We start from the raw sequence: 54,889 nt of genomic DNA, 5'->3' as shown, positions 1-54,889 counted from the left end.
GGTCACGTAGTCGTAGACGACTTCGATGAGGGCTTGGATAAAGCGTTCCTGCCTGATCCGCTCCAACGGACAGAATGCCCAGCAGCATGCGTGACACACCGCCTATGTGGCGAGATCCCGCACTGGGAGCTGCCAGAATCGTCCCACTCCCGTGGTTTGCACGGGAGTGTTTCACTCATTTATCAGCGCACCTTGAAACGGCTCATCAACGTAATCACCCGGCCATTGGCATCCAGCAGGCTTTGCGTATTGGTTTCAGTGGCATGGCCACTTTCCACCAGCTCTTCGACCATATGTCGGATCTGCACCATGCTGCGGTTTATCTCTTCGGTCACCGCACTTTGCTACTCGGCGGCGGTGGCGATCTGGGTGCTGAGGTTGTTGATATGGCTGACCGAACCGGCCATTTCGTCCAGCCCAGTGTTGACGCGTGCCGTGGCATCCGCCGCTGACTGGCAGCTGGCCTGGGTGTTTTCCATTGCCGTCACCGACGAACTCACGCCAGTGGTCAGGCGCGCCAACATCTCGTTGATCTGCGAGGTGCTGGCCTGGGTGCGTGCGGCCAACGCCCGGACTTCGTCGGCGACCACCGCAAACCCACGGCCTTGCTCGCCAGCGCGCGCCGCTTCAATGGCCGCGTTGAGTGCCAACAGGTTGGTCTGGCCGGCAATCGCGCCGATCACGCCGAGGGTTTCGGTGATACGTGCGGCGTCCTGGCGCATGTTTTCCACGGTGTGGGTGGCGCTGGCCACTTCGCCGATCAGCGCGCTGACGCTGGTCGAGGCTTCGCCCACCACCACGCGGGAGCGGTCGGCGTGTTCGTTGGCGCGCTGGGTGAACGAGGCGGTTTCAGCGGCGTTTTGCGCGACGGTGTCGGCGGTGGAGCTCATTTCGGTGATGGCCGTGACCGTCTGATCGGTTTCCGAGGCGTGCCGCACCAGAATCCGGTTGGTCTGCGCCGAGGTCTGCTGCAATTGCTCAAGCCCCGAGGCCATGGCGCCCGTGGCCTGGGTCACTTCGCCGATCATGTTCTGCAGGTAGATGATAAAGCGGTTTACCGAGTGGCCGATGGCGCCCATTTCATCCTCAGCACGGATGGTGATGCGCTTGGTCAGGTCGGCATCTCCGGCAGACAGCGAGTCGATATTGGTGCGCAGCGACTTCATGCGTTGCACCAGATTGCGAATCGCATAGAACGCCAGCAGCACCAGCAGCAGTACCATCGGGATTTGCAGCAGCGCCAGGCTGCCGAGCACATCGTCACGCTGGGCGGTGATCAGCGAGGTGGGCAGGGCAGTGGCGAGGAACCACGGGGTGCCCTCGATTGGGCGCATGTAAAAGGTGCTGGCCACCCCCTGGTTGTCGAATTCACCGCGCTGCAGGGCCTGGTCGCGATGGGCAAGGGCCTTGCTGACCTGGGCGGCAAACGCCGAGGTGCCGTTCAGTTCGCTGATGTTCTTGAGCACCACCGGGCTGCTGATGCGCGTGCTGTTGCTGATGATCTTGCCGTCGCCTTCGACGATCAGCATCTGGCCGCCGATGTCTTTTTCCTTGCTGGCCACCAGCTCATTGAAAAAACCCAGGGTCACGTCGATGGTGGCGACGCCGTAGGCCGCACCGTCCCGCTGGATGGCCATGGCGCAGTTGGTGCGCGGCTCCTGGCTGGCGTCGTCCTTGTAGGCGGCGGCCCAGGCGCATTGGCCACGGGGCGAGGCGAGGCCGCCTTTGTACCAGCTCTGGTCGTAATAATTGGGTGCGGCGTCGCTGTTCCAGAACGTATTCACCGCCAGCTTGCCCGAGGCATCGCGGTGCCAGAACGTGCTGTGCTTGTTGCGCCCCGGCGTGCGCTGGTTGGGCAGCGGCCAGATACCGCCGCCGAAGACTTTCAGCTCGCCATACTGATCCACCAGGCCGGGCAGCACCTTGTCGATGGCGTCACTGTCGAGCAGCGGGATGGTTTGGGTGATGCTGCGTTGCTGGGCTTGAACCTTGTTGAGTTCGCCCTGGATCTGCACAGCTACCTCGGCGATGCGGTTGAGCACCACCTGTTCTTCAGTGTGTTTTAACGTGGGGGCGACCAATTGGCCGATGCCGACGACGGTTAGTACCGATAACACCAGGACGAACAGCACCAGGAACAGGGTGTAGCGGGTCTGGATGGAGCGCAGTGTGGGCATGGAGGTCGTCCTTACGAAGCGTTTATTATCGACGCGGCTTTATTAGAGCTTCGTCGGGCTATCGGCTTGGCAAGGAAGAGCTTTAGGTACGACGGTGCTGAGTTAATCGGCTTGACCGTGACCTTGCGCGCATCAGCTGCGAGGTTACCCATTGGAGGGTGGCTTAATCGCCGGTTTTACCTCCGTGAAGGCCGAGCCTTGGGTGCGGTCGAAATGATCATTGGCACCTGTAAAAATGCAGTCCGTGGTCTTGTTTTTCCTGAGGGTGTCGTTAGCGTCGCTGGTACTGCGGAAGGCATGCTGTACCGCACGCGTACCCATGTGAAACGGCCAACTTATCCAAGATGCTTGTGTGGGTACATGCACGATACTTAATAACGTTGAGCATCATAAAGGGACGGTCGATATGAAGGGAAGTTTTACGTCAGGTCTATGGGTGGCATGTTTCGTGAGCAGTGTTACGGCGCAGGCAGATGAACTACCGCGTAGCGAGCAGATAAAAGCATTCCACGCTGCTGGATTTAACCAAGAGACGTCGGAGTGTGAAATTCAGGAAACTGGTAGCTACAGGCTGGTAACCATGGAATTGGTTGAGGACCTGAACGGTGACGGCCGACCGGATGCGTTGATTACCGAAGGCAGCACTTACTGTTATGGGCAAGCAGGTACTGGATTTTATCTGGTAAGTCAGCAGCCTGACGGCCACTGGAAACTCATGCTCAAAGAAAGCGGTGTCGCTGAGTTTCTCGCTAGCAAAGGCAGTAATGGTTGGCCTGATGTTGAGGTCGGTGGCCCGGGCCTGTGTTTTCCAGTGCTGCGTTACGACGGGCAAAGTTATCGAGTTCACCATAGTGTTGGTGAACGGTGTGCTGACTAGCTGTAAAAGTCCGATGGCCCAAAGGCCAAACGAAGGCCGGTCAGCCGAGGACTACGGTGGCTGCTTTTGAGTCTGGCGCGCGGTGTTCCAGGTCGCTATCGGTGTTAAGCATAATGTCTGAGACGTTATGGTCGCTATGCCGTCGGAATCGAGGCATTTAGCGCTGGGATAATAGCGAAGTCTCGGCGCTGAATTTAGCCATAACGTCCATTATGCGAGGCGCTCTTGCACCGAGAAACAGATGCCTTTCGCCGATGCCGAGTACGCCGGCAAACGTATGTGTGCGGCGATGCGGGTTGTACCGGTGAGGAGAAGCGTGCCGAGCATCAGAACCGCGCGATGATGTGGGCGATCGCCGCGCGTCCTAGCAGCTATAGAAGGCGCGGAAAAAAGAGCTTGATCGGGCTGTATGCGACGCAAGATTGAATACGGCAAAGCGCTGGCATGACCGGAAAAGGATAGTTGTTTAGGGGAGCTTATCTTTTAGAGTACTTCCACTAACTCAAATTCTTCCGCAACAAGCTCCATAGCCTCGTCGAACGAACCCTCTCTTTGAAAAAAATCTTTATGACCTTGCATCCAGTACCTTAGGCTGAGATCCCCTTCACCTTCCTTCCTCGCAAAATCTTGATCTACGTCGCAGTAACGAATTATACGCATCGAAATAACCCTGATCACACATACAGGGCCGCCCTTGCTGTTAAGAATGATGCTGTAGCCGCCAATAGCGGGTGCTGCATCTTCATGTTTGAACGATGAGAGCGAGCTACAACTGGCTGTTTTTATTCCTTTAGCGACAAGTTCAGCCAGTTCATCTGCCATTTCTGGCGTGTCTCCAAATGACCATGCGATGGCTCCCGGGTACCTGATCTTTAAATCATCAATTCTGCTCATAATTCAATCCACTTAAATCCTGTTGTTGGCTATAGCGCTAGCACCCATTAGATCGTCACGGTCGAGGCCTATGCATAAAGCCGGGCTCACATGCTTGTTTGTGCCAGGCTACGTCAATAATGAATCGCGGCATTGTAGTGTTTAAGGGGGCGACGTCAGCGCTTGGCCGGTTGCCGCCTGTCCTGAGGGCCGCAATCGGCCAAACGCTTACGCTCGCGAACGTTTACAACCATAGGGGTCATGCAGCAACGTAGACAAGAACCGGCTGGAGGCAAGTGAGTGGCGGTGCCGAATCGAGCATGTCGGCAGGTTCACACCATGGATAGCTGCGACCTTGAAGCCAATCCATTATTTTCCGCATATGCTGGGAAGGGCACTCCAACATGTGTTCGATAGTAATGGACAGTTGCATGGCCAGGCCGCTTTGCGGTGAAAAGACCCAATGATATTCCCCACAGCCTACACGTAACTCTCCAGTTGTTTTTGTTGACATGCCAACCAGCCATTTGCACCTATGAGCATGTGCTTCGGGCTTTGGAGGGGCACCGAAGCAGAATGTATAAACGTTCTCATATTGCAGGCTAAAGCTGCGTACCAGTACTTCAGCAATATCTTCGCGCCCCTGGACGTTGGGGGGAAATTGGATGGTGCTTGTCTGCACCAGCATGGTAAGAGTTGCGTCTGGACTGAAAGCATGCCGCAACAAGTCAGGCCGATTTCCGTCCTTGCCGAAGATGTAGTTCTCAATCGCTTTGGTGGCGTTTTTCATGCACAAATCCTAGTGCTGCTACAGGTGGGCCAATCGGGATTCCGGGCGGATTACGGGTTAACCGAAACCTGCTCCTTCGCGGACTCTGGTACATCAAACACCCTATCAAAGACCCACTGAAACGCCAGCGCGTAAAAGAAGAAGAAAACGAACAGCCCCAGATCGGTGACCAGTGCAGCCCACCAGGAAATTTCCAGCCACCATGCCACCAGAGGCACCAACAGTAGAACTAGCCCACCCTCAAAACCCAGTGAGTGGAGCAAACGTCTGCCCAACGTGCGAGCGCGCTGTGGCTGACGCGCTTCCCAGCATTCGAAAACGTAGTTGAACAGCACGTTCCAAAGCAGCGCGCACACCGACAACATCAACGACAGCGCACCCGCATGGGCCAGGCCTTCGTCGTATATCAACGAGATGCTGGGCGACAGCACCGCAACAGCGATTGATTCATAGAGGATGGCTTGCAGAATTTTTCGCGAAGGTCCTTGCATGGTGTTTTCCGAAGGGTGGGTAGATCGAATACCCGCGACGGTATCGCTCCGTACACACCAAGAAAAATGAGATAAATTGCAGGCACATCAATTCAATTCATCTAGGGAACGATGCGTGTTTTCGACTCTTGCGCTCAACGCGCTGCGGACCTTCGAGTCGGCTGCGCGACTGGGTAGCTTTAAAGCGGCAGCTGAGGAGCTCTCAGTCACCCCCACGGCCATTTCCCACCAGGTCAGGACGTTGGAAGCTCGTCTCGGAGCGATGCTGTTCAAGCGATCTGGACAAGGTGTGGTGTTGACCGAAGAAGGCGAGTTGCTGTATCGCCGTACTCATCGCGCATTGTTAGACATTCGCCGCAGCCTGGAGGCTTTTTATCCGGACACGGTTCCCCAAACCCTGACCATTTCCACTACGCCGGGCTTGGCGGCAGCCTGGTTGATTCCACGGCTGGGTGGTTTCTATCGGAGCTTTCCGCAATTCAATGTGCGGGTCGATACACGTAACGAACTAGTCGATCTGCTGCGTGATTCCAGTGTCGATCTTGCTATTCGCTCGGTCAGCCGCGATGACCCGAAGTTGTTCTGTCAGGAGCTAATGAACGAGCAGTTCTCGGTTTACGGCGCCCCAGGTCTGGTGGCCTCGCTGAACGTAAATCAGGTCGAACTGATCAACCTGCACTGGAAAATTCCGGGACCCTTTTCAATCAATTGGGAAAGCTGGTGCGCGGCCGCAGGATGCCAGGCCTGGCTTGAAACGGCGCAGATGCGTGAGTTCGACGACGAGCATTTTGCTTTGAGCGCTGCGATCGCGGGTCATGGGCTGGTGCTGGCAAGCAATGTACTGGTAGCCGACAGCCTCAGGCATGGAGAGTTAGTGGCCTATAGACCAGAAGTAAGCCTGCCTGGTCCGCGTTACGTTGCGGTGTGCGTGCCAGGGTGGGAGCGGCAGGTGCATGTGAGCGCGTTCCTGATGTGGCTGGCAGGTGCCGCTCGACAGGATGGATGACGACATTCGTTTGCTGCCCCTTGCCACAGGCAGCAATCGACCCAAAGCAGGGATTGGATAGAAATCGCGCAATGACGCGCTTTTTACTGTCGCTCCAACGCCGACCATAAACCACTGTGTCCGATGCCGGCGATCAACGTTCCATAGGGCCATGGTTCAGGGTGTCAACCAGCACGGACTAAGGTTGAATGAACCTGTCGGGGCGGCAAGGGCCGAGGGCAGGGGCCACGGTGGCGTCCATTATCTCTTCGCTGGCCAGACGGCCTATTATTGGGGCAAGGATAACGCCAGGGTGCATTGTGCAAACATATACACCGCTGACTGTGGGCAAGTAACCGACAATGGGAATGCCATCAGCGGGAAATGGTCTTAGCCCGACACATGCCAATTCCGGCTCAATGGAATCAGCCCCATGAAGTTCGTCCCGGATGGCCTGGGCTGTTCGTAGCGCAATCGCTTCTGCCTGGTTGTCCAGGGCATCACCCAGATAATCCTCTGCGGCTAGCAACGTCCCATCCTCTTCTTGTCTGACTTCCATTGCGGGGCTGGAAATTATGGTCTGCACCAGGTTGGCGGGTGCCTTGTAACGAATAAAAATGGCTGGAGATTCTTCTATAGGAAGAGAAACGTTAAGCATGTCGGTGAGTTTCTTGGTACCAATCCCCGCTGCGATTACAACGATATCGGCGTCAATTATTCCCGCTGTGGTTTCGAGTCCTGTAACTCGAGTATTCAGCATTCTAAATCCGAGAACCCGTGTATGGGTTAATACATTGGCCCCATGCGCTTTGGCGCCTGCAATCAAGGCGTGCGTTGCTCGTACCGCATCCAAGGCACCTGCTTGGGTTTCGTATAAGGCCTGTTCAGGGGGATGCTTGAGATTGGGTTCAATATCGACAATCTGGGGGCGGGACACTAAATGTTCTGCAGTTGTATTGCCTGCCCTTTGCAGCGTTTCATCCAGGTTCGTGCCGTAAGTTAGGGCACCTGTCCATCGAACGTTCAGGTCGGGTAATTCCATGTCGAGTCGACGGAACTCATTGATGACCAAGCTGCGCAATTGCGCAATAGGGTCGAACCCGCTGTGAGAAACGTTGATCCATGCAAATGAGATCCCCGTCACGCCGCACGCAATATCTCCGGCGTCTACCAACGTAACATCTGCACCTTTGCCTGCCAGGTGATAAGCCAGGGACGCGCCCACTATGCCCGCACCTATGACGACGACTCGGCTTTGCTTGCGATCCTCCACATCAACCTCCATTTTGTCGATCTGATTGCGAGAGCGTTGGGGGATATGTGAGTGAAAAGGGGCAGATTTACCTCTAAAAATACATCTGCCCCGATTTACGCTCGCTACCGCCAACTCAAGGTCGAAGGCAGCTTGTTCCCCTACTGCAGTGGAACATAAATATCTGTTTGCCATTGATCCAGCGGTGTCTGGGGGTAGGCGCTCAGGTAATTGAAGAACAGCGGCTGGTCACGAAGTTCCTCTCCACTGGTGGGAAGCCAGTCGCGGTAAATCGGATAGATCGTTTCGCCAATATGATCCGGTGAACCCGTATGGCGCACCACGACGCAGCGGCCGCCAGGAATGACGAGGGCGTGCACGCCAAACTCATTTGGCGCCACAGCCTCATGAATCTCGCCGCAGATCGCAAAGCGGAACGCTTGTGGAGGTGTCGTATCGGGGTTGTTATAGGGGATGCCAAAGGTGCGACTCGATGCCTGCGGCGACTGTCCGCTGTGCATACGCCACTCGATGAACTTGCGCACGCTCTCGCTGACGAGCCCTGCTGGCCCGCGGTGCTCAAGCGCTGCTACCTTGACCTCAGGGAAATCTACGATCCTTACTTGCATGATGATAGTCCTGGAAAAGTGAGGGATTGCGAACACCGTATTCCAGACTTGCCAGTTCGGTTCCTTGCTGAACGCACTCGGCGTCATACCGATCGCCCGCTTGAACGCCCTGCAGAATGCCTCGGGACTTTCAAAGCCGGCGTCGAGTGCGGCGTCCAGTACCGAATGATCAGCGACGGCCGCCAGGCGATGTGCCGCACGGCGTAGGCGCATCAGTTGCACATATCGTGAGACCGGCACGCCAACGAACGCGGTGAATTGTCGGTGGAAGTGAAATGCCGAAAAGTTTGCCACACCGCTTAACGTCTTCACCGACAGGTCGCCTTCGAGATTGGCATCAATGTAGGCGAGCACGGCGTTGAAGCGTTGTGTGTAAGCAAAATGGGTCGGCATGTCAGACACTGGAAAAGCTCCTGGAAGTACGGTCGCCCGTAGAGTCCGCTATACCGGAGTGAACGCGCCTAGCCGAGTTTGCTCAAGGCATGAGGCTTCTAGGTCGGTTGGCGATTGGCTCGAGGGCGACGCCTTCAATCGCCTCAACCACGGTGCTTAGTTGCTGGCAGGCCTGTTCATCAGGGCCTAGCCGTTGGTGACTGGGGCTTTTGCATGAGACACTAACCATTGACGTTGCACCATTTAAGATCCTGCAGGTGTTGTCCAATAGCTAGAAGCACTCGGACGTGCATTCTTTACCCGATGGCTGAGACTTCAGCAAATTAGACCTGCATATCCTTGGAACACCGAATGCCTTCTCAGCCGAAACCCAGACTGAACCTACGCATCGTACTGCTCACCTTTGCGCTGTTCAGTGCCGCAGTCACTCTTGCCAATACATTCTGGGTAATGTTCAAGATCCAAAAGCGAGAGCTCATTGAAAACGCGCTGGAAGGCAACCGAGCTTACGCTGCTCGTATCGCAGCAGCGGTAGAAGGGGTGTTGAGTTCTGATCTAGACCGCCTTGAATATGGCTCGGCCATCGTTTCAAAGAACTTCTCTGATCGCCAACTGTTGGCTGTCGAGGCTCGACGGCTGCTTGAGCAAGACAACAGCTTCAACTCAGTACTGATTACCAACGCCGACGGCACTATCGTCGCATCTGCGCCAGAGCGGTTGCAGCTAAACGGCCAATCTCTTCAAAGCCGCGAACCGCTCGAGCGGCGTAAGCCACTGGTCAGTAATGCATTTCACTCTATCACTGGCAATCTGGTGGTTTTCGTATCCCAGCCGGTCTTCGATGCAAATGGGCAGTACCTCGGGTTGGTGGGCGGGGCTCTCAGGTTGGAGCAGCAGAATACGCTTCAAGCGCTGATGGATTTGAACCGTCGACAAAATGGAGCATATGTCTATCTCGTAGACAGTCAGCGGCGTGTGCTCTACCACCCTGACCCTCAACAAATCGGCAGGCTCATTGACCATGATCGGATTGTTGATGCTGCACTCAGTCAGGCTAATGGCTCACTCCAGGCGGTCGACCGGGATGGGAATGAAATGCTTGCGGGTTACGCGGGCATACCCAGCAGCCGTTGGGGCATTGTCTCGCAGCAGCCAATGGCCGTTGTTCAGGAAACTTTGAGCGTTACCGCGCTGAAGGTGGCTAAAGGGATCGTGCCACTGGGCCTGCTGGGTTTGCTACTAATATGGTGGTCGGGGTCGAGAATCTCCAACCCGTTGTCCCGCTTGGCGGACAGCGCCGGACGCCTGGACGTGCCGGAAAGCTATGAGCGCATCAGCGCCATTCCTGTGGACTACCTGGAAAGCTGGCAGTTACGTCGGGCACTTTTGCTTAGCGTGAGCCTACTGCAGGAAAAAATCGGCAGACTCAACCTCCAGGCTCAAAGTGATCCACTCACCGGGCTGGCAAACCGTCGTGCAATGCAAGACGCGCTCACGGTGTGGTTGGAGTCGAAGAAGACGATTGCTGTGATTTCTGTGGACATTGATCATTTCAAACGAGTGAACGATACCTTTGGCCACGACGTAGGTGACGAGACGCTCAGATCGGTAGCAGGACTGATGAAACAGAACTCTCGGCCGAGCGATCTGCTTTGCCGTGTAGGGGGGGAGGAGTTCGTTTTGCTGCTTCCCGATAGCTCAATCGCTGCCGCTGTAGACATCGCAGAGCGTTTGCGACTCTCGATCGCATCCACCGCCTTGGAGGCTGTTGGTCACATTACTGTCTCGCTGGGGGTCGCGCTCTGGCGAGCCGGCGACTCGATGGATGATGTGTTCCAGAAGGCAGATCAATTGCTGTACCGCGCCAAGCAACAGGGGCGTAACCAGGTCGTGGCAGAGCAAGAATCCAGTGCCACCGGGCCAGCGTCCTGACACAGGCCTCGCCCGAGTGTGCGACACACAATGCGTCCGGGGCACTGGTGCAGCTGCTTCGAAAATAAAACGCTCCTGTTTTTAGGATCAGGTACGCCGCGCCATCAATAGAGCCGAGGCAGCCGCAGACAACAAACCGGCACAGCAACGATTAAAAATCTTCTTGCCGCGAGGCTGCGTAAACCAGCGGCGCATATGCAGCCCGATATAGGCATAGGCGCCAATGGCGATCCACTCCAGCACCAGAAACAGCAACCCGAGCAATAGGAACTGAGAGCCAACGTCTGCCGTGGGGTCAACGAATTGAGGTAGGAACGCGGTAAAGATCAGGATGGCTTTGGGGTTGCCGGCAGCGACGAGGAACTCCTGCCTGGCCAGCCCCCACAACCCCGCCCCAAAGTTTTCTGATTCAGCTGCTGCTTGCGGTGCGGCGTTCCACAGCTGATACGCCAGGTAGAAAAGGTACGCCGCGCCGACTATTTTGATCCCGTAGAAGATCAGTTCTGACGTTTGCAACACCACCGCCAGGCCCGCCGAAGCAAGTGCGATCATGATGGCGAATGCCAGCAAGCGCCCCACGCCTGCGATGCAGGCTGTGCGATATCCGTAGCGCGTTGCATTGCTGATGGACAGCAGGTTGTTGGGCCCTGGCGCCATATTCAGTGCAAAGCAGGCGGGCAGGAATAATGCGAGTGTTGCAACGTCCATATGCCTCTCCAGACCATTTTGCATAGATCCTACATTTGCAGCCCTGTCGATGTCATTGCTCGCTAATCACACCTTCTCCCCTGGGCAGGAATTGGTTCGTGATCATCGACACCGCTTGCGCCGGCGAAGCCAGGGCAGTGTCTATGCAAAACGGGGCGGGGGCCCACGCTTCATATTCATGATTGAGCACCGACTGCCAGGTGGGTGGCGTCAGCCCCGGAATATCCACCCTCCGTGTTTCTACCCGTCGCTGATGTTCATTTTTATCAGAGCAAATCACTTGGATATTGACTAGCCGAACACCGGCCTTTGAGGCGGTTTCGCTCCAGGCTACTCGACTTTCGCTTACCGGGTTTACACAGTCGGCGATGACGGTGCGGCCTAGCAGGAGATTGCTCAGTGCAAGCTCATTAGCGACCACGTAACCACTGCGTCCCACGTCTTGGGCAAGCGCTCCGGAGTTTCGGATTGCTTGCTCAATGGTATCGATGCGCAGGTAGACGGCGCCTGTCGTCGCGGCGAGGTCCTTGGCGAGAGTGGTTTTTCCGGTGCCGGGAAGGCCGCTGAATACTATAAGCACTGTCTGTCCTTCGCTGGGTGAATGTTGCCTGGCATTTAGGATCGCTCCTGCAACCAGTTAAGTAACGCCATTTCCATGCTGCCTGGCTTGGGGGCTGCCGGCGATAGCAGGCAGTACCGCGAGCCATCTTCAACAAACCCCAATGGCGCGGCTAATACACCGCTTTCGATATCGTCGCGCACCAGGTGCCACGGACCAATGGCTACTCCAAGGCCTGCAACCGCTGCCTGGATGCTGAAGTAAAAGTGCTCAAAGGATTGCATTTCCATGGTCGGAGTGGGCAGGCCTTTTGCGTTGGCCCACTCTTGCCAAGCCGTAGGCCGGCTAGTCGTCTGTAGGCGCGGGGCCGAGGCGAGCAGGGATTTGCCGTTTTTACCAAACCACTCAGCTACTTTGTCCGGCCGGCATACAGGGCCGACCCTCTCTGGGAATAGTGTCTCGGCATGGTAGCCGGGAGGCCGTGGGAAATCGTCCCGCCGTATGGCCAGGTCGATGCCCTGGTTGAATGAGAAGGGGCCACCGCCGGCAACCAGGTGAATGTCCAGCCCTTGATGATGTGTTTGGAAGTCGCTCCAGCGAGGGATCAACCAACGCATCAGCAGCGTTGGCTCGCAGGATAAGACAAGCCGGCGCGCTCGACGGGCGTCGCTGCGTATCCCGCGCACGGCCTGGTTCATCAACCCGAGCCCTTCACTGACGGCTTTTGCCAGGCGTCTTCCGGGCTCTGTTAAAAACACCCTTCGGCTGCGTCGCTCGAACAGGTCAACGCCCAAATCCTCTTCCAGCAGGCGCACTGCGCGGCTAATGGCGCCGGGTGTCAGGTGCAGTTCGTCAGCCGCACGGGCGAAGTTTTCCAGGCGTGCGGCGGATTCGAAGCAGCGCAATGCAAGCAGGGAGGGCATGCGCGTCTCAGAAATCAGTGAGTTGTAGTCACTATTTTCTTCAAAAATCATCGTTATTACCCAAGCAGAGGATCTGCAAATATTGCCTTACACAACCAATAATTCAAAGGCTACAACATGGGCGAATGGATAGCAGTAATCACCATCACACTCCTTGCATGCATCAGTCCAGGGCCGGACTTCGCCATGGTGTCTCGTAACGGCTTGCTCCTGTCCCGGCGGGCAGGTGTGCTCACCGCTGTGGGAATCGGCCTGGGGGTGCTGGTTCATGTGGGCTACACGCTGCTCGGATTAGGGTTGGTGCTGCAACAGACTCCTTGGTTGTTCAATGCGTTGAAGCTGGCTGGAGCGGCATATCTGGTCTACTTGGGGATCAAGATGCTGCGTTCCCGGCCTGCGACTGAACAGCTGGACGCGCCACCTGCCGCGATGTCTGACCTGGAAGCGTTGCGTACCGGGTTTCTCACGAATGCGTTGAACCCCAAGACATCGATTTTTATCGTCAGTCTGTTTATGGGGGTAGTACGACCGGACACCGCGTTGACCGTGCAAATGGCCTATGGGCTATTTATCGCGGGGGCGCATGTGCTGTGGTTCAGCCTTATTGCGCTGTGCTTTTCCGCTGGGAGGGTGCGCGAAAAACTGATGGCTGCACGACAATGGATTGACCGGGCTTTTGGCGCCTTGCTGGTGAGCTTCGGGATACTGCTGGTAATCACTCAGTATTCAGCTTGAGTGTGTCGGTGGGGGTTTATATGGACTGAGGTTGAATTCGACTTTTCGGCAACTTGATAGGGTGTGGTTAACTAATGTCCAGTAAATTTTAACAAAGGTTTACAGCTGTTATTTAGTGGGTCGGGTAAAGTTTTTTGCAACTAGCGCAACTTGGTCAGCATCGTAATGCACTCCAGTAATAACCCGCTAAACCCTGAACTGATAAACATCAGACGGCTGTTTGCAACTCCCCTGGCCAGTCTCCAGTACCCCGATGCAGAAAAACTCAACGCAGAGCTGAAAACCCTGATCACTTGTCGCATGGCGGACGATCTGGGCGGCGCGCAGCGTAGTAATGACGGCGGCTGGCAGTCGGCGAGCGACTTCCCGGAATGGGGCGGGCAGGCCTGCGATGCGTTGGTCGGCTTTGCCACCGAGTTCGCCACTCAACTGACGGCGGTGCATAGCGAGCAGTACGGCTTAACTGAGCCGAGTTTTGCATGGAAACTCAATGCCTGGGCAAACGTTAACCAGGCAGGGCACAGCAATGCGTTGCATGGCCACCCGGGGGCATTCTGGTCGGGGGTTTATTGGGTGGATGCCGGCGGGCGAGAGGAAGATCCGGCTGTTGGCGGTGACCTTGAGTTTATCGACCCCCGCGGGATGGTTGCATCGACCTACAATCCTGCGCTGCGCATGAGGGTGGAAGATTGTGTTACTGCTGGCTTTAGTACGACTTATGCCGCTACCAGTGGAACATTCATTATGTTTCCGTCGTGGCTGATGCATTCCGTAAGACGTTTTGAAGGGGCGCGTCCGCGCATTTCTATTGCCTTTAATTTTGGCGCTTGAGTTGCCGACCGTCTTTTGATCATGCGGGCTTTGCGTCTGCCTACCATCGCATTATCCGGATTAGCCGGAATATGTTTCCCGAACTGAGTCGATTATCAAGAAATCCCCTCGCAGATACGCTGTGGTCATTGGCACCACCGACTATCTACGAGGAGACACCGATGTCCACACTCTTTACCCCAGGCGTTGTTGGTCAACTGAGCACGCCCAACCGTGTCGTCATGGCGCCCATGACTCGCTCGCGCAGCACCCAGCCTGGCGATGTGCCGAACGCTATGAACGCGGTGTACTACGCGCAGCGGGCGTCGGCTGCGTTCATTGTGACTGAAGCCACGCAGATCTCGCCCCAGGGCAAGGGTTATTCATTCACCCCAGGGATTTACAGTGACGAACAGGTCGCCGGCTGGCGCCTGGTGACCGATGCGGTGCATGCCGCTGGCGGACGAATTTTCCTGCAGTTGTGGCATGTAGGGCGCATGTCGCACCCCGACTTCCACAATGGCGAATTACCGGTCGCGCCGTCTGCAATTGCGTTTGATGGCAGCATCTGGAAAGTAGATGCCGCGTCGGGTGTCGGCAGTATGGCCCCGTGCCCGACACCACGGGCACTGGAGCGCGCCGAAATCCACGCCATCGTCGACGATTATCGTAAGGCTGCGCGTAATGCCATGACGGCAGGTTTCGACGGTGTCGAAGTGCATGGGGCCAACGGCTACCTGATCGACCAGTTCCTGCGCACCACGTCGAACACGCGTACGGATGAGTACGGCGGATCGCGCGAGAACCGTCTGCGCTTTCTCAGGGAAGTCATGGATGCGGTAATTGATGAAGTGGGGGCCGATCGCACAGCGATCCGGGTTGCGCCGTTTCTTACGGCGCGTGGCATGGCTTGCCCGGACATTCTGCCGACGTTGCTGGAAGCGACCCGCTATTTGCAGGGCAAGAATATTGCCTATCTGCACCTGGTCGAAGCGGACTGGGATGATGCCCCCAAGTTTCCCGAAGACTTCCGCCAAGCCGTGCGCGAGCGCTTTCGTAATGCGATTGTGGTGGCCGGTAAGTACGACCTGGAACTTGCTGAGTGGGTCCTGGAAAAAGGCTACGCAGACTTTATCGCCTTTGGACGCAAGTTTGTGGCCAACCCGGATCTGCCACTGCGGCTGGAGAAGGGTTACCCTTTAGCCGGTCTGGAAGGCGCTGAGTTGTTTGGCGGTACCGAACGTGGTTACTCGGACTTTGCCGCCTGGGCTCAGCAGGGCTGAAAGCGGTAGGTCTCCAAAAAAATCTCCTTGGGGCGCGCTCAGGTCGCCAGCTTCAAGGAGATTTCGTCCATCAGCAGTTTGACCCGGCGCGGCATCGCGTGGCCGGAAGGGTAGACAATCTGCAAGTCCACGCCCGGCAGGGAGTAGGTCTCCAGCACCTCGACCAGTCGGCCGGCGTCCAAGTCATCACGCACATCGATGTAGGACTTGATACAGATGCCGTGGCCGGCCAGGCACCACTGGCGCACCTGATCGCCATCATTGGCAATACGCCTGCCCGACACCAGCACCTTGAACGTACGGCCAGCGGCGCGGAACTGCCATTCACGGTGGATGCTGCTGCCAAAGCGCATCAGGATGCACTGTTGCTGCGCCAGGTCCGATGGGTGTTGGGGCGTGCCGTGGGCCATGAGGTAGGCGGGGGATGCACACACGACCCTACGGCCCTCGCTGAGTTTTCTGACGCGCAGGGTGCTGTCGGACAGGGCGCCATATCGAATGGCCAAATCAATCCCTTGCCCCGCGAGATCCAGGTAGCCATCGGTCAGGTTCAGGTCGAGGCTGACGTTGGGATGCTCCTGCAGAAAATCATCGAGGATGGGCACGATGTGGTTGCGGCCCAGGTCGACGGGGGCGCTCAGGCGTATCAGCCCCGAGATTCGTTCGGTGCCCAGTTTGATCGTGCTCTCGATGTCTTCAGCTTCTGCGAGCAGGCGCCGGGCGCCCTCCATCAGCGTCCGCCCTTCGTCCGTCAGGCTGATTGAGCGGGTCGTACGGGTCAGTAGGGTCGCGCCGTAGTGCCTTTCCAAGGCCCCGAGCCGTTCCGACACAGACGTGGGCGAAAGCCCGACCTCGCGGCCTGCCGCCGACAATCCGCCTTTCTCGACAATCAACAAAAACAGCGCGAGGTTCTCGAAGAGCATTATCCGGATTTCCCTGAATATGATTGTGCTTTGGGCTGGATTCTACGCCAGCACTCAACAGTGCTCATGTCATTTGTTGGGGGGCAAAACCTCCTTCAGTTCAGAAGTCCATGCCCGACGAATCGCGCAGTTTTCTCCAGCGTTAATGCCAAATCAGCATGCTTGAGCTGATATCGGCTTTCCAGCTTGCGGCTATGAGTCATGTCGAATCGCTCGGTGCGGATGAAGTTCAGGGATTCCGGGCTAGTGCCAAAGTGCGTAGCCACGCCCGGTATTTTCAGCAGCCATCTGAGTGGGCCCAGTGGTAGGTGGCGGCGGGGAGTCTGCACTTCCAGGGTGTGGGCGATGTGTGTGACCAGTCCTTGTAGATTGGGGCTGAGCTCGTCCAGTGCCAGGGCCTGCTGATTTGCCATTGCCGGGTCGAGTGCCGCCGCGACCATCAACGCCACCAGGTAATCGACACTGACCAATGGCAGCCAGTGGCGGGTTGATCCAGGAATCGCCGTCAACTTGCCCGTCGCCAGGTTGCGAATCAGCTCTGCTACCGGCTGACCAGCCAGGATATGCCCGCTCTCGCTATGCCCGCAGACCGTTGCCGGGTGCACGATGGTGTAGTCGGCCCGTTGCGCCTGCATGTAGCGAATGACCGCAAAATGCGCCTCCAGCTTACTTGCCTCGTACCCACCCACACGCCTGTACACGGCGGGCCAATCGCTGTGTTCGGGGCATTGCTGATCAATGCCAATGCTGGTCAAGTGCGCGCTGTTTTGCAGCATGTAGCCACCCACCATCAGCAGCCGACTGTGCTGGCTTGCCGATAACCGGGCAACCTCCAGAGCACCTTTGACGTTGACCGCACGGGCTTGCTCCATAGACAGGCCCCAGGCGAACTGGGCGGCGACGTGGAATACCACGCGGGCTGAGGCAATACGCTGGCGGTCAGTCGCGCTCAGCCCCAGGTTCGGGTGATTGAGGTCGCCTTGAACGGCCTGAATGCGCGAGGGTTCTCCCCCCAGTTGGCGCACCTGCTCCCTGAGCGTTTCAAGGTTTGCGGCGTGGCGCATCAGCACCCAGGCCTCGTGCCCTGTAGCGCTCAGGTGGGCCAGCAAATGCTGCCCGATAAATCCGCTGCCGCCGGTGACAAAACATTGAGTACTCATGGCGCATTCCTTGGTTGGATAAGGTGCGCAGGCTAAACTGTGGAGCTATCTCTACAGTCAAGGAAAATTTACCGTGAAAGTCGCAGAGCTTGAGCGTAGGAGCGGCCTTGGGCGCCATACCTTGCGGTATTACGAGGCGCTGGGGCTGATCACCGTGCAGCGGGGAGCCAATAACTACCGCGTTTACAGTGAGCAGACGGCACTGGACCTGGCGTTTATTCAGATGGCGCAGAAGATGGGGTTTTCCCTGGCTGAGGTCGGCGAAATCCTCGAAGCCAAGCGGCAAAGTACGATTGACTGTGCCCAGGGCGCTGCGTTGGTGGCCGACAAAATGGCTGAGATTCAACTCAAGATCGGTCATCTCAAAACGTTGCATGGCTTTCTTGACGCCGAGCGTCTGCGGCTTGAGGCCAGTGCCATCGCGCTGGGGCAGACCGTTACCTATCGTCAGGTGCCAATGCCGGTTTAAGCGTCAGTCCTTTCGCATCTGCGGTCGAGCTTCGGCGAAGCTGCAGTTGTGCGGGTGTGCAGCCGCCATCGCAGCCTCGCCGGGCCCGACAGCTCCCACCCTTGATGAATTGTATCTCTCGATCTGCCCCTAGCTGTACGGGGCGAGGCACGGCAGAACCCTCTACTGTCAGGGCGACAATAATTCGCCGGATGACGCACCATGTTCATGTCCACCAGCTTGCTATCGGCCTTCGCGCTGTTTGCCTTCGTGTCTTCGATCACCCCTGGCCCCAATAACACCATGCTGTTGGCGTCGGGGGTGAACTTCGGTTTTCGCCGCTCGATTCCCCATGCCCTGGGGATCAGCGTGGGCTTTATGTTGTTGGTGATTTCGGTCGGCCTGGGCCTGGGGGAGGTGTTCAGGGCTTTGCCATGGGCGTACACCGCGTTGCGCTATATCGGGGCGGCGTATTTGTTGTACCTGGCGTGGAAGATAGCGACCTCCAGCGCAATGTCGGACGACATCGACGGCAAGCGCAAACCCATGACCTTTCTCGCCGCTGCGGTGTTCCAGTGGGTCAACCCCAAGGCCTGGGTCATGGCATTGGGCGCGATCACCACCTATACGCCGGCTGAGGGCTACTTCACTAACGTGCTGGTCATCGCCGTGGTGTTTGCCGCGGTCAACCTGCCGAGTGTGTGCGTGTGGGCGGGGTGTGGCACCGGCTTGCGCAATGTCCTGCGTGAGCCCCGCTGGTTGAAGCTGTTCAACGGGTCGATGGCGGGGCTGTTGGTGCTGTCGTTGTACCCGATGTTTTTTGCCGGCTAAAGAGTCCAGGCCTTTACGGGCCGGGGCTCAGACCGGTGAGATCGTGGCCAGCAGGCCAATGCCAACGGTCAGTGCCAGAAACCCTAAAAGAAAAAATGCCATCTTAGCCATGGGGCCTCCAAAAGGAAGAAGGGCGGCCGGGGAGTTCCTGCCGATGAGCCATTGTCCGGGTTGTGCACTGTTCGGTACAGATGCAGGTGTTAAAGAAAAAAGCATATCAGATGTGCCTGGCAGGCTGGCGTGCCGGGGTTTCGGCTGGGGCCTGGAGGTGCTGATCAGAGTGTTGGAGGTTATTCTGCGCAGGCTTTCAACGGCAGGCAGGATGTATTTGAGCCATTGCTCGCGGGGTGTGCCTGGTACGTCCTGCGGTTGATCAGTGCTCGTCGATTCAAGGTCATCGGCGGGGTAGCAGTCATCACTGCTGCGCCTGCCGTCGGGGTACACAATAAACCCCCCGCGCCCGTTGCCACATTGGTGCAGATACACCGGCGACAGTTCTCGCTGCTTATCAATGCGCGCATTCAAATGAACGATGTAGCTACCCATCGCAATCGACACACCCACAATCAGCCCCAGGCATATCAGCACCTGCCAGCTGTAACTGGCGCCTGCGTTATCGGAACGCACTGGCGACACAGCACGCAGCTGCCTGCTCGAGATGCTCGCCCACCAGAAACCGGCTGCCGCCTCCCAGGTTGACCAATTGCCCGCGAGACGGCAGGACGCTGGCCATCAGGCCGAATAGAATCAAAGCCAACAGGACTCTTTTAACCATCGAGTAAAGGTTCATGACGGTGATGAGCTCAGGATAGGAAGAGCCCCAGCTTAGAGAGTGCCGGGTTAACGCGAGGTAAACATCCACGGGAAATCGCCCGACTTCCGTTATCCTTCAACCCTCTGCGCAACACCTGTCCGAGGGGACTTTTCCGTGCATATTCACCTGCTGCTGGTCGAGGACAACCTTGACCTGGCCACGACCATCATCGAGTACCTGGAAATCAGCGGCATGGTCTGCGACCACGTCACTAACGGCCAGGCCGGCCTTAACCTGGCACTCGACCAGCATTACGACGTGATTCTCCTGGACATCATGTTGCCGCGCCTGGACGGCCAGCAAGTGTGCGAACGGCTACGCCAGCAAGGCAGCCAGACGCCGATCCTGATGCTCACTTCACTGGACGCGCTCCCTGACAAACTCGCCAGCTTTGCGGCGGGGGCCGACGACTATCTGGTCAAACCCTTCGAGCTGGCCGAACTGGTCGCCAGGATTCGCGCCCTGAGCGTGCGCCGCAGTGGCCAGACCAGCCGCCTGCAGGTGGACGACCTGGTCATGGAGCTGACCACCCGCAAAGTCAGCCGCGCCGGGCAGGAGCTGCATTTGTCACCCATTTGCTGGACCCTGCTGGAGTACCTGATGCGCGCCAGCCCTGAACTCGTGCCCCGGGAGCGCCTGGAAACCACGATCTGGGGCGATGAACCACCGGACAGCAACACGCTTAAAGTCCACATGCACCGGCTGCGCAAGGCGGTAGACAAACCCTTTGACCGGCCGCTGATCCACACCCTGCCTGGGGTCGGTGTTCAGGTGAAGCCCCATGCGTAACCGCCTGAGTCTGAAGTGGGTGATCAGTGGCAGCTTTCTGTTCCTGATTGCTGTGGTGTTACTGATCTACAGCCAACTGCTGCCGGTATACACCGTGCGTGGCCTGCTCTACACCGCCAGCGCGATGATGGAAGAAGAGGCTCAGTATTTCGTCAGGCATTACAAGAAGGATCCGACCACGCCACCGCCGCGCAACTACTTCTTCGAGGCCGTCATCGGCAAGGAAGCCTTGCCGGCGAGCGTACGCCAGTTGCTCGAGGCCCCGCCGAGCATGTCCTTCGGTGCCGTTCAGGTCTTCGGTGATACAGACTCCGATGATGACGATGCTGAGATCCGGGCAGTCCTCACCCAGCCCCTGGGTGACGGCAAGACCCTTTATATGTATGACATTGACCATGATCACGAAGAGGGCGGTGAGGTCGAGACGCCGTTGTCCGATGCCTACTTTGATCAGGTACTGCAGGGCGTCGTGTTCGTCAGCCTGGCGGTGTTCGTGCCGGCGCTGATCATCATCGCCCTGTTGGTCTGGTGGCTGGTGCGGCCGCTCGGACGCCTGGCCCAATGGTCCAGTACCCTGAACAACCCGGATGCCCGGGCCGGCGAGCGCCCGGATTTCAGCTTCAAGGAGTTCAATACCCTGGCCGATGCGCTGGCCCAGAGTGTTGAGCAAGTACAAGCCGCCAGCCAGCGTGAAGGCCGCCTGTTGCGCTACACCAGCCATGAACTGCGAACCCCATTGGCGGTGCTCAAGGCCAATATAGAACTGTTGACCCTGCAGGCCGGCGGTGTCTTGCCATCTTCCCTGCAGCGCATTGAGCGCTCGGTGTTGAACATGCAACTTATCGCCGAGACCTTGCTGTGGATGAGCCGCGAACGCCCCGAACCATTGCCTGAGGAAGATATAGACCTGAGCGCGTTGGTCGGCGAGCTGATTGACAAACATCGCTACCTGATCGGCAATCGGGATATCGAGCTGCTTGTCGACATCCACAGCGAACCCTGCCGACTCCCCCCCACCGCGTGCCGCATCGTGATCGGTAACTTCCTGCGCAACGCCCTGCAGTACGCGGAAGAGGGTCAGGTAGAAATCAGCTTCAACTACCCGCGCCTGGTAATTGCCAACCACATCAGGGAGGCCAAGCCGAGGGAGGAATCCAGCGATTATGGCTACGGCCTGGGGCTGCAGTTGATGCGTCAGTTATGTGCAAAATTGGGCTGGCAGATTGATGTAATTCTGGAGCAGCAGCGTTTTACCGTCGCTCTGGAGTTCACCAGCTTGCAGGGTGTTGGGGCTCCGGGAGGAGGAGGGTGAACAGTACTGGGTCGACAGGTGGCGTTTTGCGCAAACTGATTGTTGTACCCATGCTCGGTTTTTCGTGCAGTTTTCCTGTCATTGCGGGTGATGGCAGGCCGGTCAAAGTCTCGGCCTTTGGAGCTGCGTTTCATCTGCAACCTGAACCTGCAGAGCAAGGCTGATGCCTGGTCGCTGCTGCGTGACATCTCGGCGATCTACCGGGGCATGACTGACTGGGCCCAGGGTCAGGTGTTCACCCTGTCGGATAGGGGAGGGGATAGTTTACAGCTCCCTAAAATATGAACCCTCTGCCTAAGAACGCCATTAAATTTTTGTGCCTATTATGACTATGCCGTTATGAGTACTGGTTTTGTAAACGCTTACCTGTCCAGTATTGTCGATAACGTTTGATCGGCATATTTTGATTTCCTTATTTAGTTCTGGCTCGAAGAATTCAATCCCACTACAGCTTCTTCTGCCGCCTGAGGTTTTTTTATAGGCAGTCGTGTAGCTGCTTTGAGTCCCAGTGGAAAGGTAGATTGAAAGTGAAAATGGAATGACTAATATAAGCATGCATACTATAAGTGCGGCTATTGGAGTGCAGATAATGATTTTTATATTTTTGAGAGTGTTGCCTGGTGTGATGTTTGCTTTAAAGAATAACATGCCCAGCGAAGTTATGATTGCAAGTACTGATGAGGCGATAAGGTAGCTTTGTTGTAGATCTGGCTTGAAGAAGGTTCTGGAGTAAATATGGCTATGCCATGTAACAAGCAAGGAGGCAGAGAGCAGCGTTCCAAAAATCAAAGGCACCAAATAACGATACGAGTTCTTGTTCAAATTTGCTCCTTTGTCTTTATCTTGAGGTCGCCGATTATAGGCGATATCAACGCCTACGACCAAGGATTTATCGCGCTGCGGGCGTGCCCGGCGTATGTCAGGGCTTCAGAGCCGGCCCTTTGTTCGGTGCCGGCGAATCCTGACGGAGCGATGCGGCGGGAGCTTATGAGTCAGAGCTATACGACAAGACTTGATCAGCTTTGGTCGGTGTCTTGTAGGTAGTTGAAGGTACCCGACGATCAGTAATTGCCTGCCAGTCAGTAACTGTTACCTATGTGCGTGAACTGATTTGTAACCCATGTGGGTGAGTCATACCGACTGGGAGCCTTTTGTGCAGCTCTGCTTCGATGCCTGCTATGACATTGACGCCAAGGCATTAAGCCCAATTGGTGGGATAACTTACAAGATGAATGAGGCCGCTTGAATTCCCGCACGGCTGAGAACATTATTTCCCCATAGTTAATATTTTGCCTACGGCGAGTTTGATAGAGGCCCGACCACATAGTCGGGTTTTTTATTTGCGAAATTATTTTGCGAAGCAAATTAATCAGGGATGACTATTTTTGCATTGATCCGAAGCCATGATTTTTTTTGCTCGATCAATCTGAGCAGGCATTGGGAACTCCGGATTTCCTGTTATTTCTATTCGTGCTTTTTCTGCGAGATCTTTAATTTCTTCGTAGTTCATATCTAGGCCATGGTCCTTCTGATATTGAGCAACCGCCTGCCCGGTTTTGATCCCCACTTCACCAGGGGCGCCGCCGGCCACAGTCTCTGTTGCCATAACGCAACGGACGACCTGATAAATCTGATCTTTCTTCGTGTCACACGCTGTTAAGAGAAGACAGCTCATAGCGATCAGTATTGGGTAGTGTTTTCTAAATTGCATATTTCGCCTCTCGTTTTGCAGCTCATTAGATCGTGTACCAGGTTCTCCTGGGGGACATATCCGTTTAACGCAGCCGATCGTAACACGTGGCCATATGCTCTTCTCCGAGCCTGAACTTTATCAGCGACTTACCTTTAATCAGCGCAGCTACGACGCCCAACATGCCAGACAAACCAGACACCTGGCTCATCGTGCTTGCATGGCTGAGTCAGCATTCGCCAACGCTTTATGCTGCCGGGCTATCTGCCTTGATGGCTGGTATCAGGATCATCTATGGCGGCGGTAATCGAGGCCGCCGCTCTTTGGAAGGGCATTCTGCACCATGGTGACTAGGAGTTATGTTGAGTGTTCGCTTCTGGCCGGTTCCGGTCTTTCGCGACCGGCTACAATCGACCCTTTTCGGACGTCCGGTGCAACGTCGGATAGATTCGTGTTTGGCCCTCCGATTCACTAAACGATCAGCTCACCGCTCTCGTCGACACTTTACGTGCCACCGCGCGCGCTTCTGTCGACCATTGCGATGATCGTTTCGAAGAGTTCGTCCTGCGCCTGCTCGGGTGTGATTTCTCCGGTTGCGGCGGCGTGGGATAGGGCCTCGGCCGCACCGAGCATCGCCCGAAGACTCGCGGGCGCGATAGAACCCTCTCTGGTAAATGGGGAGAGGGCCAACCGGCATTTGTTCATGAAGATAGCTTCGTATTCGCGCTTGATCTTTTCGAGCTCTGGTGAGCTGGCCAACGCCGCGATCACGCCGGGTATCTCGTTGCCCTGGAGAAGCACACAGTCGACGTAAGACGATGCGATGACCGTCGCAGTTTCCAGCAAGGTGGGTTTGCTCGTCTGAAGCGCGGCGTCCATGAGTGCGGTCTGGCGAGCATCGAACTCCTGATAGAGCGCCGCCAGCAACCCGGGCCGCGTGCTGAAATGATCGTAAACCACGGGTTTTGTCACGCCAGCTTGTTCGGCGAGCCGTCCAAGCGTCAAAGCTTCCGTGCCTTCCTCCCGGACTAGCCGCCAGGCGACGTCCAGCAACTGTCGTTGCCTTTCTTCCCTTGACATGCGCCGACGCGGCTGCGGTCTGGAACCCTGCTCTCTTGTCTCGATGCTTGACATGGCTATATACCAAAAGTAACTTACTGTGCATAACTTACCAATAGTATATAGGGTTCGCCCTTTCGCCCTCAATCACTAGCAGGAGTTTTCGACATGCACGCGCTTATCGTTGTTGCTCATCACGATCCCCAGTCCCTCACCCATAGCCTCGCTTCGCAAATCGCCGAAGGCGTATCCCTGGCAGATCCCGGCAACTCCTTCGAAATCGCGGACCTCTCGGCGCAAGCGTTCGATCCGAGGTTCACTACGGCTGATCTCGCTGTCCATCACAGGGAGGAACCGCCTCCCGCTGATGTTGCCGCCGAGCAGGCGCGGATCGATCGCGCCGATGCCCTTGTGCTGGTCTATCCCATCTACTGGTGGTCGATGCCAGCGCTTCTCAAGGGATGGATCGATCGCGTGTTCGCCAATGGCTGGGCGTTTGATTACAGTTCGGATGCCAAGCTGGTGAAGAAGCTTCGTCACCTGCGCGTTCATCTTGTCGGTGTCGGCGGTGCCGATGGGGGAACCTATGAGCGGCACGGTTATGCCGACGCCATGAAGACGCAGATTGACCATGGGATCTTCGACTATTGCGGCGCATGCGTAGTGACGTCCGAACTCCTACTCGAGTCAGAAATGCAGGATCCGAAGGTTCATATGGACACTGCACGAGCTCTCGGTCGCGAACTTTTCACTGTATCTAAGCGATGCAGTAATAACGGAACCAGTCATAACGGGACAGATTTATTTTCCATGACCTGAACTCCCGCTTCTGGCCGAGCGCGGCCATACGACAAGCACCACGAATCGTGGGCAATTTGGTAGTTTGTGTTCGGTCGGCAGGACGCCGAGGGAGGGATAATTGCGGAGCAGAGTCTAAAATTGCGGAGCAGAAAAGATAAAGGCCTGCATGAAGTTCATCATGCAAGCCCTTGATATCTATGGTGCCCGAACCCGGAATCGAACCGGGACGCCCTTACGAGCGGGGGATTTTAAGTCCCATGCGTCTACCAGTTTCGCCATTCGGGCGGCAGCGCGATGAAGCTGCTCAAGGGGGCGTTGTCGAACAAAGCGCTTGAGCGGTGCAGCAGGCTAGGGAATATATAGATCCAGGCACCTTGGCGCAAGTTTGCATGCGCTCTTTTTCTGCTGGAATGCGTGCGCCAGCTTTGAAAAAAAGCCCGCCATATCAGTGATCTACATTTTCCTGGGCGGGCATGCGACTCGGCGGCACGTCACCACGGCAGGCACTCCACCGGCCTTGTAGCCGCTGTTTAACACATGGCATTGCGATCACCTATGTTCGATTCGGGAAGTGGCCTGGGCGTCATTCCGATGAGAACCAAAACGGAACTTGAATCTGCCGAGGCCGTTCAGGTATTTACCCCCGTAACCGAAGAATAATCTCATCGTAACCCACCGCCCGCGACAACCGTTGCAGCGCCTCCAGGCGGCGTGCGTAGGCCGGCGCATCACCGTAGGTCAGTTCTACATGCAGGCTGTCGATCATCACCAGGTAAGCCTCTGCCAACACTTGCATGGCCTGTTCGTCTACGTCCGGATAGGCCTTAAGCAGCGCCTGTTGGAAATGGCCGCGGATCGTCGCCATGTAGTCATTGAACCCGGACATGACCACGTCCCTCAGCGGCGTCGGCGGGTAGAACGCGGCCCGTAACAAGAACCGCAGGGATTGATTGGCGCTGTGGCGGCGTTGCAGGTTGTTGATATAGACCTCGCCGGGGGCCTTGATCGACCGCGAGTTCCTGGCAAATTGGCTTTGCACGTAGTCGAGTTCGGCCTGTAGGGCGAGTTCGAGTGCGACCACGTAGAGCGCGTCCTTGCTCGCAAAGTGCGCGTATAGCGAAGCCTTCTTGATGCCTGCGCGAACGGCGATGTCATTCAGTGAGGCGGCGTCGTAACCATGCTCGGCAAATTGCTCCAGCGCCAGTTGCGCGATGCGTTCGGCGGCCGAGGTCAGGATGGTGGATGTCATGGTGGTGCTCCTTGATCAGTGCCCGGTCAGGTCATAGGTTTGCCCTGCCCCCCGGGGGAGGCTGATGGTGGTCAGCAGGCAAGTCAGCAACGCGCTGGCCAGCAGCAACGCGGCCCAAGCTACTGGTCCATAGGTCAGCGCCAAGGCTGAGAGCGGCGTCGCACTGGCGGAGATCGACAGTTGAAATGCCCCCAACAGTGCGGCGGTGGAGCCCAGCGCGCGTTTTTGCGAGGACATTACCAGCGACATCAGTGTGGACTCCGCGATACCCAGGCCAAACAGGGCAACGGCCATGCCCGCCACTATACCGGGCAGGCCCAGGAGGGTAACGCTGGAAACCAGGGCGATTGCCGAGCCACCCGCCATGCACGACACGCCAATCAAGGAAAGACGGCTCAAGCCAAGGCGGCTGACCAGTTTCCCGGCGCTCATGGCCCCGATCAGGATGGCCACGCCCGTGACGCCGAACAGCATGCCAAACGCTTGCGGGCTCAGGCCATAGGTTTGCTGATACACCAGGGTTGCACCGCCGATGTAGGCAAACAGAAAGAAGAACACCGCGGCCACGGCGAGGGTCGGGCGCAGGAAGTGCGGGTCCCTGGCGATGGTCAGGTAAGTCCGGCACGCCGCGCCCAGGCGCAGCGGTTCCCGTTGGCTGGGGGCCAGGGTTTCCGGCAGCGACAGCCAACTATTGCCGAGCACGGCCAGGCCAAAACCGGCGAGGACCAGCATCACCGCGCGCCATCCGTAATGGGTGTCGATAATCCCACCCAGTGCCGGGGCGAAGATGGGCGCAACCCCTTCGATGGTCATCAGCAACGCAAAGAGCTTGGTTGCGGCCACGCCTTCGCTGACATCCCGAACCATGCTCATGATCACCACCAGCGTCAGGGCGCTGCCAAGCCCCTGGACGAAGCGCAGAGCGATCAATGTCTCAAGGGTCGGTGCCCACGCCGCGCCTAATGAGCACAGGGTAAACAACAGCAGGCCGGCCAGCAGGGGGCGGCGTCGGCCATAGGCATCGACGATGGGCCCGAAGATCAACTGGCCTGCACCCATGGCCAGGAGGAAGAACGTCAAGGTCAACTGCACGCTGGCGAAGCTGCTCTGATACTCGCGGGCAATCTGCGGGAGGCTCGATAAGTACATATCGACAGCCGACGGGCCGAGGGCGCCGATCAGTCCCAGACCAATAGCCAGCCTCAGGGGAACCCTGTGGGTGGGTTGGGCATTCATAAAAACTCCACAATAATGACTGCCTACCGGTCGGTAGGTTTGGAGAATGATAACCACCGCTCTCTGAACCGTCAACGCGGGGTTGCCAAGCCAGCTCCCGCCGTTGAGCTGCGGCGTTATGGCCGTTTGGCGTCAGCGACCAAACCAGGAAATTTTCGTTTTCCATTTAAGACTTTTCCTAAATACGCCGGTAGGAAGCGAGACGAGAATGGCCGTACTTTCATGTCATCTGTGATTTGTCATGTCCTTTCTACCAATTCGTGTTCTGGTCGTTGAAGAGCACCCCTTCAAGCAGCTCGTTGCCACTCAGGTCTTCAAGGACTCGGGGTGTGAGTGGGTGATGGGCGTGGCCGACGTGGCCGCGGCCCTGGAGCTGCTCGACCGCACAGGGCCGGTGGATATCGTGCTGTGCACCCTTAAGGAGGAAGGACTGCAAGGGCTGACGACCCTCGAAGCACTCAGCCGCACCCGGTGGGTCAGGTCCATGATCATTTGCAGTAGCCATGCCCAGGATCTGCATGACGCCATCGAACGGATGCTCGGCCTGCTGGGGGTGAGTTTCCTGGGATATGTCGATGCTCCGGTGCGAGCGGCGGCGATTGCGGCGCTGTTGACCCGATACCTGGAAACCACGGTCGCTAACGGGCATCCCGTCTCTCGGCAGGCGCGCCATACCCGCGCGAGCAAAGCACGTTTGGAGCACGCCATTGCACGGGATGAGCTCAAGTCTTTCTTCCAGCCCAAGTTCAATCTGATGACCGGTAAAAGCGACAGTCTTGAAGTGCTGGCGCGCTGGGAACACCCTCAGTTTGGCGTGTTACCCCCGGCTGATTTCCTCGCCCAGGCAGGGCGTTTCGGTTTGATGGATGAACTGTTTTTCAGCCTGCTGGAACAGGCGTTGGCGTTCCTGCAGACAGCTCAGGAGCAGGGGCATGTGCTCTCTCTGGCGTTTAATCTGGAGGCCGGGCAACTGGCTTGTAAGTCCTTGCTCCCGCGTCTGTGCGCAGCGCTGGAGCGTTACGCCATCCCGCCTTCGCGCCTGACCTTCGAGATCACTGAAAGCGGATTACTGGAGGTCTCGCCCGGGGTGCTGCAAACCTTGATTCGCTTGCGGATGATGGGCGCCGGCCTTTCCATTGATGATTTTGGTATCGGCTATTCGTCGTTGGAGCGTCTGTGCCAACTGCCTTTTACCGAAATCAAACTCGATGCCCGTTTCGCCCGCGACCTTGAAACCAGCAGCCGTAACCGTGCAGTGATCAGCAGCACCCTGGCATTGGCTCAAGCGCTGGATATGGCGGTGGTGGTCGAGGGCGTCGAGCACGAAAGCCAGCGCCAGGGCTTGCTCAAGCTCGGTTGCGAGCTGGGCCAGGGCTACCTCTGCGCGCGGCCCATGAGTGCCACGCGTGCGCTGGCCTGGCTGGGCATGAAGTCGGTGTCGTGCGGTACGCTCTGATTGCTCGTCACTGGGCCCGCTCCGGGCGTGGCTAGACTGTAGCGGTCAATGGCCTTTTTGGGAGTATCCAGATGACCCACAAAAACACCATCTGCCTCTGGTTCGACGGCGCCGCCCTGGACGCTGCCAGGTTCTATGCCGCGACATTCCCAGACAGCAGCGTAGAGGCCGTACATACAGCCCCGGGTGACTATCCGGCGGGTAAGCAGGGCGATGTCCTGACCGTGGAATTCACCGTCATGGGGATCCCGTGCCTGGGCCTCAATGGCGGGCCGGGTATCCAGCACAACCAGGCATTTTCATTCCAGGTCGCCACTGACGACCAAGCCGAGACGGATCGCCTGTGGCAGGCGATCCGTCTCGGCAATGGTGGCGAGGAGGTTGCGTGCGGTTGGTGCCGGGACAAGTGGGGGCTTTCCTGGCAAATCACCCCGCGGGTGCTCACGGCGGCGATCACCGACCCCGATCCGGCCGCAGCCAAGCGTGCGTTTGAGGCGATGATGGGCATGGTGAAAATCGACATTGCGGCCATCGAGGCGACGCTCAAGGGGTAACGAAACCCTGGTATAACCTTTGCCCTCAACACGAGCAATGGCAACGGACTGCACATGAGACTGACGACCCAGAGGCTGGTTGAGTTGGCGATGACCAACCCCATCAATGCTGAAATGACCGCGCGCCTGCCAGCCCTTGGCCTGGATCAATGCCTGCTGACGGCCGGTTGCCTGTTCCAGGCGGTGTGGAATCATCAGGCCGGTTTGAGCGCCGATTGGGGCGTGAAGGATTACGACGTGTTCTACTTCGATCCCGATCTGTCCTGGGAAGCCGAGAATGCGGTGATTGAGCGCGCCGCCGAACTTTTCCGCGACCTGCATGCGAACATTGAAGTGAAGAACCAGGCGCGTGTGCATCTCTGGTACCCGCAGCGGTTCGGCATGCCTTATCCCCAGTTGCACTCGGCCATGGATGGGGTGGATCGCTATTTGGTGGCGGGCACCTGCATCGCCTTGGCCGTAGACACGGGCGAAATTTATGCACCTTTCGGTTTGGCCGACATCGAACAGGGAATACTCCGGCTCAACCCCATCACCCCGCAGCCGGATCTGTTTCAGCAGAAGGCCAGAAGCTATCAGGCCCGCTGGCCGTGGCTCAGGATTGAAAACCCGCAGTAGCTGTGGACGCCGGGCGACGTGGCGTTGCAGCTCACAGTCATATCGCCATTGCCAGCAAGCTGGCTCCTACAGAGGCGCGATGGCTTTAACATGGGCGTTTACGCGGTATCTACAGCGGATTTCGCTGTTCTGGATACTGGCAGGGTGCCACAATGCCATTTTGTCGCGGCACTACTGATCAGGCGAATCAAATGAATGGCCTTGGGCGTGAGCAGGACCAGGATTTTTTCATCGAAGCGCAGGTGCGGACTGATTGCCTGCATCAGTTGTTTCGCCAATCCTTTTCTGCGGTTTTCGGCAGCTATCTGGCCGCCGGCATGTTGTGCTGGTTGTGTTGGGACCGCCTTGATCGCGACCTGATGATCGGCTGGCTGATCTTGCTGTCCGGCTCGTCGCTCCTGCGCTTGTTGATGTTCTTCCAGTATTTTCGCAGCCCCAGAAGTGAGCGCACGCCGCGCCGCTGGGAGCTCCATTATTGGCTTACGCTGGTGCTTTCTGCGGGGATCTGGGGCGCCGGCGCCCTTGCCATAATGCCAACCGATGACCGCTTGACCCAGGCGCTGGTCATCCTCTTTACCGTGGGGATGTCCGTCAGCGCGGTGTCGTGTTACTCGGCCTACCGCTACATGACCATGGTGTCCATGGCCCTGGTGCTGTTGCCGTGCACCCTGTGGTTGCTGTTTCAACCTTCCAAGATGCAAATGGGCATGGCTATCGCAGTGCTGGTGTTCTCATCCTTTGTCGTAGGCGCCTCGCGGAAATTGTCCGAGGCCCTGGAGAAGGCCTTTCGCCTGACCCGCGAAATAGAGCGGGCCCACAGTATTTCCACGCGCGCTGCCGAGACCGACGAACTCACCGGGCTGATGAACCGCCGGGCGTTTTTCGAAAAGGCCCAGGTGCTGTATGACCAATGCAAACGCACTCGCCAGCCCCTGTGTGCGCTGATGCTGGACATGGATCACTTCAAGGCCATCAACGACACCTACGGCCACCAGACGGGTGACCGGGTGTTGCAGCAGATTGGCCAGGTGATCAGCGCCTCCTTTCGCCAGACGGATATCTACGGCCGCCTGGGGGGCGAGGAGTTTGCGGTGTTGTTGCCCGACACCACGCTTGAGGTAGCACGGGACATCGGCGAACAACTGATCCGCGCCATTGCCGATTTGACCATTGACCCGGTGCAGGTGTTGAGTGCGAGCCTGGGGGTGGCCTCGACGCTTGCCGTGGGCGACGACTTGCAGCACTTGATGAACACGGCCGACAAAGCCCTGTACCGCGCCAAGGCCTTGGGGCGCAACCAGGTGGTGGTCGCGTCCTAGGCTTCAGTCCTTGCCCATAGCCTTGGCCAGCACCCGTGAGACCTGGTCGGCGGAGTAGGGTTTGGCGAGAAATTCAAAGCCGTCATAACCGGACTTGGCCAGTTCCTCGCTGTAGCCGGAGGTGAGGATCACCGGCAGATCGGGCCGGCGCCGGCGCAACTCCCGGGCCAGCGCCACACCGCCGATGCCGGGCATCACCACGTCGGAGAACACCCCATCGAATGCCCGGGCATCCGGGCCGATCATTTCCAGGGCTTCTTCGGCATGGGTGGCCCACACTGTCTGGTAGCCCAGGTCCTGCAGAATCTGGTTGGCGAAGCGGCCCACTTCGAGGTTGTCCTCCACGATCAAGATGCGCCGTCGCCCGGCGTCCGGGGCCAGTTCAAGCGGCGTCTCGACCACGTTGTCGAGGATCGTCTCCGGCTCCACCTGCGGCAGGTACAGGGTAAACACGGTGCCCTGGCCGAGCACACTGGCGACATCGACATTGCCTCCCGACTGCTTGGCGAACCCGAATACCTGCGACAGCCCAAGCCCGGTGCCTTTGCCGACTTCCTTGGTGGTGAAGAACGGTTCGAAGATGCGTTCAAAGGTACTCGAGGCAATCCCGCTGCCGGTGTCCGCCAGGGAGATCGCGACGAAGGGTTTGCCGGAGCCGCCATGCCCGCGAATGCATGGCAACGGCTGGTCCCGGTCCAGGCGTAACACCAGCGTACCCTGGCCATTCATCGCATCCCGCGCATTGAGGGCGATGTTGATCAGCGCGGTTTCAAACTGGCTGGAATCCGCGCAGATGTAACACGCCTGTTCAGGCAATTGGACGCGGACGTGGATCCGCGCACCGGTGAGCGTCTCCAGCATGTCGCCGATGTTTTGCACGCGCTGGCCCACATTGAACACTTGTGGGTTCAGCGGCTGGCGCCGGGCGAAGGCGAGCAACTGACTGGTCAGCTTGCTGGCGCGTTCTACGGTATCGGTCACCGCACTCATGTATCGCTCGCGGCGCTCTTCGGGCAGGTTGGGCATGCGCAGGAAGTCCACCGACGAGCGGATGATTGTCAGCAGGTTGTTGAAGTCGTGGGCAACGCCGCCGGTCAACTGGCCAATGGCTTCGAGCTTCTGCGACTGGCGCAACGCCGCTTCAGTCTGGTTGAGCAGGGTGGTGCGCTCCATGACCCGTTGCTCCAGGGTCGCATTCAAATCGGCCAGCGCCGACAGGCCCTCACGCACAATGGCATCGGCCCGCACCCGTTCGATATGGGCCCAGGAGCGCTCCGTGACCTCACCCAGCAGCGCCAGGTCGTAGGAAGACCAGCGCCGCGGGACGCGGTCGTGAATGGCCATCAGCGCGGTCAGGCGCCCGGACTTGATCAGCGGCATGCAAATCGTTGCCGTCACGCCAATGGCCTGGAAGGTCGCGGCCTCCTCGGGCGTCAGTTCCGTCAGGTTGTCATTGATGATCAATGGCTCGCCGGCCTGCAGGCGCTCGACCGCCAATTGGCCGAAGTCTGTCAGGCGATAATGCCCGACGATGCTGGGCGAGCCTTCTGCGGCCCAGTTGCCGCGGATGGTAAAACCGTCTTCGTCGGCCTCCATGTCGGCATAGGCGCAGTTGGACAGGTTCAGGTGGGTCGCCAGCACCCGCGTGGTGGCCGCCATGATCGCCGCCGGATCGGTGGCGTTGGCCACACCGAGGCTGATGGCATCCAGCACGGCCAGGCGGCGCGTCATAAACACCGTATTGGTGGTCTCGGTCACGGTGTCGAGCATCCCCACCACCTTGCCTGTGGAGTCGCGGATCGGGCTATAGCAGAACGTGAAATAAGCCTGTTCCGGCGCCGCGCCACGCTCGACGATCAGTGGGAAGTCTTCGATAAACGTTGCCTGGCCGTCGAATGCAGCATCGGCGATCGGGCGGATCTGGCTCCAGGCTTCCTGCCAGATCGTGCTGAAGGGTTGACCCAGGGCCTCTGGTTTGTTGCCCAGCACCGGAATGAACGCGTCGTTATACAGCGTGATCAATTCGGGCCCCCACACCACCGCCTGGGGGAAACGGGAAGCAAGGCTCAGGGACACCGTGGTTTTGAGCACGTCCGGCCATTGCTCCATTGGCCCCAGGGGCGAGTTGGCCCAGTCATGGCGGCGAACCCGTTCGGCCATCTCACCGCCGCCTTGCAGCCAGTCTGTCATCGACTCAATACCTTGTTCGTTTCGACGCTATTGCGTGCCCAACAATGCCGTCCAGTAAATCCCCGCATCGCTTTTCGGATCCAGCCCATAGGCGGCGCCCAATTCGCGAAATTGTGGGTTCATCAGGTTGGCGCAATGCCCGGGGCTGGCGAGCCAGCCGTCAACCACCTTGCGCGGCGTGTCCAGGCCGGCCGCGATGTTCTCGCCGACCTGTTGCGCCACATAACCGGCCAGTTCCGCGCGGTCGCCCGGGGTCCGACCGTCGCGGTCCAGGTGGTCGAAGAAGTTGTGGTTGGCCATATTGCGTGCATGACTGTCGGCGGCGCTCGCCAACTGGGCGTTCCAGACCAGTGGCGTGGTGGCCGCGAAGGCCTGCTCGCCACACTGGCGCGGTTGTTTGCGGGCGGCGTTGACCATCTCCAGCAACTGCGGGCCGGCGTCCTGGGAGCTGGCCAAGCCACGGCTCAACAGTGGGCGGGCGAGGACAATGCGCCAGTCCTGGCCATTGTTGCTGACGCCGATATCGACGAATTGCGGGTCGAGCACCACCCGGCAGAAGCTCTCGCGTACCGCTTTCATCGCCGATTGCGAGTCGCGAGGCCCGGACAGGCTGATCGCCTGCACGTTGACCATCGGGTAGGCCACCTGGGCCAGGGCCTGCTGCAAATCGCCGACATTATTGACCGGCAACACCAGGCGTGGGTCGACCGCCAGCGGCGGCAACTCCTGGGAGCCCTGGTCGCCACAGCGCTGCACCTGGCTGCGGTACTGGTTGATCGAGTCGATCAATTGACTCTCTTCGCTCGCCGACGCGGTGGCGCAAAACACCAGACTGGCGGCCAGCGTGGTAACACCCATCATCAATGACAGAACGCGCATGGACGTTTCCCTTGAGCATGAAAGTGCCCATGATGCGCGATCAAGGGGCGCAGATGCACCCCTTGGGCAATATTTTGCCCTTAGTTCTTGAATGCCGAGTGCTTGCGACCCTGGTCACACAGGGCAAACACCACCACCAGCACTGACGCGATGGCCAGAATGATCACCACGCCGTCTGTCGAGTGAGTGGCCGAGGCAGCCACCATCGACAAGGCCCCCAAAGGCGCCAGGCCACCGGCGATAGCCGTGCCGATTTCACGGCCGGTACCGAAACCCGAAGAACGGGTCTGGGTCGGGAACTGACGGCTGAGGAACGAGCCCTGTGGCGCGAACATCATCGGCGCGAGGATCCCGGTGCCGATCCCGATGGCCAGGTAGATCATCAGGCTTTCGCCGGTGTTCAACAGCGCCAGGAACGGGTAGGCGAACAGCAGCGACAGCACGCCGCCCAGCACCAGCACCGACTTGCTGCTCCACTTGTCACACAGCCAACCGAAGCATGGCACGGCGACAATCGCCACCAGGCTGGCGATGGTCACCGACAGCGAAGTGACGTGCACATCAACGCCCTTGAACTGCGTCAGATAGGCCAGGGAGAAGGTCTTGAAGATGTAGCTCAGGGCGTTGTAGCCAATGGCCACGAAGAACACCACCGCCAGGCCCTTGAGATCATTCTTGAACAGGGCCTTGAGCGGCGAGACCTTGGCCTTGGCCGGCTCCTGGCTCAGTTCTTTGAACTCCGGGGTTTCCGGGATGCTGTTACGCACCCACAGGCCCACACCCACCAGGGCGATACTGCAGATAAACGGGATGCGCCAGCCGCCGGCCAACAGGAACTCATTGCCATTGATGGTCAGCAGGTACACGGTCAGCGACGACAGCAGCAGGCCCAGGTTCAAGCCCAGCGCCGGCCAGGCCCCCTGGCTGCCGCGCTTGCCTTCTGAAGCATGCTCGTAGGAAGTGACCGCCGCGCCCGACAGCTCGGCACCGGCACCCAGGCCCTGGATGATGCGGATAAACACCAGAATGATCGGCGCCCAGATGCCAATCGAGGCGTAGCTGGGGATCAGGCCGATCAGGGTGGTGCACACGCCCATCATGCAGAAGGTCAACACCAGCACATGTTTGCGGCCGAACTTGTCGCCCAGGTAGCCGAACAGGATGCCGCCGAAGGGGCGGGCGATAAAGCCGATGGCAAAGGTGGAGAACGCCATCAGGGTCGCGGTTTTCGGGTCGCTGTTATCAAAGAAGATCTTCGAAAAGACAATCGCCGCCATGGTTGCGTAGAGGTAGAAGTCATACCACTCCAGCATCGAACCGAAGATGGTGGCAGCAGCCACCTTGCGCAGGCGCTTCTTGGTTTGTGCCGGGGTTTCCACCGTGGCCGGGTTGTGGGCTTTTGCCGTCATGCTGTACTTCCTTCTCAGTCATTATATTTATTAGGGTGTTGCGAACGCGATCAAATGTGGGAGCTGTCGAGCCTTGGCGAGGCTGCGATAGCGCTGGGGCAGGCGATACATTGGTTGCCTGCGCCGCCGTCATCGCAGCCTCGCGGGGCGAGACAGCTCCTAGAGGGGGTGTTTAGTTGGGGGTGAACATGCGGTCGGCGATCATTTCGCCAATCGGAATCGCCGAGGTGGCCGCCGGTGACGGCGCATTGCACACGTGCAACATGCGCGGCGTCTGGGCGAACAGGAAATCGTGCACCAGGCTGCCGTCGCGCATCACCGCCTGGGCGCGGATCCCGGCTTCGTAGGGCAGCAGGTCGTCGAGTTCCAGGGATGGGCAGTACTTGCGGCATTGCTCCAGGTAGCCGGACTTGAACAACGAATTCTTCATTTCCACGCTGCCGGAGCCGAGGTTCTGCCAGATGGTTTTCCAGAAGCCGGGGAAGCGCGCGTACTCGGCCACATCCTTCCAGTTGACGGAAAACTTCTTGTAGTTCTCCCGGCCCAGGCCCAGCACCGCATTGGGGCCGACGGTGACGCTGCCATCAATCATGCGGGTCAGGTGCACCCCCAGAAACGGCAGTTCCGGATCCGGGATCGGGTAGATCAAGTGGTTGACGATGTTGTTCTTCGACGCCGGCAAGCGGAAATACTCGCCACGGAAGGGGATGATCTGGTGGTCGATATCAATCCCGGCCAGGGTCGCCAGGCGGTCCGATTGCAGGCCCGCGCACACCACCAGGTGCCGCGCTTGCCAAGCGCCGTCGTGGGTGCTGACGGTGACTTTGTCGGTGTCTTCGGCAATCGCCGTGACGGTTTTTTCCAGGCAGATCTCACCCCCATTGCGGCGAATCACTGCAGCCATGGTTTCGCAGACCTGGCGGTAGTCGACTATCCCGGTGGCATCGAGGAACAACCCGCCCAGACCGACGATGTTCGGCTCGCGGGCCCGCAGTTGCTCGGCGTCCAGGCGCTCGACCTTCATCCCGTTGAGCTGCGAGCGCGCATACAGCGCTTCCATGCGCTGCACTTCCAGGGCCGTTGAGGCCACCAGCAATTTGCCGCACACCTCGAACTTGATCCCATGCTCGCTGCAGAACTGTTTGGTGGCCTCGGCGCCACGCTTGCACAGGTCGGCCTTGAGGCTGCCGGGTGCGTAGTAGATGCCGGCATGGATCACGCCGCTGTTATGGCCGGTCTGGTGCTTGGCCAGCACTGGTTCCTTTTCCAGGATCACCAGGGACGCGTTGGGCTCGCGCTTGAGCAACTCCATCGCGGTGGCCAGGCCGACAATGCCGCCACCGATGATGCAAAAGTCATAAATCATGTGGGCTACCTAAATCAGTACATTTCAGTCTGCTTATCAGGTTGTCAGACTAATGTTTTTGTTAAAAAAACAGCGTGCCCGCGGGCACGCTTTATAGGTGTTCGATGGATCAATGGGTGGCCGGCAGCTCCAGTTGCAAGCGTTTGGCGGCGGCACGCAAATGCGCCTCGGCGGCGGCGGCAGCGCCCTGGGGATCGGCGTCGACGATGGCCTGGTACAACGCCTGGTGTTCCTGGGTGGCATCCGCCGAGCCGCTGGCAAAGCGCGACGCCGAGTTTTCCCAGGCGGTCTTGCGTGCGCTGGCCAACTGGCTGCGCAGAAAGTCGTGGAAGGCGACGAAATACTCGTTTTTGCTGGCGTCGGCGATAGCCCGGTGAAACTCCACGTCGGCCAGTGCAGCGGCCTCAAAGTCGGCGCGCTTGTCGTGCATTTCCTGCAGGGCACGTTTCATGCGTTGCAGGTCGTCGGCGTCCCGGCGTTGGGCGGCAATGGAGGCCGCCTGGGTTTCGATCCACAGGCGCACTTCGAACATTTGCGCGAGGTCAGGGCGTCGGCCATTCTTTTCCGGAAAGCGGAACACCGTACCGGCCGGGGTCTGCGAAATAAACGAGCCCAGGCCACGGCGGGCGGTCAGCACACCATCGGCCTTGAGCTGGGCAATCGCCTCGCGCACCACCGAACGGCTGACATTCAACTGTTCCGCCAATTGCTGCTCGGTGGGCAGGCGCGACTCGGGCGCCAGTTGTCCGGAGTCAATCTCGGCCCGTATGGCGCTGACAACACGCACAACGAGGGAATCTGGACGCTGAAGCTCAAGCATGGCAAAACCTAGGTGATCAGGTTGTCAGACAATAGCTGTTACGATTTTCCCTTGTCAAGGCGCCGCTGTGGCTTGCAGCGTTTTTACCTGGCGCCCCAAGGCCAGCAGCAGCGCCAGCACAACCAGCCCTGCGGCCACCGCAAAGGTCACGCGCAAGCCTTGGCCGACTGCTGCGGGGAGGGCTGACTGGAGATCGCCAGTGCCCCAGGCAAACACCGCGCCCAGGGCCCAGGCGCCGATAATCAGGCCCAGATTGCGCGACAGGTTCAGCCAGCCCGCGATCACGCCGCGTCGGTCCGCCGACAGATTGCTCATTACCGCTGTGTTGTTGGCCGCCTGAAAGTGCGCGTAGCCCAGGGTGAGGATCACCAGCGCGCCGATATAACCTGCAGCGCCCAAGGGCAGCAACACCAACATCAAGCAGCCGGCGAGCATGCACAACAGGCCGCCAAGCGTCGTGGCATAGCTGCCCCAGCGGTCGGTCAGGCGCCCGGCCGGTATGCCCGCGAGCGCCGCGACGCACGGGCCGACAGCCATGGCCAGGCCCATTGGCGTGGGATGCAGCCCTAGGCCATGGCTCAGGTAAAACGGCCCGGCGACCAGGGTGGTCATCATCACGGCCGCCACCAGCGTACTCATGCCAAGCCCGGCGCCCAGGGCTCGGTCATGGAGTGCCGAGAAGACACTGACGCGGCCGCCAGCGGGTGGTGGCGGATCTCTGTCGGCCTGTGTGCGCTGCACCAGCACGAACGCCAGGGCGGCCAACGGCAGCATCACCAGGAACAGCGCGCGCCAGCCCGACGCCGCAATCAGTGCGCCACCAATGGCCGGCCCCAAGCCGGTACCCACCGCCGACATCGTTCCCAGCAAACCCATGATGCGCCCGGTCTGCTCCTTGGGCACGGTGGCGGTGACCAGCGCCATGGTCATTGCCATCATGGTCGCTGCGCCGAGCCCTTGCAGCGCCCGCGCCGCGACCAACGCACCGAGGGAGGGCGCGGCGCTGCACAGGGCGCATGCCACGGCGAAGACCGCCACACCCGCCAGCAGCAGGCGTCGATGGCCGAACCGATCCCCCAGGCGGCCCACACCAACCAGCACGGCCGTGATCGCCAGCAGATAACTCAGCACCACCCATTGCACCGCTGCAAAGGCTGCCGTAAAGCCCTCGGCCATCTGCGGCAGGCCGACATTGGCAATGCTGGTGCCCAGTGCAGCCAGGAGCATGCACAACGATAAACCGGCGAGCGCGCCGCGTGGGGTAGGGGACGTCATGGGATTTTCCTTGTGCTGCACCTAGTCGTTGCCCGCACTCTATGGTCTCGCCTAGCATGGCGGAAGACGCAGCAGTTGCACTCTATACCTGCGTAAAACGCCTGATGAGGATTGCCGCCGTGTCGCTTCCCGATTTCAACCTGTTGGTCACCCTGGACGTGCTGCTCGCAGAAGGCAGCGTCGCCCGTGCCGCCCAGCGCCTGGGCCTGAGCCCCTCGGCCATGAGCCGGGCGTTGGCGCGGCTGCGTGAAACCACCGGTGACCCGTTGCTGGTGCGCGCCGGCCGAGGCCTGGTGCCGACGCCACGCGCCCTGGAACTGCGCGAACGGGTCAGCCAACTGGTACAGGATGCCGAAGCGCTGCTGCGTCCGCTGCAGGTCCTGGACCTCAAGGGCCTGCAGCGGACCTTTGTGCTGCGCACCAGCGAAGGGTTTGTCGAGAGTTTTGGCCCGGCGCTGCTGGCCCATATCGCCGCGCAGGCGCCCGGCGTACGCCTGCACTTTGTGCATAAGCCCGGCACACCGCTGCGCGACAGCGGCGTGGACCTGGAAACCGGCGTGGTCGATAGCACGGCCAACCCCGAAGTGCTGACCCAGTTACTGTTTCGCGACCGCTTTATCGGCGTGGTCCGCGCCGGCCATCCACTGAGCCAGGGGCCCATCACCCCTGCACGCTACGCCGCCGGCCGGCATATCTACGTGTCCCGGCGCGGGCGCGAGCGCGGGCAGATCGACGATGCCCTTGAGGCCTTGCACCTCACGCGTGACGTGGCGACCATCGTCACCGGGTTCTCCACCGCCGTGGCACTGGCGCAAAGGACCGACCTGATCGCCAGCGTCCCTGAGCGTTATACCCATGGCCTGCGCGATGGCCTGTTCAGCTTTGCCCTGCCGGTCGACGTCCCGGAGTTCAGCGTGGCGATGCTCTGGCATCCACGCCTGGATGCCGACCTCGCGCATCGCTGGTTGCGTGGCTGTTTGCGCGAGGTGTGTGGCGCAGAACGGGTACAATCCCGCCAGCCTTGATGCGAAATACCAGGAAACAGGAATTCGATGTTCACCCTTACCCACTACGCAAGCCCATGCCCCGAGCCGGTCAACAGCCAGATTCTGCAGATGGTGGTCGACTACCTGACCGATATCAGCATGGTCGCCATCCCGCCGAGCAACCTGCTGTACAACATCTACCAATATGCAATCGGCTACGAAGTGCACCTGTACCTGGAAGCGTTGGGCGGGGGCAAGGGCATTGCGGTTGAGCTGATTGTCGCGATGGATGAGCAGGATCCGGCCAAGGTCATTGGCTTCCTGCTGTACCTGCCGGTCAAGGACGATCCTGAGGCTTGCGGCGTGACCTATATGGCCGTGCATGCCAGCCACCGCCGCCAGGGCGTGGCGCGGGCGATGATGGACGACATGCTCGGCCGTTACCCCCATGGCGAACTGACCTGCGCGGTGGAAAAAGTCCCGGCGTTCGAAGCCATGGGCTTTCAGGTGCGCGGCGTGCGAGGCACTCAGGTATTGATGAATACCCGTGACTACAGCACCGATGGCCTGATGGGCGTGTTGGATGTGGCGTCGATCTACAGCTCCCTGGAAGTGCGGCAGATTCATACCTATTTGCTAAACAAACACGGCAAGCGCGCGATGATCGACGCCGAGAAACAGCGAGACCGGCATTTCGATCAGATGGCGCGCAAGGCCCAGGTGTTTGTGCAAAACCGCTTGGCCTGATCGGCGGCTGTTGTGGCAACGGGTCTGATCAAGCCCGTTGCTCACAACAACGGCGGGCTGTCGCGAAACAGGTCATGGGCATCCAGCAACCGATAAGCAATCTCCGGCCGTTTCTCCATCCCTTTGCGAATGGCTGCCGGAATCGACTGCCGCGTCTTGCGACACAGCCCCGGCAGGTCGTCGATGACGATCTGGATCCCGCGCATGCTTTTGACTTCGGTATGCCCCGGGGCGATATGCACGCGGATGCCCAGTTGCTGGTGCATCAGGTGTTGCATGCGTTCCAGGTCGGCCAGGCTTTGCAGGTTTTCCAGGCGTTCGAGCAGCTTTTTTTCTTCCTGGCGGGTCAGTTGCAGGATGCGCTGGTCGGCACCGGGGGCCTCGAGCAGTTGCTCGCGCTCGCAGTCACACACAGCCGGTGGGCAGGGTTGGCGAATTGTCATGATCACTCCCTCCCCACGCTGGTGCTGACGGCTTAGTAGGTCAGTTGCACGCCCAGGCTGCCCAGGGCGTTCCAGTACTCAGGATAGGTCTTGCCCACGCAGTCCGGGTCCTGAATCCTGATGCCCGAGACTTTCAGGCCTGCCAGCGCAAAGCACATGGCGATGCGGTGGTCGGCGTGGGTGTCGATCAGTGCGGTGCACGCAGTGCCCGCCAACGCCGGATCGCTGGCCACCAGCAAGTCGTCACCGATGATGGTCGCCAGCCCCGGGCGGATCTCGTTGAGGCCGTCATGCAGGGCCTGGACGCGGTCGCATTCCTTGACCCGCAGGTTGGCCAGTTCGGTGAACCGCACCGGGGTGTTGTTGAACGCCGCCAGCACTGCGAGGGTCGGGATGGCGTCCTGCATCTGCGAGCCGACCACTGTGGCCGGCATCTGCGGGAATTGCGCGATCACGGCCTGGGCCTTGGCGTCGGGCTGGGTGAAGTCCTGGGCCGCGACGCCCAGGTCGATGCTGCCGCCCGTGAGTACTTCAGCCGCCCATAGGTAGGTGGCCGCCGAAGCGTCGGGTTCGATCAGATAATCGTTGGCGGTGTAGCCGGTGGGGGCCACGCGCCAGGTGCTGTCGTTGACCACGTCCACCTGGGCGCCGAACGCGCGCATGCAATCCAGGGTCAGGTCGACATAGCCACGGGCGCCAATATCCTTGCCGGTCAGGGCCACCTCGATAGGGGCCTCGCCGCACGCCGCGAGCATCAACAGCGCCGACACGTACTGACTGGACAGGCCGCCGTCGATCTCGAAGCGCTTGGCCTGCACCTTGCCGCGCCCATGCACGGTCACGGGCGGGCAGCCGGTGGGGCTTTCAACCTGGATGCCGTTCTGGTTCAGGGTCGCCAGTAGCGGGCCGATCGGGCGCTTTTGCATGTACGCGTCGCCATCCAGTACCACGCTGCCTTCCACGGTCGCCACGGCGGCCGTAAGAAAGCGCATTGCGGTGCCGGCGTTGCCCAGGAACAGGGGTTGCGCCGGTAGTTGCAGTTTGCCGTGGCCGGTGACGACAAAGGTCACGTCATCCGGCTCATCAATGGTCACGCCCATCTGGCGCAAGGCCACGGACATATGTCGGGTGTCGTCGCTTTTCAGCGCGCCGCTCAGGCGGCTGGTGCCCTTGGCCAGGGCCGCCAGCAACAGGGCGCGGTTGGTAATGGATTTGGAGCCGGGAGGCGCTACCTTGCCGTGCAATGGAAAGTTGGGCGGTGTCACGGTCACGGTTTTCTGCGAACTCAAGGTACAAGGCTCCTGATTCAAGGCGCGGTGGCTGGGAGTGGCCGGCTGGCGGAAACGAATAATCGACCATCCGGCACGGCAGGGTCAAATCGTGGCGCAGGTTTAACCGCGCTGGCTCAGCCAATAGGCATGCAAGGCCCTGGCGGCTGGTTCGATGCGCGCCACCTGCTGCTGATGGGCGGCGACATCCAGGTCGGCCGGCAATTCGAAGTTGTCCTGCTCGGCGCACCAGGAGATGGCTTCCAACTGTGCCGCCTGTTCGCTCGGCAGGGGCGGCCATTCGCTGATCGCGGCGCCACGGATATAGCCAAAGCACCACTCCTCGGCGAGGGTCAGCGGCTGGTCCTGGTGTTCGGTTTGTTCAAAGCGTGCCTCAAAACCCTGGGCATCGCTGGCCAACTGCAGGGCAAGGCGGTTGAGATGGCGCGTGCACAGGTCGATAAACTGCCCGAGTTCTTCCTTGCTTTCCCAGGCCGGGACCTGCCCACCCCAGATGGCCGGGAACCAGATGGCAACGTCCACCGGCGCCGGGCCGGACACCAGGGCCGTGAAGTAGCCGTCGAGCTCGGCCAGGTTCAACACCGAGTTGTCGTCGCCGTATTTGAGCAGAATGTCTTCGATGAACTCGAAATCGGCAGGGGCGAGGGCGTGGTCGTGCATGAACATATCCTTTGAGCGTCAAGCGCCGCAGATAAGGCGGCGTAAAACGCGGAGGATGGCGCGAGTCGGCGTTTTAATCCAGTGCTAGATCACCTTTACCGCACGGCCAATCGCCTGGATCGGCCCGGTCGGCTTGCCGGTCGGCGAGCCATTGGGGCCTTCCAGGGTCAGCTCGAACAGTTGGTTGGGCGCCAGCGGCGGCAGTTTATCCAGGGGGATCGACAGGCTTTGCCCCGGCTTGACCAACCCAAGCGAAACCGGGCCTTGCCAGTCATCACCCTTGGTCCAGAACTCCAGCGCCTTGTCTGCCGGTATCTGCACCACGCCCAGGGGGATCAGCTGGATTTGCTGATCGTTGCTGGCCTGGATCACCCAGCCCGGCGCCTGGCTCTGTGGCGCCATCAGCACCACCACGTAGGCGGTCGGGTTGACGGCGGCGGGGCGGGTCAGCAGCAGTGTGGCCAGCACCAGACTGGCCAACAAGCCTGCACCGGCCAGGCCACGCCACAGGGCGAGCAGGTTCCACCACGGCATCGACCGCGCATCGCCCAGGGTGTGATGGCCCAGGCTGCGTTCAATGCGTCGCCACAGGTAGCGCGACGGCGCCAGCGGCTCGGCCAGTTCGGTCAGGGGCAGCAGGCGCTGTTCCCAGGCATCCACCGCCGCGCGCAAGGGCGCGTCGTGTTCCAGGCGTTGCTGCACCTGCAAACGTTGATCTGCGGCCAAGGTCCCCAGCACGTATTCGCTGGCCAGTTCGTCCAATTCGTCGGGTGTCATGCCATGCACTCACGCAAGGCCGCGAGGCTGCGTTTGATCCAGGCTTTGACAGTCCCCAGCGGGGTGTCCAGTTTCTGTGCGATTTCACTGTGGGACAGGCCATCGACATACGCATGCAACAGGCAACTGCGACGCGACGGTTCCAGATGCTCCAGGCACTGATAAACCTTGCCGCTGCGGGCGCGGTACTCGAAGTGCTCGGCCGTGGGCTCAGCCACCAGTGTGCGTTCGTGCTCATCACTGAGCGCGACCTCACGCTGACTTTTACGCATAACGTTGAGCGCCATATGCCGGGTCACGCTGTACACCCAGCCACGGGCCGAACCCCGGCGCGGGTCGAACCCGCTGGCGCCGTTCCAGATGTTGATAAATGCCTCATGCACGATGTCCTCTGCCAGGGCCGTGTCCCGTGCGATGCGCTTGGCCACGCCGAGCAGACGGGCGCAATCGTGTTCATACAACTGACGCAAGGCTTGCTGTTCGCCACGGGCGCAGGCCAACAGGCAGGCTTCATAGTCAAAGAGAAGTTCGGGCAAGGACTGGGGCCGCCATTTCAGGGTCAACCCCCGGCCCAGAGTGGCCGGGGTGCTATCGCAGCAGCTTAGACGAGTTTTCTGGCCGGGCGAGTCATTTGGCCGCCCAGAAGAGGTAGTCCGCCTGGTACTTCACCACTTGCTGCTGGCCCTTGGTGGCGGTGCTGCATTCGGCACTCGGCGCCACGCCACCCTTGAGCGCCACGCGCTGGATATAGCTGACGCCGGTCATGGCACCCTGGCCTTCAGCCGGATTGGCCTTGACCAACTGATAGGGCAGGTTGCCGGCGCTGGACGGCGCCACGGCCAGTTGGGTGCCGGTGACTTTCGAACCGTCCTTGGCCTGCCAGGTGGCAGGCGGGCCGAAGTAGGTACCCACTTGCTTACCGCTACGATCGTTGAGCACCGCCTTGGGGCCGACAAAGACCCATTCGGTCTGGCCGGCAGCGTTGGCCTTGTCGCGGCATTCGTAGGTGATTTCGCCGACACCGGTGGTTTCCAGGATCAGCTTGTGCCCGTCCGGCACCTTGATGCTGTCAGGCAGGCTGGTCTGGGCAAAGGCCGCCGGTGCGGCAATCAGCAGGCAGGTCAGGCAGAGCAGGGGTTTAGCGTTCATCGGTGTCTCTCCGTAAGGGTGAACAGCTGAGCAGCGCTGCGGCTGCTTCCTGTACTACTCACGGCGTGGCCGATTGGATGCACGGCGCGGCAAATAAATCTGCAAAACACAAAAGGAATAAAGTCAGATCGTATTGATATAAGTAGTTATAAGAAAAATCGCTATGCTGCCGCCAGAATTTTATAAGGCCGCAGGTAGCTGTAATGGATGTGGGTAATTTTGGTTTTGTGGTGGCGGGCCTGATTGTTGGTTTTATCGTCGGCATGACCGGCGTCGGTGGAGGGTCGTTGATGACCCCGATCCTGCTGTGGTTCGGCATCAACCCGGCGACCGCCGTGGGTACCGACCTGCTGTATGCCGCCATCACCAAATCCGGTGGGGTGCTGGTGCATGGCAAGAACAAGAACATCGACTGGACCATCACCGGCTGGCTGACCCTGGGCAGTGTGCCGGCGGTGTTGCTGACGCTGTGGTTCCTCAAGAGCCTGCATACCGATCCCAGCGCGATGAACGAAGTAATCAAGCAAGCCCTGGGTGTGGTGCTGTTGCTGACGGCCCTGGCGATTCTGTTCAAGAAGCGATTGTTGGCCTTTGCCCAGCGCCATGCGGGCGACAACTACCATATGAGCCCGCGCAACCTGAATGGGTTGACGGTATTCACTGGGGCGATCCTCGGCACCATGGTTGCCCTGACCTCCATCGGTGCCGGCGCCCTGGGCACCGTGGCGCTGTTTATCCTGTACCCGTTTTTGGCCACCAAGCGCCTGGTGGGCACCGAAATCGCCCACGCAGTCCCTCTGACCCTGGTCGCGGGCCTCGGGCATGCGAGCATGGGTAATATGGACTGGCATTTGCTGGGGTTCTTGCTGATGGGCTCGCTGCCGGGTATCTACTTCGGCAGCCATATGTCCGGCCGGGTGCCGGATGAGCTGCTGCGTCCGTGCCTGGCGGTGATGCTGGGGTTGATTGGTTTCAAACTGGCGTTCTGACTGCCGGTCTTGCGCTGGGGTGCTGTGGCGAGGGCGGCTCGCCACAACACTTCACGGGTTATGCCTTGCGCGATTTATCCAACCACTCCATCGCCGTACGCCAGATACAAATCCCCAGGAAATACGCCGACATCAACAACCACAAGCCCATGGTCAGCTTGTTGGTGTACGGCTGGTCGATCACCAGCAACAGGCTGCACAGCAGCCACACCGTAGTCACCGCAATATTGATCGGCATAAAGCGCTTGACCCGGAACGGGTGCAGGAACTTCATCGGCGTCACCGTCAGCAGCGCCAGGCCGATCACTGTGGCCAAGGTTATCCAGGCGTCCGGGTCGATAATGTAGACACACAGCGCCACCACATTCCAGGCTGCGGGGAAGCCCTGGAAGTAGTTGTCCTTGCTCTTCATATTGACGTTGCAGAAGCAGAACAACGACGACACCAGGATCACCGAGACGGTGAACAGGTGGGTGAAGTCCGGCAGGTCGATATAGCGGTAGATAAACAGCGCCGGGATAAACACATACGTCAGGTAGTCAATCACCAGGTCCAGTACCGAGCCATCGAAGCTTGGCAGCACGGTCTGCACATTGACCCGCCGCGCCAGCGACCCGTCCACGCCATCCACAATCAACGCCAGGCCCAGCCACAGCAGGCAGGCCTTGGGTTGGTTCTCCAGCAGCGCCAGCGTCGCAAGGAAGGCCAGCACCACGCCGGTGGCGGTAAAGCCATGGGCGCCCCAGGCTTTGAGTCTGGCTACATGCAGGGTCGATATCACAGGGGCGTTCTCCAAAAGGTGAAACGGGGCAGCCGACGGCGGTTGAGCGTCGAATCTGGCCAAGGGATGCAGGTATCGACCGGGAAGGAGGGGATAAGGTTCACCACCAAGGCCTTAGGTTGAGCGTAGCAAGCGCAGAAGGATTCGGCATCAGCCCTGACGGAACACCAGGGCCTTCAGACCACTTTGCGGATCAATGTCGGGAAATTCCGGCGGGTTTGCCAGGCGCTGCTCAAAACGCAGCCCCGGCGCTTCGCGGGTGACGCCCTCGATCAGGAAGTCTTCGCCCAGCGCCGGGTCATTCATGCAGGCCAAGACCGTGCCTTGGGGTGTCAGCAGGTCGGGCAGGCGACGCAGCACGCGCTGGTAGTCCTTGGTCAGCAGGAAGCTGCCTTTCTGAAATGACGGCGGGTCGATGATCACCAGGTCATAGGGGCCGCTGCTGGTGACTTTCGCCCAGGACTTGAACAAGTCATGCCCCAGGAAGCTCACCTTGCCCAGGTCATGGCCATTGAGCCGGTGATTGTCGCGACCCCGGCTCAGGGCGCCACGGGCCATATCCAGGTTGACCACATGCTCGGCCCCGCCCTCGATGGCGGCCACGGAAAACCCGCAGGTATAGGCAAACAGGTTCAGCACCCGCAAGCCACGGGCGTGTTCGCGCACCCAGTTGCGGCCGTAGCGCATATCCAGAAACAGCCCGCTGTTCTGCTTTTTGCCCAGGTCGATGCGATAACGCAGGCCGCCTTCGGTGATGGTCAATTCCTCGATCCTCTCGCCCCACAGCCATTCGGTGGTGCTTTGCGGCAAGTAGCGATGTTGCAGGGCCAGAGTGTGGGCGCCGGCCTGTTGCCATTCGCGGCTTTCGCAGAGCTCGCGCAGTTGGTGTTGCAAGGCTTGCAGTTGCGCGGGCTCAGGCTCCTTGAACAACGAAACCAGCACCACGCCTTGCAGCCAATCCACGGTCAACTGCTCCAGCCCCGGCCAGCAACGACCCCGGCCGTGGAACAGGCGACGGGTTTCCACCGGCACGTCACGCAGGGCGGTCAGCAAGTGAGTGTGGAGCAGGGCGAGGGCGTCTGGGGTCATCGGGCAGCGTCGATCATTAAACGGGCGGCATTTTAAACACAATTGCGTTGACTCAGGTGAAGGAAGCACAACGTGCTTTTAATCAGCCATGTTTAAGCGTTTTGTGCTGCAAATCGTCCTTTGACCTACCCAGAATAGTCAAAAAATCCTTTTGGGCAGACATAAACTGGAAAAAACAGCTCGGAGGTGCCCATGAACGGTTTCGTAAAGACAGTCAATCAAACAGCCATTGACCAGCAGGAGCTCACCGAGTGGCGCGACGCCCTGGACTCCCTGGTACGCCATGCCGGCCCGGAGCGCGCGCGGGAGATCCTCGATATGCTGGCCGATGCCGGCAATACGCCAGCCATCGGTTGGAAACCGCGCCATGGCACGCCCTACATCAACAGCATCGCCGTAGACCAGCAGCCACACTTTCCCGGCGACCTGGCCACCGAAGAGCGCCTGGCCTCGCTGGTGCGCTGGAACGCCCTGGCCATGGTGGTGCGTGCCAACCAGGCCTATGGCGAGTTGGGTGGCCATATCGCCAGCTATGCCAGCGCGGCGGACCTGTTCGAGGTGGGTTTCAACCATTTTTTCCGTGCCCGTCACGACAACGTTGGCGGCGACCTGGTGTTCTACCAGCCGCATTCCGCGCCCGGTATTTACGCGCGGGCCTTTCTTGAGGGGCGCCTGAGCGAGCAGGACCTGGCCCACTATCGCCAGGAGCTGGGCGCGGTCAAGGCCGGCGCCCGTGGCCTGTCGAGCTATCCGCACCCGTGGTTGATGCCGGACTTCTGGCAGTTCCCCACGGGCTCCATGGGCATAGGCCCGATCAGCTCGATTTTCCAGGCGCGCTTTATGCGTTACCTGCACCATCGCGGCTTGCAGGACACCACCGACCGGCACGTCTGGGGTGTGTTCGGCGATGGCGAGATGGACGAGCCGGAAAGCATGTCAGCCCTGACCCTGGCCGCCCGCGAAGGCCTGGACAACCTGACCTGGGTGGTCAACTGCAACCTGCAACGCCTCGATGGCCCGGTGCGCGGTAATGGCCGGATCATCGATGAGCTGGAGGCACTGTTTGCCGGTGCCGGTTGGAACGTGATCAAGCTGGTGTGGGGTTCGGACTGGGACGCCTTGCTGGCCAAGGATGAGGACGGCGCGTTGGTGCGCACCTTGTCCCAGACCGTGGACGGGCAGTTCCAGACCTTTGCCGCCAAGGACGGTGCCTATAACCGCGAGCACTTCTTTGGCCAAAATGAATCCCTGGCCAAGCTGGCGGCCGGCTTGAGCGATGAGCAGATCGACCGTCTCAAGCGCGGCGGCCACGACATGCTGAAAATCCATGCTGCCTATCACGCCGCGCGGCGGGTCAAGGGGCGCCCTACGGTAATCCTGGCCCAGACCAAGAAAGGCTTTGGCATGGGCGAGGCCGGGCAGGGCAAGATGACCACCCACCAGCAGAAAAAACTCGATCGCGACGCGCTGATCGGCTTTCGCAACCGCTTCCAGTTGCCCCTGAGCGACGAGCAGACCGAATCTCTGAGCTTCTACAAACCCGCCGCCGACAGCGCCGAAATGCGCTACCTGCACCAGCGCCGCGCAGCCTTGGGCGGTTATGTGCCCAGCCGCAGCCAGAGCGCTGAACCGGTGCCTGTGCCGCCAGTGAGTGGCTACGGCGGTTTTGCGACCCAGGCCGAAGGCAAGGAAATGTCCACCACCATGGCCTTTGTGCGCATGCTCAGCAACCTGCTCAAAGACAAGGCCCTGGGCCCGCGCATCGTGCCGATTGTCGCCGACGAGGCACGCACCTTCGGCATGGCCAACCTGTTCAAGCAGATCGGCATTTATTCCAGCGTCGGTCAGCGCTACGAGCCGGAAGACATCGGTTCGATCCTCAGCTATCGCGAAGCCACCGACGGGCAGATCCTTGAGGAAGGCATCAGTGAAGCCAGCGCTATCAGTTCCTGGGTCGCGGCGGCCACCAGCTACTCGGTGCATGGCTTGCGCATGCTGCCGTTCTACATCTACTACTCGATGTTCGGTTTCCAGCGCGTGGGCGACCTGATCTGGGCCGCCGCCGACCAGCGCGCCCGCGGCTTTTTGCTCGGCGCCACGGCGGGGCGCACCACCTTGGGCGGCGAGGGCCTGCAGCACCAGGACGGCAGCAGCCACCTGATGGCCGCGACCGTGCCCAACTGCCGTGCTTACGACCCGGCGTTTGCCGGCGAATTTGCGGTGATTCTCGACCACGGCATGCGCCAGATGCTTGAGCACGATGTGGACGAGTTCTACTACGTGACCCTGATGAACGAAAACTACCCGCAACCGACCCTGCCCGAAGGCGTCGAGGCGGCGATTATCAAGGGCATGTACCGCCTTGAGGGCAGTGCCGGGGCCAAGGTGCGCCTGCTCGGCTCCGGCACCCTGGTGCGCGAGGCCCAGGCCGCCGCGCAGTTACTGGCGGACGATTGGCAGATCGACAGCGAGGTATTCAGCGTGACCAGCTTCAGCGAACTGGCCCGCGATGCGCGTGAGGTGGAGCGCTGGAACCGCCTGCATCCACTGCAAAGCCCACAGTGCAGCCACCTGGCGACCTGCCTGCCCGACGGCGCGCCGGTGATTGCCGTCTCGGACTACGTGCGGGCGGTGCCGCAGATGATCGGTTCCTACCTGGGGGCCCACTACACCGTGCTCGGCACCGATGGCTTCGGGCGCAGCGACACCCGTGCGGCGTTGCGCGATTTCTTCGAGGTGGACCGCCACCACATCGTGCTCGCCGCGCTGGCCGCCCTGGTGGAACAGGGCAGCCTGGAGGCGCAGGTGTGTCAGCGGGCGATTGAGCGATACGGCCTGCACACCGAGCGTGCGGCGTCGTGGACTCACTGACACCTCAAGGTAAATGAGGACCAAATGTGGGAGCGTGCTTGCTCGCGAAGGCGTAGTGTCAGTTGGTGCATAGGTGACTGACCCACCGCCTTCGCGAGCAAGCCCGCTCCCACACAAACCCGCTCCCACAGGGGGTTTTGGGTGTGCTTTAGAGGGTAGCAATCAACGCCGGCCCAAACGCCTCGCGCAAAAAATCCGGCGCGATGTAGCGTTGGTAATGCGCCTGCGACAGCAGGAAAAACTCCCGATCAATCGCATCACGCAAATCCGCCAGGTGCCGCTCGCGAAACTCCGGCAGCAACGCCAAGCCATACGCATCCAGCCTGGAAATCACCCGCGCGCCCCGGGCAATCAGTTGATAGGCCCAGCAATAAGGCGACTGGTGCGGCATAAAACGGATCTTGCGCTCTTCCAGTTGCTGGCGCAGGCGCGCCGGGTCAAACACCTCCAGCTTGCTGGTCATGACCTGCACCAGCAACTGCTCAAGGCGCAGCCAGACCGCTTGTTTTTCCTCGGCGCTGTAGCCATTCCACTGAATGACTTCATGGTGATAGCGCTTGCAGCCACGGCACACCAGGTCGCCATACACTGTGGAACACAGGCCGACGCACGGCGTCTTGATGGTTTGATTGGGCATAAAAACCGCGTCTTTCCTAATTCACTACAAAAGGGTTCAAAGGCGCTGCAGAGCGCTGAACTGCTGGTTCAACCACTGATACAACTGGGTGACCGCCCGCGACATCTGCCCGCGATGGGGGCAGGCGAAGCTCAAGGGGTACACATCCCCGGGAATCTCCGGCAACAGCACCACCAGGCGCTGGGCCTGCACATCGGCATACACATCCAGCCAGGTCTTGTAGGCGATGCCTTCACCGGCGACGGCCCAGCGCCGCACCACATCGGCGTCGTCACTGAACAGGGGGCCGGTGACTTGCACGGTCTGTTCGCCTAGCTCCCAGCGGTCATGCAGGCGGCCGTTTTGCAGGTAGAGCAGGCACGGGTGCCGGGTCAGGTCGTCGACGGATGTCGGTGTGCCGTGGCGCGCCACGTAGTCCGGTGATGCCACCAGCACCCGGCGGTTCCAGGGTGCCAGGGGCAGGGCGATGTAATTGGCGTCCTCGTTCCAGCCATAACGCAGAGCCACGTCCACCGGGTCGCGAAACAGGTTGGTGACCTGGTCCGACACCAGAAAGCGCAAGCTCAACTCAGGGTGCTGGCGGCGAAACTCGGTGAGCATCGGCAGCAGGATATTGCGCCCCAGGTCCGACGGCGCGGCGATCTGCAAGGTGCCACGCAGTGGCGCGTCATCGCCGCGCAAGCGTTCGCGGCCCAGCTCCAATTGCTCCAGCACGCCACGGGCGGTGGGCAGGTACTGTTCGCCCTCGGCGCTCAGGCGCAGGCTGCGGGTGGTGCGGGTAAACAGGCGTACCTCCAGCTCCCGCTCCAGGCGCTTGATCGCCGCCGCGACCTGGCCCGGCAACAGGTTGGCCTCCACGGCCGCGGCGGTGAAACTGCCCAGGGCGGCGCTGCGCAGAAACAGCCCGAGATCATCGATGCGGATCATTTTCACTCCAAAAATGAAAGTGTTGCTGCATTTTGTCGATTTTTCTTCTCCCTGGGAACGGTAAAGATGCAAGCCATCGAGGGCCATCGCCCCTCATCACTCGTGAGTTCCCATGAAAGCAATTACCTTTACCGAGCATGGCCTGCCCATCGACGACCCGCGCTCGCTGATTGATGTGAATATCGAAGCCCCCCAGCCGGGCCCTCGGGACCTGCTGGTGGAAGTGCAGGCCGTGGCGGTCAACCCGGTCGATACCAAGGTGCGTTCCGGCACCTTTGCCAAGGAGCCGAAAATCCTCGGCTGGGACGCGGCGGGCATCGTGCGCCAGGTGGGCGCCGACGTGACCCTGTTCAAACCGGGCGACGCGGTGTACTACGCCGGCTCCCTGATCCGCTCCGGCAGCTACAGCGAGTTCCAGGTGGTTGATGAGCGCATCGTCGGCCATCGTCCGCGCACACTGGATGCGGCGCACGCCGCCGCCTTGCCGCTGACCTCGATCACCGCCTGGGAGCTGCTGTTCGACCGCCTGGGCGTGACCGAAGGCGGCGGCGAGGGCGATGTGCTGCTGGTGGTGGGTGCTGGCGGCGGCGTGGGTTCGATCCTGGTGCAACTGGCCCGTCAACTCACCAACATGACGGTGATCGGCACGGCTTCGCGCCCGGAAACCATTGGGTGGGTCCAGCGCATGGGGGCCCATCATGTGATCGACCATCGCCGGCCGATGCTGGCCCAGCTCCAAGCGTTGGGCATTGACGCGGTCAGCCATGTCGCCAGCCTCACGCATACCGAGGAGTACCTGCCGCAACTGGTCGAAGTGCTGCGCCCACAAGGGCGGCTGGGGTTGATCGACGATCCCGCCAGCCTGGATGTGATGCCGCTCAAGCTCAAATCCTTGTCCTTGCACTGGGAACTGATGTTCACCCGCTCGTTGTTTGAAACGGCGGATATGATCCAGCAACACCACCTGCTCAACCGGGTTGCACAACTGATCGACCAGGGCGTGTTGCACACCACCCTGGGCGCACATTTCGGTGCGATCAACGCGGCCAACATGCGCAGCGCCCATGCCCTGGTCGAAAGCGGCAAGGCGCGGGGCAAGATTGTGCTTGAGGATTTCCAATGACCACCCTGATCAAAGCCATGGGCTTATCGCTGTGTATGATGCTCGCTGCATGTGCCAGCCAACCTACCAACGGAGTCGCCAGCATGACCAAACCTTTGATATCCATCGCCGTACTCAAGGCCAAGCCAGGCCAGGAACAAGCACTCAAGGCAGGCCTGCTGGCCTTGGTCGAGCCAACCCGCACCGAGCCTGGCAACCTGGATTACGTGTTGTTCGAACTGCGTGATGAGCCGGGCACGTTCTATATGCGTGAAGCGTTCAAAAACCAGGCGGCCCTCGATGCGCATTTCGCAATGCCGTACTTCCAGCGCTTTGCCGCCACGGCGGATGACTTGCTCCAGGAACCCCTGAAACTGATCTTTCTTGAGCAAGTCTCGAACTGATGCGTGGCGCCTGATAGATCGCTATCGCCGGCAAACCGGCGATAGCATTGGATCAATCCCAGCTCAACGCCCCACCAGTCTGATACTCGATCACCCGGGTCTCAAAGAAGTTCTTCTCTTTCTTCAAGTCCATGATCTCGCTCATCCACGGGAACGGGTTAGTGGTCCCTGGGTATTCTTCTTTCAAGCCGATCTGCGACAGGCGACGGTTGGCGATGAACTTGAGGTAGTCCTCCATCATCGCCGCGTTCATGCCCAACACGCCGCGCGGCATGGTGTCGCGTGCGTATTCGATTTCCAGCTGGGTCCCTTGCAGGATCATCTGGGTCGCTTCTTCCTTCATGTCGGCATCCCACAGGTGTGGGTTTTCGATTTTGATCTGGTTGATCACGTCGATCCCGAAGTTCAGGTGCATCGACTCAT

Annotated in this window: 55 protein-coding genes, 1 tRNA gene and 5 pseudogenes (1 of these 61 cut by a window edge); 24 read left to right on the top strand and 37 right to left on the bottom strand. The window is 59.6% G+C overall.

The features are described 5' to 3' along the window. Nucleotides 1–66: pseudogene (locus tag HBO24_RS29855) on the bottom strand (SRPBCC family protein) (its annotated part extends 78 nt beyond the left edge of the window); the annotation flags it as partial. 116 nt (nt 67–182) lie between these two features. Continuing rightward, nucleotides 183–2,177, bottom strand: a pseudogene (locus HBO24_RS26215) (methyl-accepting chemotaxis protein). Nucleotides 2,178–2,625: 448 nt separating this feature from the next. Between HBO24_RS26215 and HBO24_RS26210 the strand changes: the two are divergent. Further along, on the top strand, nt 2,626–3,054 hold the full coding sequence (locus HBO24_RS26210) for a hypothetical protein (protein WP_170060622.1): 429 nt from the start codon (nt 2,626–2,628) through the stop codon (nt 3,052–3,054). 270 nt (nt 3,055–3,324) lie between these two features. Beyond that, nucleotides 3,325–3,453: pseudogene (locus tag HBO24_RS29735) on the top strand (IS5/IS1182 family transposase); the annotation flags it as partial. A gap of 84 nt (nt 3,454–3,537) precedes the next feature. On the opposite strand, the gene HBO24_RS26205 reads toward HBO24_RS29735, so the two are convergent. The 3 genes from HBO24_RS26205 to HBO24_RS26195 all read right to left on the bottom strand — a co-directional run bounded on the left by HBO24_RS26205 (nt 3,538) and on the right by HBO24_RS26195 (nt 5,208). Beyond that, entirely contained in the window at nt 3,538–3,948 is a 411-nt protein-coding gene (locus tag HBO24_RS26205; protein WP_169961141.1) for an ASCH domain-containing protein, read from the bottom strand. Nucleotides 3,949–4,186: 238 nt separating this feature from the next. Then, the gene (locus HBO24_RS26200) at nt 4,187–4,717 is read right to left on the bottom strand and encodes a hypothetical protein (protein WP_170060621.1); all 531 of its coding nucleotides are present in this window, start codon (nt 4,715–4,717) and stop codon (nt 4,187–4,189) included. Nucleotides 4,718–4,767: 50 nt separating this feature from the next. Further along, entirely contained in the window at nt 4,768–5,208 is a 441-nt protein-coding gene (locus HBO24_RS26195; protein ID WP_057441996.1) for a PACE efflux transporter, read from the bottom strand. Between the two features lie 115 nt (nt 5,209–5,323). Here HBO24_RS26195 and HBO24_RS26190 point away from each other — a divergent pair, with 115 nt between their 5' ends. Then, complete coding sequence (locus tag HBO24_RS26190) at nt 5,324–6,214, top strand: LysR substrate-binding domain-containing protein (protein ID WP_169961142.1); 891 nt, start codon at nt 5,324–5,326, stop codon at nt 6,212–6,214. Nucleotides 6,215–6,392: 178 nt separating this feature from the next. On the opposite strand, the gene HBO24_RS26185 is transcribed toward HBO24_RS26190, so the two are convergent. Together HBO24_RS26185 and HBO24_RS26180 are read right to left on the bottom strand one after the other, a co-directional pair. Continuing rightward, nucleotides 6,393–7,478, bottom strand: a complete 1,086-nt coding sequence (locus tag HBO24_RS26185; RefSeq protein WP_170060620.1) for an FAD-binding oxidoreductase — start codon at nt 7,476–7,478, stop codon at nt 6,393–6,395. A 128-nt stretch (nt 7,479–7,606) separates the two neighbouring features. After that, the gene (locus tag HBO24_RS26180; RefSeq protein WP_057441989.1) at nt 7,607–8,476 is read right to left on the bottom strand and encodes an AraC family transcriptional regulator; all 870 of its coding nucleotides are present in this window, start codon (nt 8,474–8,476) and stop codon (nt 7,607–7,609) included. A gap of 342 nt (nt 8,477–8,818) precedes the next feature. On the opposite strand from HBO24_RS26180, the gene HBO24_RS26175 reads away from it, so the two are divergent. After that, on the top strand, nt 8,819–10,399 hold the full coding sequence (locus tag HBO24_RS26175) for a sensor domain-containing diguanylate cyclase (RefSeq protein WP_170060619.1): 1,581 nt from the start codon (nt 8,819–8,821) through the stop codon (nt 10,397–10,399). Nucleotides 10,400–10,486: 87 nt separating this feature from the next. Here the strand turns inward: HBO24_RS26175 and HBO24_RS26170 are convergent, their stop codons facing one another. The 3 genes from HBO24_RS26170 to HBO24_RS26160 are packed head-to-tail and all read right to left on the bottom strand — an operon-like array spanning nt 10,487 to nt 12,640. Continuing rightward, a complete protein-coding gene (locus HBO24_RS26170) occupies nt 10,487–11,107 on the bottom strand; it encodes a LysE family translocator (RefSeq protein ID WP_170060618.1) in 621 nt (206 codons plus the stop codon). A gap of 52 nt (nt 11,108–11,159) precedes the next feature. Beyond that, a complete protein-coding gene (locus tag HBO24_RS26165) occupies nt 11,160–11,687 on the bottom strand; it encodes an AAA family ATPase (RefSeq protein WP_169961147.1) in 528 nt (175 codons plus the stop codon). A 35-nt stretch (nt 11,688–11,722) separates the two neighbouring features. Then, entirely contained in the window at nt 11,723–12,640 is a 918-nt protein-coding gene (locus HBO24_RS26160; protein ID WP_170060617.1) for a LysR family transcriptional regulator, read from the bottom strand. A gap of 66 nt (nt 12,641–12,706) precedes the next feature. Here HBO24_RS26160 and HBO24_RS26155 point away from each other — a divergent pair, with 66 nt between their 5' ends. The 3 genes from HBO24_RS26155 to HBO24_RS26145 all read left to right on the top strand — a co-directional run bounded on the left by HBO24_RS26155 (nt 12,707) and on the right by HBO24_RS26145 (nt 15,417). Next, nucleotides 12,707–13,324, top strand: a complete 618-nt coding sequence (locus HBO24_RS26155; RefSeq protein WP_057445077.1) for a LysE family transporter — start codon at nt 12,707–12,709, stop codon at nt 13,322–13,324. A 165-nt stretch (nt 13,325–13,489) separates the two neighbouring features. After that, entirely contained in the window at nt 13,490–14,155 is a 666-nt protein-coding gene (locus tag HBO24_RS26150) for a TIGR02466 family protein (protein WP_057441982.1), read from the top strand. A 161-nt stretch (nt 14,156–14,316) separates the two neighbouring features. Further along, nucleotides 14,317–15,417 carry an alkene reductase gene (locus HBO24_RS26145; protein ID WP_057441981.1) on the top strand — a complete coding sequence of 367 codons (1,101 nt, stop codon included), beginning with the start codon at nt 14,317–14,319 and terminating at the stop codon, nt 15,415–15,417. Between the two features lie 38 nt (nt 15,418–15,455). Here HBO24_RS26145 and HBO24_RS26140 read toward each other — a convergent pair whose 3' ends face one another. Both HBO24_RS26140 and HBO24_RS26135 read right to left on the bottom strand, forming a co-directional pair. After that, a complete protein-coding gene (locus HBO24_RS26140) occupies nt 15,456–16,340 on the bottom strand; it encodes a LysR family transcriptional regulator (protein WP_170060616.1) in 885 nt (294 codons plus the stop codon). A 95-nt stretch (nt 16,341–16,435) separates the two neighbouring features. Continuing rightward, complete coding sequence (locus tag HBO24_RS26135; protein ID WP_170060615.1) at nt 16,436–17,500, bottom strand: SDR family oxidoreductase; 1,065 nt, start codon at nt 17,498–17,500, stop codon at nt 16,436–16,438. 73 nt (nt 17,501–17,573) lie between these two features. Between HBO24_RS26135 and HBO24_RS26130 the strand changes: the two genes are divergently transcribed. Beyond that, complete coding sequence (locus tag HBO24_RS26130; protein WP_057441976.1) at nt 17,574–17,969, top strand: MerR family transcriptional regulator; 396 nt, start codon at nt 17,574–17,576, stop codon at nt 17,967–17,969. Nucleotides 17,970–18,170: 201 nt separating this feature from the next. Further along, entirely contained in the window at nt 18,171–18,779 is a 609-nt protein-coding gene (locus HBO24_RS26125; RefSeq protein WP_120732783.1) for a LysE family translocator, read from the top strand. A 27-nt stretch (nt 18,780–18,806) separates the two neighbouring features. Here the strand turns inward: HBO24_RS26125 and HBO24_RS29730 are convergent, their stop codons facing one another. Both HBO24_RS29730 and HBO24_RS26115 read right to left on the bottom strand, forming a co-directional pair. Beyond that, nucleotides 18,807–19,406 carry a hypothetical protein gene (locus tag HBO24_RS29730; protein WP_262153221.1) on the bottom strand — a complete coding sequence of 200 codons (600 nt, stop codon included), beginning with the start codon at nt 19,404–19,406 and terminating at the stop codon, nt 18,807–18,809. Next, nucleotides 19,393–19,536 (bottom strand): hypothetical protein, encoded by a 144-nt coding sequence (locus tag HBO24_RS26115; protein WP_162947681.1) that lies wholly within the window; start codon nt 19,534–19,536, stop codon nt 19,393–19,395. Before HBO24_RS26115 ends, HBO24_RS29730 begins: the two co-directional genes overlap by 14 nt. Nucleotides 19,537–19,707: 171 nt before the next feature. On the opposite strand from HBO24_RS26115, the gene HBO24_RS26110 reads away from it, so the two are divergent. Both HBO24_RS26110 and HBO24_RS26105 read left to right on the top strand, forming a co-directional pair. Further along, complete coding sequence (locus HBO24_RS26110; protein ID WP_057441969.1) at nt 19,708–20,382, top strand: response regulator transcription factor; 675 nt, start codon at nt 19,708–19,710, stop codon at nt 20,380–20,382. Further along, nucleotides 20,375–21,694, top strand: a complete 1,320-nt coding sequence (locus HBO24_RS26105; RefSeq protein ID WP_120732785.1) for a HAMP domain-containing sensor histidine kinase — start codon at nt 20,375–20,377, stop codon at nt 21,692–21,694. Before HBO24_RS26110 ends, HBO24_RS26105 begins: the two co-directional genes overlap by 8 nt. 306 nt (nt 21,695–22,000) lie before the next feature. On the opposite strand, the gene HBO24_RS26100 is transcribed toward HBO24_RS26105, so the two are convergent. Beyond that, nucleotides 22,001–22,516, bottom strand: coding sequence for a hypothetical protein (locus HBO24_RS26100; protein WP_170060614.1), 516 nt, complete (start codon nt 22,514–22,516; stop codon nt 22,001–22,003). Nucleotides 22,517–22,639: 123 nt separating this feature from the next. On the opposite strand from HBO24_RS26100, the pseudogene HBO24_RS29410 reads away from it, so the two are divergent. Continuing rightward, nucleotides 22,640–22,738: pseudogene (locus HBO24_RS29410) on the top strand (DUF4113 domain-containing protein); the annotation flags it as partial. Between the two features lie 325 nt (nt 22,739–23,063). Here HBO24_RS29410 and HBO24_RS26095 read toward each other — a convergent pair. Further along, nucleotides 23,064–23,405: a hypothetical protein gene (locus tag HBO24_RS26095; protein WP_170060613.1), complete on the bottom strand. Its 342-nt coding sequence runs from the start codon at nt 23,403–23,405 to the stop codon at nt 23,064–23,066. Nucleotides 23,406–23,566: 161 nt separating this feature from the next. Here HBO24_RS26095 and HBO24_RS26090 point away from each other — a divergent pair. After that, nucleotides 23,567–23,716 (top strand): annotated as a pseudogene (locus tag HBO24_RS26090) (phage holin family protein); the annotation flags it as partial. Nucleotides 23,717–23,888: 172 nt separating this feature from the next. Here HBO24_RS26090 and HBO24_RS26085 read toward each other — a convergent pair. Continuing rightward, entirely contained in the window at nt 23,889–24,518 is a 630-nt protein-coding gene (locus HBO24_RS26085; RefSeq protein ID WP_170060612.1) for a TetR/AcrR family transcriptional regulator, read from the bottom strand. Between the two features lie 93 nt (nt 24,519–24,611). Here HBO24_RS26085 and HBO24_RS26080 point away from each other — a divergent pair, with 93 nt between their 5' ends. After that, nucleotides 24,612–25,262, top strand: coding sequence for an NAD(P)H-dependent oxidoreductase (locus HBO24_RS26080; RefSeq protein WP_170060611.1), 651 nt, complete (start codon nt 24,612–24,614; stop codon nt 25,260–25,262). Between the two features lie 180 nt (nt 25,263–25,442). On the opposite strand, the gene HBO24_RS26075 is transcribed toward HBO24_RS26080, so the two are convergent. The 3 genes from HBO24_RS26075 to HBO24_RS26065 form a co-directional block, all read right to left on the bottom strand. Then, nucleotides 25,443–25,529: transfer RNA gene (locus HBO24_RS26075), tRNA-Leu, on the bottom strand. Nucleotides 25,530–25,881: 352 nt separating this feature from the next. Further along, complete coding sequence (locus HBO24_RS26070; RefSeq protein WP_170060610.1) at nt 25,882–26,493, bottom strand: TetR/AcrR family transcriptional regulator; 612 nt, start codon at nt 26,491–26,493, stop codon at nt 25,882–25,884. Nucleotides 26,494–26,508: 15 nt separating this feature from the next. Continuing rightward, complete coding sequence (locus HBO24_RS26065) at nt 26,509–27,729, bottom strand: multidrug effflux MFS transporter (protein WP_170045153.1); 1,221 nt, start codon at nt 27,727–27,729, stop codon at nt 26,509–26,511. Between the two features lie 241 nt (nt 27,730–27,970). Between HBO24_RS26065 and HBO24_RS26060 the strand changes: the two genes are divergently transcribed. From HBO24_RS26060 to HBO24_RS26045, 4 genes are all read left to right on the top strand, one after another. Further along, on the top strand, nt 27,971–29,185 hold the full coding sequence (locus HBO24_RS26060) for an EAL domain-containing response regulator (RefSeq protein ID WP_115128063.1): 1,215 nt from the start codon (nt 27,971–27,973) through the stop codon (nt 29,183–29,185). A 71-nt stretch (nt 29,186–29,256) separates the two neighbouring features. Then, the gene (locus HBO24_RS26055; protein ID WP_170060609.1) at nt 29,257–29,739 is read left to right on the top strand and encodes a VOC family protein; all 483 of its coding nucleotides are present in this window, start codon (nt 29,257–29,259) and stop codon (nt 29,737–29,739) included. A gap of 54 nt (nt 29,740–29,793) precedes the next feature. After that, nucleotides 29,794–30,357 carry a nucleotidyltransferase family protein gene (locus tag HBO24_RS26050; RefSeq protein ID WP_115128065.1) on the top strand — a complete coding sequence of 188 codons (564 nt, stop codon included), beginning with the start codon at nt 29,794–29,796 and terminating at the stop codon, nt 30,355–30,357. Nucleotides 30,358–30,548: 191 nt separating this feature from the next. Next, nucleotides 30,549–31,676 (top strand): GGDEF domain-containing protein, encoded by a 1,128-nt coding sequence (locus tag HBO24_RS26045; RefSeq protein WP_115128066.1) that lies wholly within the window; start codon nt 30,549–30,551, stop codon nt 31,674–31,676. Between the two features lie 3 nt (nt 31,677–31,679). Here HBO24_RS26045 and HBO24_RS26040 read toward each other — a convergent pair whose 3' ends face one another. The 6 genes from HBO24_RS26040 to HBO24_RS26015 all read right to left on the bottom strand — a co-directional run bounded on the left by HBO24_RS26040 (nt 31,680) and on the right by HBO24_RS26015 (nt 39,615). After that, on the bottom strand, nt 31,680–33,866 hold the full coding sequence (locus tag HBO24_RS26040) for a response regulator (RefSeq protein ID WP_170060608.1): 2,187 nt from the start codon (nt 33,864–33,866) through the stop codon (nt 31,680–31,682). 27 nt (nt 33,867–33,893) lie between these two features. Further along, nucleotides 33,894–34,745: a CAP domain-containing protein gene (locus tag HBO24_RS26035; RefSeq protein WP_120732807.1), complete on the bottom strand. Its 852-nt coding sequence runs from the start codon at nt 34,743–34,745 to the stop codon at nt 33,894–33,896. A gap of 80 nt (nt 34,746–34,825) precedes the next feature. Then, nucleotides 34,826–36,154: an MFS transporter gene (locus tag HBO24_RS26030; RefSeq protein WP_170060607.1), complete on the bottom strand. Its 1,329-nt coding sequence runs from the start codon at nt 36,152–36,154 to the stop codon at nt 34,826–34,828. A gap of 172 nt (nt 36,155–36,326) precedes the next feature. Further along, on the bottom strand, nt 36,327–37,520 hold the full coding sequence (gene lhgO / locus HBO24_RS26025) for an L-2-hydroxyglutarate oxidase (protein ID WP_170060606.1): 1,194 nt from the start codon (nt 37,518–37,520) through the stop codon (nt 36,327–36,329). A 109-nt stretch (nt 37,521–37,629) separates the two neighbouring features. Further along, nucleotides 37,630–38,340, bottom strand: coding sequence for a FadR/GntR family transcriptional regulator (locus HBO24_RS26020; RefSeq protein ID WP_057959528.1), 711 nt, complete (start codon nt 38,338–38,340; stop codon nt 37,630–37,632). Nucleotides 38,341–38,394: 54 nt separating this feature from the next. Next, a complete protein-coding gene (locus HBO24_RS26015; RefSeq protein ID WP_170060605.1) occupies nt 38,395–39,615 on the bottom strand; it encodes an MFS transporter in 1,221 nt (406 codons plus the stop codon). A 119-nt stretch (nt 39,616–39,734) separates the two neighbouring features. On the opposite strand from HBO24_RS26015, the gene HBO24_RS26010 reads away from it, so the two are divergent. Both HBO24_RS26010 and HBO24_RS26005 read left to right on the top strand, forming a co-directional pair. Next, a complete protein-coding gene (locus HBO24_RS26010) occupies nt 39,735–40,640 on the top strand; it encodes a LysR family transcriptional regulator (RefSeq protein WP_170060604.1) in 906 nt (301 codons plus the stop codon). A 27-nt stretch (nt 40,641–40,667) separates the two neighbouring features. Next, nucleotides 40,668–41,348, top strand: a complete 681-nt coding sequence (locus HBO24_RS26005; protein ID WP_057441879.1) for a GNAT family N-acetyltransferase — start codon at nt 40,668–40,670, stop codon at nt 41,346–41,348. 41 nt (nt 41,349–41,389) lie between these two features. Here HBO24_RS26005 and HBO24_RS26000 read toward each other — a convergent pair whose 3' ends face one another. From HBO24_RS26000 to HBO24_RS25975, 6 genes are all read right to left on the bottom strand, one after another. Next, nucleotides 41,390–41,791 carry a hypothetical protein gene (locus HBO24_RS26000; RefSeq protein WP_057959531.1) on the bottom strand — a complete coding sequence of 134 codons (402 nt, stop codon included), beginning with the start codon at nt 41,789–41,791 and terminating at the stop codon, nt 41,390–41,392. A 32-nt stretch (nt 41,792–41,823) separates the two neighbouring features. Beyond that, nucleotides 41,824–43,080, bottom strand: a complete 1,257-nt coding sequence (gene aroA / locus HBO24_RS25995; RefSeq protein ID WP_057441883.1) for a 3-phosphoshikimate 1-carboxyvinyltransferase — start codon at nt 43,078–43,080, stop codon at nt 41,824–41,826. Nucleotides 43,081–43,182: 102 nt separating this feature from the next. Further along, a complete protein-coding gene (locus tag HBO24_RS25990) occupies nt 43,183–43,740 on the bottom strand; it encodes a UPF0149 family protein (RefSeq protein WP_115128073.1) in 558 nt (185 codons plus the stop codon). A gap of 84 nt (nt 43,741–43,824) precedes the next feature. Then, nucleotides 43,825–44,517 (bottom strand): anti-sigma factor, encoded by a 693-nt coding sequence (locus HBO24_RS25985; protein WP_170060603.1) that lies wholly within the window; start codon nt 44,515–44,517, stop codon nt 43,825–43,827. Beyond that, entirely contained in the window at nt 44,514–45,053 is a 540-nt protein-coding gene (locus HBO24_RS25980) for a sigma-70 family RNA polymerase sigma factor (protein ID WP_120732819.1), read from the bottom strand. Before HBO24_RS25980 ends, HBO24_RS25985 begins: the two co-directional genes overlap by 4 nt. A gap of 91 nt (nt 45,054–45,144) precedes the next feature. Next, nucleotides 45,145–45,666, bottom strand: a complete 522-nt coding sequence (locus tag HBO24_RS25975; RefSeq protein ID WP_057959536.1) for a DUF3455 domain-containing protein — start codon at nt 45,664–45,666, stop codon at nt 45,145–45,147. Nucleotides 45,667–45,869: 203 nt separating this feature from the next. On the opposite strand from HBO24_RS25975, the gene HBO24_RS25970 reads away from it, so the two are divergent. Continuing rightward, nucleotides 45,870–46,655 (top strand): sulfite exporter TauE/SafE family protein, encoded by a 786-nt coding sequence (locus tag HBO24_RS25970; protein WP_057441891.1) that lies wholly within the window; start codon nt 45,870–45,872, stop codon nt 46,653–46,655. Between the two features lie 58 nt (nt 46,656–46,713). On the opposite strand, the gene pcsA is transcribed toward HBO24_RS25970, so the two are convergent. Together pcsA and HBO24_RS25960 are read right to left on the bottom strand one after the other, a co-directional pair. Beyond that, nucleotides 46,714–47,436, bottom strand: coding sequence for a phosphatidylcholine synthase (pcsA, locus tag HBO24_RS25965; protein WP_057441892.1), 723 nt, complete (start codon nt 47,434–47,436; stop codon nt 46,714–46,716). A 150-nt stretch (nt 47,437–47,586) separates the two neighbouring features. After that, nucleotides 47,587–48,525 carry a class I SAM-dependent methyltransferase gene (locus tag HBO24_RS25960; protein WP_170060602.1) on the bottom strand — a complete coding sequence of 313 codons (939 nt, stop codon included), beginning with the start codon at nt 48,523–48,525 and terminating at the stop codon, nt 47,587–47,589. Between the two features lie 192 nt (nt 48,526–48,717). Here HBO24_RS25960 and mdeB point away from each other — a divergent pair, with 192 nt between their 5' ends. After that, nucleotides 48,718–51,396: an alpha-ketoglutarate dehydrogenase gene (gene mdeB, locus HBO24_RS25955; protein ID WP_120732825.1), complete on the top strand. Its 2,679-nt coding sequence runs from the start codon at nt 48,718–48,720 to the stop codon at nt 51,394–51,396. Between the two features lie 148 nt (nt 51,397–51,544). On the opposite strand, the gene HBO24_RS25950 is transcribed toward mdeB, so the two are convergent. Together HBO24_RS25950 and HBO24_RS25945 are read right to left on the bottom strand one after the other, a co-directional pair. Further along, complete coding sequence (locus HBO24_RS25950; protein WP_057441896.1) at nt 51,545–52,033, bottom strand: DUF1289 domain-containing protein; 489 nt, start codon at nt 52,031–52,033, stop codon at nt 51,545–51,547. Between the two features lie 36 nt (nt 52,034–52,069). Continuing rightward, nucleotides 52,070–52,960, bottom strand: a complete 891-nt coding sequence (locus tag HBO24_RS25945; protein ID WP_057441899.1) for a LysR substrate-binding domain-containing protein — start codon at nt 52,958–52,960, stop codon at nt 52,070–52,072. Nucleotides 52,961–53,072: 112 nt separating this feature from the next. Here HBO24_RS25945 and HBO24_RS25940 point away from each other — a divergent pair, with 112 nt between their 5' ends. Together HBO24_RS25940 and HBO24_RS25935 are read left to right on the top strand one after the other, a co-directional pair. Beyond that, a complete protein-coding gene (locus HBO24_RS25940) occupies nt 53,073–54,083 on the top strand; it encodes a zinc-binding alcohol dehydrogenase family protein (RefSeq protein WP_057441901.1) in 1,011 nt (336 codons plus the stop codon). A gap of 83 nt (nt 54,084–54,166) precedes the next feature. Continuing rightward, nucleotides 54,167–54,466 (top strand): putative quinol monooxygenase, encoded by a 300-nt coding sequence (locus HBO24_RS25935; RefSeq protein ID WP_057441906.1) that lies wholly within the window; start codon nt 54,167–54,169, stop codon nt 54,464–54,466. Nucleotides 54,467–54,518: 52 nt separating this feature from the next. Here HBO24_RS25935 and HBO24_RS25930 read toward each other — a convergent pair. Then, on the bottom strand, nt 54,519–54,889 hold a 371-nt coding region (locus tag HBO24_RS25930), incomplete at its 5' end, for a ribonucleotide-diphosphate reductase subunit beta (protein WP_170060601.1).

It is taken from the genome of Pseudomonas sp. WS 5410 (assembly GCF_012985645.1).
GTDB lineage: Bacteria > Pseudomonadota > Gammaproteobacteria > Pseudomonadales > Pseudomonadaceae > Aquipseudomonas > Aquipseudomonas shahriarae.
Note: the sequence above shows the minus strand (reverse complement) of the source record. Positions and strands in the feature narration are given on the sequence as shown.

What these genes read in the sequence shown, in the direction of transcription:
- HBO24_RS26145 (WP_057441981.1), top strand. Translation starts at nt 14,317, where the DNA reads ATGTCCACACTCTTTACCCCAGGCGTTGTTGGTCAACTGAGCACGCCC.
- HBO24_RS25960 (WP_170060602.1), bottom strand. Translation starts at nt 48,525, where the DNA reads ATGACCCCAGACGCCCTCGCCCTGCTCCACACTCACTTGCTGACCGCC.
- HBO24_RS26150 (WP_057441982.1), top strand. Translation starts at nt 13,490, where the DNA reads ATGCACTCCAGTAATAACCCGCTAAACCCTGAACTGATAAACATCAGA.
- HBO24_RS26105 (WP_120732785.1), top strand. Translation starts at nt 20,375, where the DNA reads ATGCGTAACCGCCTGAGTCTGAAGTGGGTGATCAGTGGCAGCTTTCTG.
- HBO24_RS26200 (WP_170060621.1), bottom strand. Translation starts at nt 4,717, where the DNA reads ATGAAAAACGCCACCAAAGCGATTGAGAACTACATCTTCGGCAAGGAC.
- HBO24_RS26035 (WP_120732807.1), bottom strand. Translation starts at nt 34,745, where the DNA reads ATGCGCGTTCTGTCATTGATGATGGGTGTTACCACGCTGGCCGCCAGT.
- HBO24_RS26095 (WP_170060613.1), bottom strand. Translation starts at nt 23,405, where the DNA reads ATGCAATTTAGAAAACACTACCCAATACTGATCGCTATGAGCTGTCTT.
- HBO24_RS25935 (WP_057441906.1), top strand. Translation starts at nt 54,167, where the DNA reads ATGACCAAACCTTTGATATCCATCGCCGTACTCAAGGCCAAGCCAGGC.
- HBO24_RS26020 (WP_057959528.1), bottom strand. Translation starts at nt 38,340, where the DNA reads ATGCTTGAGCTTCAGCGTCCAGATTCCCTCGTTGTGCGTGTTGTCAGC.
- HBO24_RS26045 (WP_115128066.1), top strand. Translation starts at nt 30,549, where the DNA reads ATGAATGGCCTTGGGCGTGAGCAGGACCAGGATTTTTTCATCGAAGCG.
- HBO24_RS26070 (WP_170060610.1), bottom strand. Translation starts at nt 26,493, where the DNA reads ATGACATCCACCATCCTGACCTCGGCCGCCGAACGCATCGCGCAACTG.
- HBO24_RS26160 (WP_170060617.1), bottom strand. Translation starts at nt 12,640, where the DNA reads ATGATTTTTGAAGAAAATAGTGACTACAACTCACTGATTTCTGAGACG.
- HBO24_RS26060 (WP_115128063.1), top strand. Translation starts at nt 27,971, where the DNA reads ATGTCCTTTCTACCAATTCGTGTTCTGGTCGTTGAAGAGCACCCCTTC.
- HBO24_RS26155 (WP_057445077.1), top strand. Translation starts at nt 12,707, where the DNA reads ATGGGCGAATGGATAGCAGTAATCACCATCACACTCCTTGCATGCATC.
- HBO24_RS25940 (WP_057441901.1), top strand. Translation starts at nt 53,073, where the DNA reads ATGAAAGCAATTACCTTTACCGAGCATGGCCTGCCCATCGACGACCCG.
- HBO24_RS25990 (WP_115128073.1), bottom strand. Translation starts at nt 43,740, where the DNA reads ATGCACGACCACGCCCTCGCCCCTGCCGATTTCGAGTTCATCGAAGAC.
- HBO24_RS26000 (WP_057959531.1), bottom strand. Translation starts at nt 41,791, where the DNA reads ATGACAATTCGCCAACCCTGCCCACCGGCTGTGTGTGACTGCGAGCGC.
- HBO24_RS26185 (WP_170060620.1), bottom strand. Translation starts at nt 7,478, where the DNA reads ATGGAGGTTGATGTGGAGGATCGCAAGCAAAGCCGAGTCGTCGTCATA.
- HBO24_RS26055 (WP_170060609.1), top strand. Translation starts at nt 29,257, where the DNA reads ATGACCCACAAAAACACCATCTGCCTCTGGTTCGACGGCGCCGCCCTG.
- HBO24_RS25970 (WP_057441891.1), top strand. Translation starts at nt 45,870, where the DNA reads ATGGATGTGGGTAATTTTGGTTTTGTGGTGGCGGGCCTGATTGTTGGT.
- HBO24_RS26040 (WP_170060608.1), bottom strand. Translation starts at nt 33,866, where the DNA reads ATGACAGACTGGCTGCAAGGCGGCGGTGAGATGGCCGAACGGGTTCGC.
- HBO24_RS26205 (WP_169961141.1), bottom strand. Translation starts at nt 3,948, where the DNA reads ATGAGCAGAATTGATGATTTAAAGATCAGGTACCCGGGAGCCATCGCA.
- HBO24_RS26005 (WP_057441879.1), top strand. Translation starts at nt 40,668, where the DNA reads ATGTTCACCCTTACCCACTACGCAAGCCCATGCCCCGAGCCGGTCAAC.
- HBO24_RS25985 (WP_170060603.1), bottom strand. Translation starts at nt 44,517, where the DNA reads ATGACACCCGACGAATTGGACGAACTGGCCAGCGAATACGTGCTGGGG.
- lhgO (WP_170060606.1), bottom strand. Translation starts at nt 37,520, where the DNA reads ATGATTTATGACTTTTGCATCATCGGTGGCGGCATTGTCGGCCTGGCC.
- mdeB (WP_120732825.1), top strand. Translation starts at nt 48,718, where the DNA reads ATGAACGGTTTCGTAAAGACAGTCAATCAAACAGCCATTGACCAGCAG.
- HBO24_RS26080 (WP_170060611.1), top strand. Translation starts at nt 24,612, where the DNA reads ATGCACGCGCTTATCGTTGTTGCTCATCACGATCCCCAGTCCCTCACC.
- HBO24_RS26015 (WP_170060605.1), bottom strand. Translation starts at nt 39,615, where the DNA reads ATGACGTCCCCTACCCCACGCGGCGCGCTCGCCGGTTTATCGTTGTGC.
- HBO24_RS25975 (WP_057959536.1), bottom strand. Translation starts at nt 45,666, where the DNA reads ATGAACGCTAAACCCCTGCTCTGCCTGACCTGCCTGCTGATTGCCGCA.
- HBO24_RS26085 (WP_170060612.1), bottom strand. Translation starts at nt 24,518, where the DNA reads ATGTCAAGCATCGAGACAAGAGAGCAGGGTTCCAGACCGCAGCCGCGT.
- HBO24_RS26050 (WP_115128065.1), top strand. Translation starts at nt 29,794, where the DNA reads ATGAGACTGACGACCCAGAGGCTGGTTGAGTTGGCGATGACCAACCCC.
- HBO24_RS25945 (WP_057441899.1), bottom strand. Translation starts at nt 52,960, where the DNA reads ATGATCCGCATCGATGATCTCGGGCTGTTTCTGCGCAGCGCCGCCCTG.
- HBO24_RS26065 (WP_170045153.1), bottom strand. Translation starts at nt 27,729, where the DNA reads ATGAATGCCCAACCCACCCACAGGGTTCCCCTGAGGCTGGCTATTGGT.
- HBO24_RS26195 (WP_057441996.1), bottom strand. Translation starts at nt 5,208, where the DNA reads ATGCAAGGACCTTCGCGAAAAATTCTGCAAGCCATCCTCTATGAATCA.
- HBO24_RS26125 (WP_120732783.1), top strand. Translation starts at nt 18,171, where the DNA reads ATGTTCATGTCCACCAGCTTGCTATCGGCCTTCGCGCTGTTTGCCTTC.
- HBO24_RS25950 (WP_057441896.1), bottom strand. Translation starts at nt 52,033, where the DNA reads ATGCCCAATCAAACCATCAAGACGCCGTGCGTCGGCCTGTGTTCCACA.
- HBO24_RS26170 (WP_170060618.1), bottom strand. Translation starts at nt 11,107, where the DNA reads ATGGACGTTGCAACACTCGCATTATTCCTGCCCGCCTGCTTTGCACTG.
- HBO24_RS26135 (WP_170060615.1), bottom strand. Translation starts at nt 17,500, where the DNA reads ATGAGTACTCAATGTTTTGTCACCGGCGGCAGCGGATTTATCGGGCAG.
- HBO24_RS26175 (WP_170060619.1), top strand. Translation starts at nt 8,819, where the DNA reads ATGCCTTCTCAGCCGAAACCCAGACTGAACCTACGCATCGTACTGCTC.
- HBO24_RS26030 (WP_170060607.1), bottom strand. Translation starts at nt 36,154, where the DNA reads ATGACGGCAAAAGCCCACAACCCGGCCACGGTGGAAACCCCGGCACAA.
- HBO24_RS26140 (WP_170060616.1), bottom strand. Translation starts at nt 16,340, where the DNA reads ATGCTCTTCGAGAACCTCGCGCTGTTTTTGTTGATTGTCGAGAAAGGC.